Origin of the sequence: Chryseobacterium capnotolerans (genome assembly GCF_021278965.1) — a bacterium.
Taxonomy (GTDB): Bacteria; Bacteroidota; Bacteroidia; order Flavobacteriales; family Weeksellaceae; genus Chryseobacterium; species Chryseobacterium capnotolerans.
Genome location: NZ_CP065589.1, coordinates 1674472 through 1731774, shown reverse-complemented (window position 1 = coordinate 1731774; position 57303 = coordinate 1674472). Strand labels below are relative to the sequence as shown.

Below are 57303 nucleotides of genomic sequence, written 5' to 3'. Positions count from 1 at the left end.
TAAAATATGATCCTAACAATCAGGACGCTATCAAACTTAGCAAAACTTTAAATTCATAAATACTAAAAACAAAAACCGGAACATATTCCGGTTTTTGTTTTTTTCATTTTAATCATCTCTTCTGTAAAGTTGTTTTAATTTCTTACTCAATCTTCTTTCCAAAGAAATCTGTTTCTCCATGCAAATGCCTGATAATTTTCTCAATATTACGCTGAATACTTGCTTCAGTTTTCAGGTTATTGATGTAACGAATTAATTCATTTCGCCTTGACGGAATAAGTTTTTCAAAATTATTTGCAGCCAACGTACTGTCTTTTATCGCTTGCTCCAATTGAGGATGGATAGAAATACTCCGGTCAGCATGATCATATTCCAGCATCACTTCAATAGTTTCGCCAATTCTCTTGGGAGAATTTTTCAGCATGATTAGATTGACATACAGTCTCCATTCACCCAGATATTTCATCAGATTTTGCTGAAATTCCTTTCCATTCACGGTTCCTTTCACCGGAATTGGACTTTTATTTCTTCCTGATGCTTCAAAAATAGTCTCCAGAATTTCTTCGGGAATAAAAACAAAAGGATTGATTCCTATAATTTCCAACGTGGCGGTAAAAGTGGTGTTTTTCATTGGATATGAGTGTTAAAACAAAAGTAAGTATTAGATTTTATATTAGCTGTATTTTTTTCGCCCGCCATTATTACTCATTATTGATTGCTTATTACTCATGGTAAACTAACCGTCTTTTTGCTTTGCAAAAAAGACACCCCTTCAGAGAAGGGGAATGTAGGACTTATTTACTAAATTTTACCTGTTCCCTACTTGCTTCCTATAGACTTTACCTCCCTATTACTCTAAAACGCTACAACTCTCCCACTCAAATTCAAGTCTGAAAAAATCATATCCCAGAACTCGATTAAATGACTTATCTTTGCATTAATAAATCTATTTAACAAAATGAAATTTTTTATTGACACAGCTAATTTAGAGCAAATCAAGGAAGCTAAAGATCTTGGAATCTTAGATGGTGTAACGACCAACCCTTCATTAATGGCTAAAGAGGGTATTCAGGGAACTGAAGCCATCAAAAACCATTATAAAACGATCTGCGAGCTTGTAGACGGAGATATTTCTGCTGAAGTACTTTCTACAACGTATGAAGAAATGATTAAAGAAGGAGATGAATTGGCTGCAATCCACCCTAATATCGTTGTAAAAATCCCAATGATTAAGGATGGTATCAAAGCATTAAAATATTTTTCTGATAAAGGAATCAAAACTAACTGTACATTGATCTTCTCTCCGGGGCAAGCTCTTTTGGCAGCTAAGGCAGGAGCAACTTATGTTTCTCCATTCCTTGGAAGATTAGATGATATCTCTACAGACGGATTAAACCTTATCCAGGAGATCAGATTAATTTTCGATAATTATATGTTCGAAACTGAAATCTTGGCAGCTTCTATCCGTCACTCAATGCACATCATCGACTGTGCTAAAATTGGAGCTGATGTTATTACATCTCCACTTCCTCCGATCTTGAGCTTATTAAAGCACCCTTTAACAGACAGCGGATTAGCTCAGTTTATTGCTGATTCTCAGAAATTATCTTAATTTCTGACTGTTTTTTTAAGATATATAAAATCCCGGAACTTCGTTTCGGGATTTCTATTTTATTCATTTCCTTCAATAGCTTTTACCACTTTACAGGGATTTCCTACAGCAACTACATTCTCCGGAATATCTTTATTGACTACACTTCCCGCTCCTATTACACTGTTATTTCCAATCGTAATACCAGGAAGAACTACTACATTTCCTCCTAACCATACATTATCACCTACAGTAATCGGATGTGCATATTCCAAACCTTCATTTCGTTGTTTTACATCAAGCGGATGCCCTGCCGTATAAAAACTACAGTTAGGCCCAATAAAGACATTATCACCAAACTTAACCTTAGCACAATCTAAAACTACAAGGTTATGATTAGCATAAAAATTTTCTCCTACTTCAATATTATATCCGTAATCACACCAAAAAGAAGGTTCAATACATAAGTTTTCTTTGGTATTTCCCAGAATTCTTTTAAGCAGCCGGTTTCTTTCTTCTGTATCAGAATTCTTCAATCCATTATATTCTAAACACAGATCTTTACAAACCTTACGTTCACGGATGAGTTCTGCATCATAATTAGCATTATATAAAAGTCCAGCTTCACATTTTTCTTTTTCCGTCATAGAGATTAATGTTTACGTTTATGGCTTAATGTTGTTTAAAAATAGAGAATTAGTCCGTAAAAACAAAAACAGAACAACCTTGGGTCATTCTGTTCAGTAGAAAATAATAATTTTAGTTCACCAGATCCGGTTCTATCGGATTGTTGTCTTTTGAAGCATCTCTTTTGTCCGCTTTTCCATTTCTTTGAATACCTGATTGGGGTCTGAGAATTCTTTCCCGTCTGCTGTTTTTACTTTAAATGCTACTTTTCCTCCAGCTTCACCACCATTTCTCATCATCATTTCCCTCATATTCTTTGTAGGATCATTCACATAAGCTTTCCATGCTTTTTTAAACTGATCTTTGGTCACTTCAATATCCTTACCATCCAGTCCCAATATTTTTACATTCCCAGGAAGCTCAAGGTCTGTCTGCTTCTCCTGGGATTGCATATTTTTATTGCCTATGAGCTGCATACTGTGAGAACCTGTAGAATCTTCCAGTTTTACAATAAGTCCCGGAAGTCCATAGAACACATAAGGACCGTCCTGAATAGGAATATCCGTAGTAAACCATGCAGTCCAGTCTCTTCCGCCAAAACTTGTGGTTGCTTTTTGAGCATTATATTCTCCGATTTTTTGTTTTTCAGGCAAAATTTTCCATTCCGGTTTTTTATCTTCCTTAATTTTGTATTTATCCATGGAAATACTTCTGAAAAGATAAGTTTTAAAATCAGGATACTGTTTTGTTACTCTATAAGAAACCATTCCCGGTCTATCTCTTTTATTCACGCTTATACTTCCGCTTCCGGATTTCAGCTGTTTTTCAAGATCTGCCCGCCCAGTAGAATCTGCTACAAACTTATCATGACTGTAATAGTTAGATCCGGTTTTATCAATATCCAACAGCATCATTTCCTTCTTAACCTCTTCTTTATTATTAACATCAGGAATAAATTGGTATTCATAAAAAAACCTGTTGATCTGGGCATTGGTCAGAATTCCCAGAAACATAAAAAATAGAATTTTATTTTTCATAATGGATGATAAAAAAGACTTTGACAATATGATATTGGCAAAGCCTGGTTGAACTTTATTTCTTTGTCTGAATTCTTATTTCATTCTGAGTCCCTCGTACTACATTTTCCTTAATAATATTGACCATTGCAATATTCTCAGGTTTTATAGCGAGAGCTTCTTCCTTGGAAACTTCATTTCCGTTTACAAAGTATTTGATATTATCCCAACCTTTCACATCATACTTCTTCACTCCATTCATGGTAATATTCCCATTTCCGTCTTTTTTAATGAAGTCTGCCTGCATCACCATTACTTTAGGAGAGCCTGTTAGCGTAATAACTCTTGGGCTTGTCACTGTATTTTCCGCTTCCTCCTTAGCCTGTTCAATTTCAATTTTTGCTTTCTCGATTTCTATCTTAGCTTTTTCAGCTTCGATTCTTGCTTTGCCACTTTCAACCCTGGCTTGTTCTGCTGCGGCTTTTCCAATTCTTGCGGCTTCTTTTCCTGCTTTTTCAGCTTCTTTTCCAATTTTTTGAGCTTCTATCGCTGCTTTACTGGCCTCTCTTGCTGCTTTTTGTGCTTCTTTTTTATTTTACGAAGTTCTTTTTTATCCAAGGGATCCATGTTCTCAAGCTCCTTCATCTGCTGTTTCCATTCTGCAGAGTTGAAATATTTATCAACTTCCATATTGGCTGTAATATTACCAATCTCGCCGGCTAAGGAGCTTATTTCCTCAATCTTATCATCAAAAGCTTTAGATTCGGGGTCCAATCCTTCAAGTTCTTTTTCTTTTTCAGCCAGCTTTTTTTCAAGTTCAGTTAACTTTGGATCAGTACCAGAAGATCCCTGTCTGGTTTCTGCTATTTCTTTCTGTTCTGTTTTTTCTTTTACTGTATCATGTTTGATTTCTGAAACTGCTTTTTTAATAGAAAGGTTTGTTTCTTCAATTTCTCTGTTCTTAGCGTTTACCAGATAAGCAAAAGCTACTGTAAATAAAACCGGCAACGCAAGGATTCTACGCGCATACCCGAATTTGGTTTTTGGTTTTTGTAACATCTTAAGTCTTTTTTAAGGTTTGAACTTAGAAACGGACTGGCAGCAGGCAACTGGGTTCCGGAAAAGTGGCTTGCTAAAAGCATCTGCGCAAATGCTTTGGTGTCCGAATGCTTTACGGCTTTTTTATCAGCCAGATATTCGTGAATTAAACTAATTTCTTTTTTAATGATATGAAAGAATGGATTGAACCAGAAAACAGCTGTCACTACTTCAATAAGAATCTTATCAAAGGAATGTTTTTGTTCAATATGTACCATCTCATGCTTTAAAATCTGTCTGCCGATCTCAGAATCCAGGGTAATGGTATTCTTCCAGAAAAGATTTTTAAAATATGAAAACGGAGCTTCGGTCAGGTTTGTACGGTAAAAATTGATCCCGTCAAAACTTTCTTTCTGAAACTGTCCCTTAAACTGCTGAATCTTGAAGATCCCGTAGATAAGCTTCCCTAAAAAATAGAGAGAAACCAGTCCCAGAGCTGAAAAAATAATGCTAAAATAAAGGTTACCATTGCTTACGTTTTTTGTGTGTTAAAATTCTGAATCTTACCAAGAAGCACATACAGCTCATTACTTACTTCTATGGTGAAATCTTCTATTTTGACCAGGGGCAGCAGCAGCGATATCAAAATGGCAGACAAAAGATAGAATCTGTTGTAATGATGAAATGTCTTGTCTTTTAAAGACAACTGATAATACAGAAACATTACACCCGAACATAAAATTACTTTTCCAAAGTACAAAAGCAGAGTCTCCATGGTTATTAGTCTTTGTTTTTAAGTTCGTTAAGCAACATCTCAAGGTCTTCTACAGTCATTTCATTTTTTTCTACCAAAAAAGAAACAGCACTTTTATATGACCCTTTGAAATAATTCTTCACAAGGCTTTTCATCGTTTTGCCTGAGTACTGTTCTTTTGTTATCAACGGAAAATATTCATGCTGTCTTCCGTGTACATTATAGTCTACGAATTCCTTATCCTTTAATACTTTTAAAATAGTGGAAACGGTATTGGTATGCGGTTTTGGCTCAGGAAAGAGATCAAGAATATCTTTTAGAAATCCTTTTTCCAGTTTCCATACGTACTGCATTACCTGTTCTTCTGCTTTTGTTAAAGTTTGGTTTTTCATATCCTTTCATTGATCATTAAGGTGATATACAATAAATAATCCCATATCACTAAGAAATTAGTTATACAAATGTAGAAATAAAATTGATTCTAACAACTATTTTTTTAGTGATAAAAACAAAATAAATATAATAACCTGATAATCAGTTTAATAAATTCAAATCAAATATATTGATTTTTTAATAGAGTGAAATTATCACCTGCTTAATCAACAGAAAAAAATGTATTTCCGGCTGAAATTCTTAAAACTTGTTAATTTTTATTAAATAAAATTAAAATGAATTTGTTAAAACCGGGAAATTATATTTATTTTAGTGCCTTAAAAATTTCTCATGAAAAGATATAATTTACTGATTGTACTACTACTGCTCATTTTTAACGTTACTACAGCGCAAAAGAAAAAATCTCCTGCTGCTGACCTTAGCATACTAAAGGATACAAAATCAAAAATTGAAGCTACAGTTCCATTGGTCATTCAACATCTTCAGACCATTGCTACAAAAGAAGGTGACAATAATATCGTGATCAACGGAAAAACGGCACTTGGAAAAGAATATGGCATTTTAGAATCTGAATGGTTCTTATACAGAAACAATATGAAAAACTGTATTATGAACAATTCTTCCAAAAAAGCTAAAAAGTGTATGGAATATCATACTCAGTATCTTAGAAATACATTTATTAATTATAGCAACTATATTTCTAACCTTACGAGAAAGAATGGTTATTTAGGAGTAGAAGGTGACACAAAATTCGAGTTCAAACCTGCGGACATTGCAACTAAGCTAACCGAGGCTTACTTTAACGCCAATGATGCTGCGGGAAGAATGAAAGCAGACCAAAAAAGAGAATTCCTGGGATCAACTATGAGTGATGACAATAAACTTACTCCTTACGCCCAGCTGGCTCAATAATTAAAATAATACATTAATACTATATAAAAAGAGAACTGCAAAACAGTTCTCTTTTTTGTTGCAAAAATCCCCGCCCAAAAGCAGTTTTGTGGTACTAATCATAAAACCTGGGGAAAAAGTAGAAATAAGGCGGAGATAATTTGCATAAACTCTATAGAATCAACTGTCCTACCCTTGATCTATAAGAGCTGTACAAAAATAGGACTATGCCTTATAGCTATAAAAGAATAGCTGTAGAATTAAATGCTGGTAATTGTAGAAATAATACTACTCCTTATTAAGTATAAATAACTAATAGCAGAAAGAATTATCATCCCTTCCCAATTCTATTCATGATCTATTTCCACCAATGGTAGTAATTATGAAGTCCGTCATATTCAAATCCACAACGAGGATACAATGTATTTCCAATTTCGTTTGTTTTTTCGGTTTCAAGCATCAGCCCGCAAGCTCCTGTTTCTTCACACCATTGTTTGCTGCGGTCAATCAATGCCACAGAAAGTCCTTTTCCTCTATAATCAGGATGTACAAATAAATCGCTCAATAACCATTGCTTTTGTAGTTTCGTATAATGGAATAATTTATAAAGCTGTACAAACCCCACCGCTTTACCATCAAGCCAGACTAAGAAAATATCAGATTCACTGTTCAGGAATCTTTCTTTAAGAAAAAGCTTTTCCTTTTTCCAGATTAGATTCTTGTCTGTAAAAAATACGATAAAGATTAAATAACTCTGCCGTTTCATTAAGATCCTCAAGACTTGCTTTTTTAATTGTGTAATTCATTGTTGTTTATTTTTTAATTAACAGTGCAAAAGTATCTTTAAATAGGACCGGAGTTATCATCCAGATTAAAGTTATACAGCTGGTCCAGAAATACTTTATATAGTAATCACCATCCAAAATACAGCACGTTTCGGATTTTGTATACGTTCTTAACTTCAGATCTTTGTTCTGTAAAAACAAAACAATGAAAGATCTACTCCAAAGAATTGAAAATACAGATTGGCTAGCCATTACGGAATCTATGCACCAAAACGGCTATGCTATTCTTCCCAGCCTATTACTGGATAATGAATGTGATCAGCTGATCTCAGATTATGATCAACCGGAATTCTACCGTAAAACAGTTATCATGGCAAGGCATCGTTTCGGATTAGGTGAGTATAAATACTTCAATTATCCCTTACCAGAAATACTTCAAACCCTGCGTACTCATATCTATCCACATCTTGCAGTTATTGCCAATACCTGGTTTAAAGCCCTAAATATTGAAACATCTTTTCCATTGGAACACGAAAACTTTCTCCAGCAATGTCATTGCAACAATCAACAAAAAGCGACTGCTTTGATTTTGAAATATGGTAAAGGCGGCTTCAATACTTTGCACCAGGATTTATATGGTGATATTTATTTTCCTATTCAGATTGTCTTGATGCTGAGCGAACCTGAACAGGATTTTACAGGCGGTGAATTTGTCCTTACCCAACAAGTTCCAAGAGCTCAGTCTAAGGCAATTGTTTTAAAACCTCAGAAAGGAGACCTCTTAATATTCACCACTCATTTTAAACCTGAAAAAGGAGTAAAGGGATATTATAGAGTGAATATGAAACATGGGGTAAGTGAAGTAAAAACCGGAAAACGTTATGCCTTAGGAATTATTTTCCATGATGCAGAAAAGTAATGGGTTAAAAGGAGGAGGATGGAAGATGGAGGTACTGTTAAACGATAAAGTAATGATGAGCCTTCTACTGGAAAAAATAGTAAAATAATAAACTTCAGACTTGCAAAAACATCCCTCTTCCAGTTTTCAACCTCCATGCTAACAACACATACCTAAATTCATTGATTAAAAAAATCATCTCAATTCCAGGCTTCAAGAGCTTCTATCTTCCATCTTCCAGCTCCCTACTAAAAATATGATACCACATTCACAACTTTCTGCTTCTGAGCTAAGAAGTAAAATCCAGAAGCAGGAAATTCTTTTGGGCGGTAACAAAACATTGAAAATCTATGGATTGCTTACCTGTAAATCAGGAAAAAGAATGAAAAAAGAAAACAGAGTCTTCTTTACTGATCCAGCAGATGCTTTACAAAATGATTACCGCCCCTGTGGTCATTGTATGAGAAAAGAGTATCAACAATGGAAGTTGCAGCATATCTAATATTTAAAGTAAATGATAAATTTTATGTAAATTAGTAACCTTTTAACAAAAACTAATTACAAAATGACCCCAGAGAATAACTATATAGAGATCAACAAAAACTCATGGAACAACAGAACAGAAACCCACTTACATTCTGAATTTTATGATGTAGAAGGATTTTTGAATGGAAAAAGTTCCTTAAATAATATTGAATTGGAACTGTTGGGAGACCTACAGGGAAAATCAATTCTACACCTACAATGCCATTTCGGACAGGATACTATTTCACTAAGCAGACTTGGAGCCGACGTTACAGGTATTGATTTATCAGATAAAGCGATTGAAAGCGCAAAAAAACTGGTACACGAGACCAATTCAAGTGCCCAATTTATCTGCAGCGACGTTTACGATCTTCCTAATCACCTCGATAAACAGTTTGATGTTGTTTTTACCAGCTATGGAACCATTGGCTGGCTGCCAGATCTGGACAAATGGGCTAAAGTTATTTCTCACTTTTTAAAGCCTAATGGAAAATTTGTATTTGTTGAATTTCATCCAGTAGTCTGGATGTTTGACGATAACTTTGAAACCGTGGGCTATCGGTATTTTAATTCCGGAGCCATCGTAGAAACTGAAAGTGGAACTTATGCTGACAGAGGTGCTGATATTACCCAATCAACTATAACATGGAATCATGGATTAAGTGAAGTTCTGAATAGCGTGATCAAAAACGGGCTTGAAATCAACAGCCTTGATGAATTTGATTATTCCCCTTACAACTGTTTCAATGGAACGGTTGAAGTTGAACCTAAAAAGTACAGGATAGCTCATTTGGAAGATAAAATTCCTATGGTTTATTCTGTAGTGGCTACAAAGAAAGACCATTAATTTATTTCTCACAAAGCTATGTGCAATCTATAAATCAGCGGATACTTTTGTTGAAAAGCGCAAAAGAATCAATGATTTTCAGCCAGCAAAATACTTCAGCATTCCTTATTATTATCTTATTTTATATGCCCTTTAGTTTGTGAAAAGAAATTAAGTTTACAAACTAAAGAGCACATAGATTTTATACCCAATAAAATAATTTGTGTATCCGTGGCAATTATAACAGTATGTTTTCGTAATATTTAATTTTATCGGAAATAAGATCTTTGCACTTTAAAGTAAGCCATTTTTCAAAAAAGAATTTTGCGTCTTTGCGATATCCAACCTATATTTATCAGTAACAACAGAAAATAAAAAAGAGAAGCAATATAAAATTACTTCTCTCGTTGAGTAGCGGGAACCGGACTCGAACCGATGACCTTCGGGTTATGAGCCCGACGAGCTACCTACTGCTCCATCCCGCGGTGTATTTTTAGAGTGCTTACCGAAAGCACTTGCTTAGTAGCGGGAACCGGACTCGAACCGATGACCTTCGGGTTATGAGCCCGACGAGCTACCTACTGCTCCATCCCGCGGTGTATTTTTAGAGTGCCTACCGAAAGCACTTAACTTAGTAGCGGGAACCGGACTCGAACCGATGACCTTCGGGTTATGAGCCCGACGAGCTACCTACTGCTCCATCCCGCGGTGTATTTTTAGAGTGCCTACCGAAAGCACTTAACTTAGTAGCGGGAACCGGACTCGAACCGATGACCTTCGGGTTATGAGCCCGACGAGCTACCTACTGCTCCATCCCGCGGTGTATTTTTAGAGTGCTTACCGAAAGCACTTAACTTAGTAGCGGGAACCGGACTCGAACCGATGACCTTCGGGTTATGAGCCCGACGAGCTACCTACTGCTCCATCCCGCGGTGTATTTTTAGAGTGCTTACCGAAAGCACTTGCTTAGTAGCGGGAACCGGACTCGAACCGATGACCTTCGGGTTATGAGCCCGACGAGCTACCTACTGCTCCATCCCGCGATATTGGATTGCAAAGGTACGAATATTTTTCACAATTCCTAATTTTTCTTTTAAATAAAGGACTTTTATGAAAACTATTTTATTATTTGTATCTTTGTTTTATGGCAAAGATATTAAAAATTTATCCCGACAACCCACAGGAAAATCTTGTGAATGAAGTCATTAAAACATTAAATAATGGTGGATTGATTATCTATCCTTCTGATACAATTTATGCGCTTGGCTGTAATATTTTTGATATAAAAGCCATGGAAAAGTTGGCTCAACTGAAAAAATTGAAGCTTGAAAAATCAAAGTTCTCCATAATCTGTAATGATCTGAGCCACCTTTCTGACTTTACAAGACCTATTGATACTTCGGTTTTCAGGTTTCTGAAAAGCCACCTTCCGGGACCGTTCACCTTTATTCTTGAAGCGAACAAAAGCTTACCTTTAGCTTATAAAGGGCATAAAACAATTGGTATCCGTGTTCCAGATCATCCTATTCCTCAACTTATTGTAGAAAAACTGGGACATCCTATTGCTTCAACTTCCATCAGAGATGATGATGAAATTATTGAATACTCTACTGATCCTGAATTGATTGCTGAAAAGTACGATCATCTGGTAGACATTGTTATTGATTCCGGATATGGAGACAATGTAGCGTCAACGATTGTGGACCTTACCTCAGGAGAGCCTGAAGTAATCCGTCAGGGAAAAGGAATTATCTAATTCAAAATTTTTGATATTTAAAATTCTGATGTACGCTACAGCTGCGGTTGATAGATTTTATGGGGCTTAATGGAAAATATTCGATAGGAATTCTACTCACATTTGTGCTTTTAGGCATCGTGATGCTTTATGTTTTCCCTGTTATCAGTATGATTACAGGCGCAAAGACTATTACGGGAAATACTTTCTCTATCAGCAGAATTGCCTTATGGACTGTTTTATTCATCATGTTTCTCTACAGTCTTTTTATTGAAAAGGGTTCTTTTTTACTTAAAGTAGAAAAGAAGTATTCTATTGCATTCAACATAAAGGCTGTAATCGTTTTATACCTTGTCTGTGTCTTTGGAGGTGCTGTTTTGAATGGAATAATTCAGTTTGCAATCCATAAAGAAGATAGCACCAAAATTTTGCAATTCACCACCCTTTTTAAAAATGATTATTTTTTAATTATTTTTACATGTTTTACAGCCGGCGCTGTAGAAGAGCTTCTGATGCGGGGTTATATACAACCCAGGATTGAGAGAATATACAACAGCCCGTTAGCTGGAGTTTTAGTCTCGGCCACCTTATTTGGAATTCTACACAGCACTTACGGAACCATTGGCCAGGTCGTAGTACCTTTCTTTATTGGAGTCGTTTTTGCTATGTTTTATAAAATATATTCAAATATTAAAATTCTTATTGTCTGTCATTTTATGGTTGACTTCGTCACTTTGATGGCTATGAATTTTATTGATTTTAAACATTTATCTGTATTTTAACATTATGAAAATTGTAACATCCCCTGCCAAATTAATGAATGTAGAAAACTCAACAGATCTGTTGAAAGCTACTACTCCTAAGTTCATTGAAGATGCAGCTTTTATACAAACTTATTTAAAAGAAAAATCACCCAAATATCTTTCCGAGCTGATGGAGATCTCGCCAAAACTGGCTGATGAAAACTGGGAAAGAAATCAAAAATGGAAAGCAAAACCTACTGCTAAAGAGTCTGCACCTGCTATGTTTGCTTTCACAGGAGAAGTCTACAGAGGGCTGGATGCCAAAACACTTGACAAAGATGCTGTAGATTATCTTCAAAAAAACTACAGAATGCTTTCCGGATTATATGGTCTTCTGAAGCCTTCTGATAAAGTAATGCTTTATAGGCTGGAAATGGGTCGTCACTTTGAATTCGACCAGTATAAAAACTTATATGAGTTCTGGAGAGAAAAAATCACAGAACAGCTGAATAATGAGATGAAAAAAGGAGAAATTCTGCTCCACTTGGCCAGCAATGAATATGGAAAGGTGATTGACAGAAAGAAACTGAACCATAAAGTAATTGATTTTGATTTTTATGAGCTAAAAGACGGCAAACTAAAAACTATTGTAGTCTATACCAAACATGCCAGAGGACTTGTGGTAAGATTCTGTGCAGAAACTAATGCTAAAACCCTGGATGATGTAAAGGCTTTCAATTATGAAGGATACAGAATTAATGAAGAAAAATCTACAGACACTAAATTGGTTTTCACAAGATAAATGACAATATCAGCATTTAAAAAATATTTCAAAGCAGAACTTTCCGACCTTTATACAGAGTCGGAAAGCGCTTTTTTGACCTCCATATTGATTCAGAAAATTGTAGGCTTTGATTCTTTTGAACAAAGAAGATTTTCAGAACAGGAACTTCTGATAGATGATGAACAAAAGCTTTGTCAATTAGTTTCTGAATTAAAAACCGGCAGACCCTATCAGCAGATTCTTGGAGAAACAGAATTTTACGGCATGACATTTCTTGTGGATGAACATGTTTTGATTCCCCGCCCGGAAACAGAAGAGCTTTTGGAAATTGCCATCCGGGAGATTCAAAACTCTGAACATCATGGTTCAGGATTAAAGATTCTTGATATTGGTACGGGAAGCGGGGTAATTCCTTTGGTTTTAAAGAAACATTTTCCCACTGCTGAAGTTTCTTCAATAGATTTTTCTGAAAAAGCTTTAGAAACAGCCAAACGAAATGCAGACTATCATCAACTTGATATTCAATTTATTCATGCAGATTATCTGAATATAAAGCTTACTGATCAATATGACATTATCATTTCAAACCCGCCGTATATAGGCATTGAGGAAGAAACAGAGATTGAGTATTCTGTAAAAGGATTTGAACCTACCATGGCTCTTTTCTCTCCTACTTCTGATGCTTTGATCTTCTACAGAAAGATTGCAGAGGATTCCAGAGAACATCTGAGGGATAATGGATTTTTATTTTTAGAAATTAATCAAAAACTAGGGCCAGAAACATTGGAATTATACGACTACTTCTCCAATGCACAGTTAATAAAAGACTTATCTGAAAATGACCGTTTTATTTATGGAAGAAAATAAGTAATTTTATACTTCATAAAACATAACCATACATCCCAAAATCATGGATATCAAGCCACACAATGCCGGAGATATAAAAATTGCTGAAGTCACTTCCGATCACATTATTATTCAATCTGCTGAAGACGGATTGGATCTTATGGGAAACATTTATTATCAGGGATTTGATAAAGTTATTCTCTATGAAAAAAATATCACCCCCAGTTTCTTTGATCTGAAAACCAAAATTGCAGGAGAAATTCTGCAAAAGTTTTCCAATTATCAGATCGGATTGACTATTATTGGGGATTTCAGTAAGTATGAAAGTAAAAGTATGAAAGATTTTATCTTTGAAAGTAATACAACCAGGCATGTTAATTTTGTAGAAACATTGGCAGAAGCCCTCGAAAATTTTTCAAAATAACCAAAACTGTAATAAGGCCTCTATTAGACAGCAATATCTCTTATTCTTATTAAAAATCCCTTTGAAAACAATTTCTAGATATTATAAGATACCCTGTAAGACTAATTACAGGGTTTATTTTTTACCCCACCCATTGAAAATCAACATATTCCCTATATCAAGCTGTGCAAAAATAATCTACAAAAATTAATTTTTGAATAAAAATACTAATGATAAATTAATTTTTAGTTTAAAAATTAAACTAAAATGAATTTAATCACCATAAAACAGGCAAATAAAATGAATTATTCATATATTTGCATAAAACACAAGGGTTATGAATTATACTTTTTTTAGTAGCCATTCAACATATTACGGCTATTTAAATCATTCTATTTTTTGAATTGTCTTTACAGAATAAAGAAACATTCCCAGTTATAGGGTTTGTACTTTACAGCTGTTATTGATCTTCAAAAAATTTCCATATTCAAGCTTATTTAATGGCATATCAACTCCAAGGAGTTGTTATACAACTTTTGCGGGCATCGCTGAAGCTAACCGAAAAATCTAATAAGATTGCCCTTTTAAAAAATAACCATAAAAACGCAATTAAGAGAGTATTAACGCTAAAAACAAATAAACGTACAATAAATACACTTACATGAAAAATTATTTCGTATCAATTATTTTATTTTCAATGAGTTCGTTTGCTTATGCACAAGTTGGGATTAATACACCCAATCCGGATGCAAGCGCAGCATTAGAAGTTTACAGCCAAAATAAAGGAATGTTGATTCCCAGGCTTACCACGGCTAAAAGGGATGCGATCCCCAATCCTGCCAATTCACTTCTCATTTATGACACAGATAAAAAGTGTCTAAGTCAAAACATCGGAAGCCCTTCCAATCCGGATTGGCTATGCATCAGTGGAAATGCAGTTAAAATGTTTTATATGCCAAGTGTATCTTTTGATACTTCTCAAAATGCCACTGCTCAAACCAAAGACCTTTATACCTTATATAAGAATCAATTTGGAACTCCAAAAGCAAAAAGTACAAGTGCTCCTGCTTCTATTCCTTTCTTCCCATCTAGTAAAGATCTTTACTATTATGTAACGGATGCTGATCCTAATGTCTTCAGAAATATTTCTATTTCGGATTCCGGAGTCATGACATATGACGTGAGAGCTGCCGCTACAGACTGTTCATTTATTAATATCGTTTTCGTTGTAAAATAATGGAGTTATGAACAGAAATAGTATAATCTTACATTTTAAAAAATTCTGTTTATTGCTTCCTTGTCTATATTTTCACAACACATTACTGCCCAAAATCAACAAGGTACGGGTTATCCTTATTTTGTTAATTTTACCCAGGGCCTACAACCTCAGGAAGCATATAAGGTGGCAACAAGCGGAGTTCAAAATGATGCAACTTTTACCACGGAAGGGTTAAGGCTCACCCGGAATGTAACTAATATATCCGGTGGTGTTATCCTTGCAGACAAAAAATTCACCAGTGATCAGGGAATTAAGTTCGAATTTGAATACGTTATCTATGGTGGAAATACCAACGGAGGTGACGGGATTTCTATATTTTTGGTAGATGGATCTATTCCCAAAGATCAGCTTAATCTTGGCTACTTTGGTGGTGGATTAGGCTATACTTTTGTAATGAGAAATCCAAGACAAGGAGGAAATCTGGAAGGTTTAAGAGGTGCTTATTTGGGAATCGGTCTTGATGAATTCGGAAATTTTAAAACCAGATTTCGTCAAGGAGACAGAACCAGAAATGGTCTTACCGATGTATCTATTGCCGATGGCCGGAATAATGTAACTTTAAGAGGTAAACGCGGGAATCAGTATCTTTCATCTTCTGAACCTGCCGGATACAATGGTTATCCACTGCTTTACAGTACGGCAACTAATGCTTCTCCTTCAAGCAGCAACCGTTCAGTATACTTAAATACTCAGACCGGAAAGCATATTGCTACTCAAAACTCAACTTTTAGCCAGTTTACGATGGAAAACGGAGGGAATACAATTCCCCAGAATGATTCTGATGCCAGATTTCGTAAGGTATATGTTACCCTGGTACCTAATCCTGCGGGAGGCTATAATATTACATTAGAGATCCAGCATGGCAATGTTAAGGAAAAAGTTATTGATAATTATTATTATCCAACATCTTTAAAGTATACAGAGAATGCGATGCAAAATAACCAAGTCAGAACACTGGATACTTCCCCCTTCCACTTTTAGAATTGGATTTGCGGCTTCAACCGGAGATGCTAAAAATATACACCTTCTAAAAAATCTGGGAGTTACCAAGCCTTATGCTGCTGAAGTTACCGACGATCTGTTTGCAGGATGTCCAGGAATAAAATCCATATATTCTCCCCTTCTGAACGATGCAGCTTATACATCAAAAAGCGGTCAAAATCCACCTGTTGCTTCTTACGATAATATTGACTTCAATTCATTCCGCTTTTTAGATATCAATGGTGCCGTTATTCCTAATATAACCGGTGGTGTTTATACCAATAGCGAAGGAACCTGGACCTACTATCCGGCAACCGGAAAATTAGCCTTTAAACCAGCTAACGGATTTACCGGTGTCGCTAAAATAAGATATGACATCAAAGGCGGAGGAAGGAATGGCTCTGAAGTCCCTTACAACCAAGAAGACTATCGATCTATGCCGGGATTAATACAAGTTAATATTTCCAATACTAACAATTGTAGTAAAGCTTGTGTGATATCCAATAAGAATGTCACTCAAAAAATACAAATCAATCCATAGCAGGAAACACCCTAGAATTTAAAAACCGACTTTTGTCGGTTTTTTTATGTTTACAGATGAAAGACTTGAAACCTATGGTCCCATTGTAAAAGATCAATTCATTAGAAATCAACTCTTCATTTTTTTAGATTTAAAATAATCAACAGCATCTTCTATCGCTTTGTCTATTGGCTTGTAATGAATATCCAGATCTTCTGCTGATTTTTGGTTAGCGTAATAGTTATGAACCTGAAGCGCCTTCATGTTAGAAGAACAGAGATTCGTCTCTATATTTAATCCTCTCAAAAGATCTCCTGTCCAGCCTAAAATATTCAGGAATACATTAGGAATTGGCATCATAAAAGGACTTTGATTTGTAATTCTATTTACTTTTTTGAAAAACTGTTTGTAGCTTAGATTTTCATTAGCCAATAAGTATTTTTCTCCATTCTTTCCACGCTCCAATGCATGGATCACTCCATTGGCAGCATCTTCAGCGTGAACAAAGTTTTTTCCTCCTTTCGGATAAAAGATCAACTTCTTTTTCCAAGCCCAGAAAATTAATTTACCTGAACTTGGTTTTCTATCATAAGCTCCGATCATAAAAGTAGGATTCAGAATGATAAGTTCTGTATGCTTACGATTTTGCAAAAGATAATTTTCAGCATTCAATTTACTTTGAGCATAAAAAGAATCTGTAAAAGGGTGTTTCTGAACGTCATCCTCATTTCCCGGATATTCCTCACTCCCAAATCCTATGGTATTGGCCGAGCTTATAAATAAAAACCTTCTCACTCCACAAACTTCCGCCTGAGATAAAAGATGTGCAGTAAGATCATAGTTTACTTTTTTATAATCCTCATACCGGATCAGATTCTGGCTTGTTTCTGCGGCGATATGAATGATGCAGTCAACATTTACCAGATATTGTGAAAGATCAGAGGTCAGATACCCCTCAATCAATTTGAGGTTTTTATTTTTTTCGCCCAGATACTTGCTTTTCTGGCGCACCAAAGCAATAACAGAATAACCATTTTGTAATAATTTAATGATAACATTGGTTCCCAGAAGCCCTGTAGCTCCGGTTACAAAAACTTTTTTCATGCTTCGATCTCTCTTTTTATGGCTTGTGTCATCAGAGGAAGTTTAATCCAAATAGGAAGAATCTTCATCACTAGCCAGCTTATTGGATTGACCATAATTACGGAATCTTTTTTAAATAACCGCTGAATGGATCGAGCTGCTACTTTATCCGGATTTAAAAGTGTCAATCTGCCCCAAAAACCCTGTTTTTCAATCCTTTTACAAACATCGGTATTGGTTTTCATGGCTCCGGGATTCACCACACTTACAAAAACATTGGTGTCTTTTAATTCTTCATGCAGCCCTCTTGAAAAGGAATGGATAAAACTTTTGGAGGCAGGATACACCGTTTTAAATCCTATCGGAGAGAATGCGGCCATGCTTGAAACGTTCAAAATATAGGCTTTAGGCTGTTTTAAAAGATTCGGCAGCAATTGATGGGTCATCAGGGAAGTTGCGGTAACATTGACCTGTAAAATGGTGTTGATATAATCCGAAGTGGCCTCAGTAAACTTCTTTGTTCCTCCAAGGCCTGCATTATTGATCAGAATATGGATATTAAAAGACGAATTAAGCCATTCTGTAAGCTTCATCACATTTTCATTAATGGAAAGGTCCACTTCATAGCAATGCACTTTTATATGATACTCTTCTTTAAGTTTCAGTGCAACTTCTTGTAAATTCTGATCAGGAAGACTGACCAAAATAAGATTGATATTTTTCCTGGCCAGATTTTCAGCAAAAGATTTTCCCAAACCCTGACTTGCTCCTGTGACCACAGCGTATGATTCTTTGGTATCCATAAGATTAAATTTTACAGGACAAAGCTATCATAGAAATACCCTTTAAATGTTCCGGATTATCTGAACGAACGTATTTGCTTAACAAAAAACGAAAACAATATAAAACACTAAATAACAATGAATTAATCGCCTTCAAAAAGTAAAAGTTTATAAACCTGAACTTATTTTTTGAATTCAGAAGGGGTTTTTCCGGTCACTTTTTTGAAGGTCGTATTGAAGGAAGTTTTGGAATTGAACCCTGACTCATAAGCGATTCCCAGGATGGATAACTTGCTTCCGGAGTCTTTAAGAAGCTGTTTGGCATATTCAACCCTGAACTCGTTCACATATTGGAAAAAATTCTTTTGAAAACCAGTATTGATGACATATGACAAATGATGGGTAGAAACAGAAAGTATTTCTGCCAGCTTAATTAGGTTCAGCTCACTATCCAGATAAGGTTTCTGGATGCTCATTATGTTTTCAAGCTGAGCTTTAATTTTTATCAGTTCTTCGTCCGGTATCAGCTTTCTTCTTATCTCTTCAGGATCAGAATCATCTTGGATAGAGATTAATTCCTCCCGTTGTTTTTCTTCTAATGGATAAATTTCTTTTTGCTTTAAAGAATAATATCCAACGCAATAAATAACCACAAGGAATACGGCATTGATAAAGAAATTTAATGATTTAGGATCATAAAACAGGTTGTATACTACGTAGATAATGTTGACAGCAAGAATAACCAGGATAATATATTCCAGCCAATTCAGGTTGATTCCTTCGGTATTGGAAGAGAACTGCTGAATCTTTCGCTGATGTTTTCTGATGGTAATGTAAGAAAGTACTGTATAAAATAATGCCTGAACCAAAATAAGGATTATACTTAGAGACTCGAACGGGCTGGTATATCCTATTCTAGCCAATACAAGACATGTTACAAATGCTGCTGGCAGCAACAGATACTTTAGGTCTGCTATTGTAAACCTAAAAGAAGGGTTGGTATAAAATAATACGCTGAAATAAAAAAGATAGGGGTCAGATATTGTATAATCCGGACCCAAAAAAGGGAATGAAATTCTACTGTTGCCCCTGTTATGAGAAAAAGAATTTCATCCAGCCAGAAAGTAGACCAAAGAAAGAGAAAGATTCCGAACCAGAAATTGGCTTTCCGGTTAACTTTTAAAGGGTTTGCAATATTCAGTAGAGAAAGCAAAACCAATGAACCATAGATAAGTATCACGATGAAACTGTTGAATTCTGATGTGTTCATTGGTTTTGATATTTTAGATTAAAAATAGTCTTTTTATCTTATTCGTTTCCTTACAAAAATCTGATACCCCAGATAAATTAATGGTAGTGACATCACCCCAAGATATACAATATTACTCATGGCCAACTGTGGATGTAACACAATAGAATATACCAATCCGAAAAAGGCTCCTCCAAGGTGGGCAGCATGTCCCAGATTATCCCATTGCTTAGGATTCAGCATCATGTATACAGAATATCCAAAATACAATGTTCCGAATAGCCATCCCGGTAAGAAATTCACACTGATCTCATTCGGGGCCATTGCTATAGAGGCAAAAATAATTCCCGAAACAGCTCCTGAAGCTCCGATTGCCGAATACCACGGTTGTTTCTGATAAATCTGTAAACTAAACAGGTTTCCAAGGATCATGGATCCAAAATAGATAATTAAAAACCCAATTTCTCCAAAGATATGAACCACCACTCCCTGAAAGAAGTATAAGGAAAGCATATTAAAGAACAGGTGCATAAAATCTGCGTGTAAAAATGCAGAACTTATCAGTCTTATATATTCTTTACGGTTAGCAATTGCTCCAACATTGAATTTATATTTTTCAAATAAAAGCGTATTGTTGAAACCCATGTAACTGAATACACAAGTAACCGCAATAATGATCAAAACAATTATATCCATCTGATGTTTTTTTATTGATTGTTAAGTAAAAAGAATGATCTCCCTACTCAGTTTCATTTCCCTCTTCAGCTTGAAACAGATCTCCGATAATCCCACCATCTTCATCCATATCTCCTGTTGGTTCCGGATCTTCATATACTTCCGGTTCTTCTTCTACAGGTTCTGGGATGGTAATATTAATGGCTTTTACTTTAAATTTCGTAAACTGATTGCCTATCGCTTTTATTCCTTTTACGGCAATAAACTCGTCGATATTGATGGTTTCCGGATCACGATCTTTGCCTTTATCTTTTGCAAAAATAATTTCTGCGGTTACATCATTGGCAACGATTACATTTTCAATGAATGAGTTCGGATGCTCGGATGGCATAAAGGTCTGTACGTTTACCGTATTTTCCAGCAGGAATCGTTTGATAAAATAGATTTGCTTTTCCCCATCATAATAAATACAGGTAATCGGCTGCTCAGGTTTCCACTTTTCCAATACCAGATATTCATCATCAAAACGGTTTCCTAAATCAAAAGAAACCAATTTTACTTCACCGTTGGTATTGATTGTTAAAATTTTATCATCTCCTTTGAAGCTTCCCAATAAGGTACCTCTTGCATCAGCATTCAGTCTTCTTACCGTATCATCAAACCAAATTCTTCTTGGTGCCAGTGTAGAAACCCCTTCTTCTTTAAGGTCTACTTTCTTCACCGCATATTTCGTCACCAGGTTTCCTTTTGAATCTCTTCCTTTAATGGCCAGATCGGAGAAATTGATCTCCATTTTATTCTTTCTGATTCTAGGATTTGGCTTTAAAAGTACCGAAACGGTTTCTGCTTCCCCATTTGGGTTGGCTGAGAAGTATAACGTTTCCGAGCCTTTTTTGTCTGATGCTAACGGATAATCTGTATTTCTTGTGACTCCGGTTACAGAGAAACGTTTCATATAATAAGGTCCTTCTCTCCCTTCACGGTAGATCATATTGTACACCGTTCTCTTATCATTTTTCTTCCATACAGCAACGTGGAGAATATCTTTTCCGATAAATGTTTTAGCTTCCACTTTTACCACTTTCATGCTGCCGTCTTTTCTGAAAGTAATGATATCATCAATATCTGAGCAGTCAAACATATACTGATCTTTCTTCAGTGAAGTTCCAATGAAGCCTTCTTCAAAGTTGGCATAGAACTTCTCATTGGCTACAGCTACTTTAGTGGCATCAATGGTATCAAAGATTCTCAGTTCTGTTTTTCTCTGCTTGTCTTTTCCGTATTTCTTCTGAATATTTAAGTAATAATCAATAGCATACGTTATCAGGTTGGCAAGGTGATGTTTTACCTGCTCAATTTTACCTTCAAGAGAAGCTATATTTTCTTTAAATTTATCTAAATCGAATCTTGAAATTCTCTTGATTCTGATCTCCGTCAATTTTAGAATATCTTCCTCAGTTACGGCTCTTAAAAGATGCTTGGTATGAGGCTTTAATCCTTTATCAATGGTTATTAAGACGTCTTCCCAGCTCTTCACTTCTTCAATATCGTGATAAATTCTGTTTTCGATGAAGATTCTTTCCAGGGAGGAGAAATGCCAGCTTTCCTGAAGCTCATGAAGTTCTATTTCAAGTTCTTTTTTCAATAACGAAACTGTATGATCCGTATTCATTTTCAGAATATCGGAAACATTCATGAACATTGGTTTATCACCAACAATCACACAGGCATTCGGAGAAATTGTTACCTGGCAGTCTGTAAAGGCATACAGGGCATCAATCGTCTTATCCGGAGAAACATCGTTATGAATATGAATCAGAATTTCGACTTTATCAGAAGTATTGTCTTCAATTTTCTTGATCTTGATCTTCCCTTTTTCATTGGCTTTCAAGATAGAATCAATCAGGTCACTTGTTGTTTTGGAATATGGAAGCTCAGAAATCACCAGCGTATGTTTATCCGTCTGGGTAATTTTGGCTCTGGCTCTTACTTTTCCGCCTCTATGACCATCATTATATTCTGATACATCCAGATAACCAGCTGTTAAAAAAGTCCGGATAGATCTCAAATTTCTTTCCTTTTAGATAGGCTACAGATGCATTGATAAGCTCATTAAAGTTATGCGGAAGGATCTTTGTAGAAAGCCCTACTCCAATTCCTTCTACCCCTTGTGTAAGAAGCAGTGGAAATTTTACCGGAAGATCAATGGGCTCATTATTTCTACCATCATAGGATTTTGTCCATTCGGTAGTTTTGGGATTAAAGACTACTTCCAGGGCAAAAGGGGTCAGCCTGGCTTCAATATACCTCGCTGCTGCTGCAGAATCTCCTGTATAGATATTTCCCCAGTTCCCCTGAGTATCTATCAGGAGTTCTTTTTGCCCAATCTGAACCATGGCGTCTGTAATGGAAGCATCACCGTGAGGGTGATATTTCATGGTGTTTCCCACGATATTGGCCACCTTATTGTAACGGCCATCTTCCAGTTCCCGCATAGAGTGCATAATTCTTCGCTGAACAGGTTTTAACCCATCAAATATCGAAGGAATGGCTCTATCCAAAATCACATAGGAAGCATAATCCAGAAACCAGTCTTTGTAGAGACCGGAAACTTTCTTCAGGCTTTCTCCCTCATGCGAATATTCTTCTGTCGTCATCTGTTATATTAATCTTTTTTCTCTTTATTAGCTTTTACCACTTTATTCAGAGAGAGTTTTAAATCGTTTATTTCTTTTCTGGTCAAGTAAGAAACCTGGTACTTCAGAATCGTAGATCCATTATTCTTACTTGAGACGGTAATATATAATCTTTTGATAAAGAAAATATTAATTACGTCATATTTTATCAGTTTATATTTCGGAAACTCATCATGGAGAGGTTTGCTCAAAAAAGGAATGATATTCCTGTTTTTAAAATGCAGTGCTTCTCCATCACTGTCATATTCAAAAATCTGCCGCCCGTTAAGATGAAAGATTACTAATAATAATATGGGAACAATTATCATCAAATAGCTTTCAACTCCTAATACATTAAATCTGTATTCATTGGCTAAAAACCCAACTATTCCAAACACTGCAATCATTATCAACAGTGTATTAATAAAGTTATAAAATGATGTTTTACTACGGTTACTTAATCTCATTGTGATTCTTATATGGTGTTCATCAGTTGTTAGCTGCTTACTTCATCAAGAATGTGTTTTTTATCAATTTCAGAATCGTCTTCCACTACCAAGTTCTCAAGAATGAAAGTCTGTCTGTCGGGTGTATTTTTACCCATATAAAATTCTAATAGCTGCTCTATGGTCTGATCTTTTCCAACCACTACCGGCTCTAAACGGATATCTTTTCCGATGAAATGCTTAAACTCATCCGGAGAAATCTCCCCTAATCCCTTAAATCGGGTGATTTCAGGATTTTTTCCAAGATCATTCAACGCTTTTACCCGCTCCGCTTCTGAATAACAATATCGGGTTTCTTTTTTATTTCTCACCCTAAATAATGGGGTTTGAAGAATATAAAGGTGTCCATTTTTAATCAGATCCGGGAAAAATTGCAGGAAGAATGTAATCATCAACAGGCGGATGTGCATTCCATCCACATCGGCATCCGTTGCAATAATTACCTGATTGTATCTCAGGTCTTCTAAGCTTTCTTCAATATTTAAAGCAGCCTGAAGAAGGTTAAACTCTTCATTCTCGTACACTACTTTCTTCGTCAATCCATAGCAGTTCAAAGGCTTTCCTTTTAATGAGAATACCGCCTGTGTTTCTACATCTCTTGACTTGGTGATAGATCCTGATGCAGAGTCTCCTTCGGTGATAAAGATCTGCGTATCTCCTTTTCGCTCAGCTTTCTGATCGTTATAATGCTGTCTGCAGTCACGAAGTTTCTTATTGTGAAGAGATACTTTTTTAGCTCTTTCTCTGGCCAGCTTCTGGATTCCGGAAAGTTCTTTTCTCTCTCTCTCAGAGATCAGAATCTTTCTTTGAATGGCTTCAGCTATTTCAGGGTTTTTATGCAGGAAATTATCCAGTTTACTTTTTTAGAAAATCAATGATAAAGGTTCTTACGGTAGGTCCATTAGGTCCCATATCATTAGATCCCAGCTTCGTTTTGGTCTGAGATTCGAAAACCGGCTCTTCTACATTGATGGAAATCGCAGCAATGATTGATTTTCTGATATCAGAAGCATCAAAACTTTTATTGAAAAACTCACGGATCGTTTTTACATATGCTTCACGGAAAGCATTCAGATGAGTACCTCCCTGTGTTGTATTCTGTCCGTTAACGAATGAGAAATAAGTTTCCGTTTGTGATTTATCAGAATGGGTAATGGCGACTTCAATATCTTCATCCTTTAAATGAACAATCGGATAAAGGATATCGCTTTCCAGTTCTTCTTCCAAAAGATCTTTCAGACCGTTTTCAGAAAAATAGGTTTCCCCATTGAATAGTATTTTCAATCCCGGATTCAGATACGCGTAGTTGCGTAACATTCTTTCGATATACTCTTTTCTGTATTTGAAATGTTGGAAAATTTCTCCATCAGGAATAAAAGAAATTTCAGTTCCGTTTCTGTCTGAAGTTTCTTTTTCATCAAAGTTTTCTTTGATCATACCGCGGGAGAATTCCGCTGCTTTCATTTTTCCATCACGGAAAGAGCGTACTCTAAAGTAGTCTGAAAGGGCATTTACAGCTTTTGTCCCCACCCCATTCAGTCCGACAGATTTTTTGAACGCTTTACTGTCGTATTTACCTCCGGTATTCATTTTAGAAACGGCATCTACCATCTTCCCGAGTGGAATTCCACGCCCAAAATCACGAATGGTAACTTTGCCGTCATCCAGCTTTATTTCAATTCTTTTTCCGGCTCTCATCCTGAACTCATCAATGGAGTTATCCAGAATTTCTTTAAGCAAAATGTAAATACCATCATCGGCAGAGGATCCGTCACCCAGTTTCCCGATGTACATGCCGGGACGCAGACGGATATGTTCCTGCCAATCGAGGGTTCTGATATTCTCTTCGGAGTAGGTTGGATTTATTTCTTGTGACATATATAATTTCAGCAAACATACAAAAGTACGAAATTGTCTAAAATTATCCGAATTTTACTCTTCATTTTTTATCAACATTCTTCCTGAAATTTGTATTTAGATAACAAAAAAGTAGACTTATTTGAAAAAAAATAAAGGGTAAATGTCTGTATGCCGACACTTACCCTTTGAAATTATTGTTGGGCACTTTCCAGCTTGCCTATTATATTCTTAAGCATTGCTGGAACAATGAGTCTATGAAAAGGACGTACTGGTAAAAAATACAATACCCCCAGCCAGTTATGGAACTTTACTGTAGTGGAAATGGTTAAGGAGTTTTCATCCTGCCCACCTTGGTTCTTATCAAATAAAAGGGAAACCCTGAAATCCAAATGTTTATCATCTTCTCCAAGAACAATCTCGTTACTTGTTTTATTAAAAACTTTAAAAAGACCTACACGTTCTCCGACTTCACATGTAAAACTATCAGCTTCTTTTACCGGATTACTCTCTGTACCTGTTTTCAAGCCGAAGAATCCCACTACTCTGTTTCTGAAAGCAAACATTCTCTTTCCCCATGTTGGCCCACTTGTGAAAAAAAGCTTTCCCAATCTGGGCAATAGTGAAATTCTGTCCATTTCCTACCAGTCCGCCTTCAAAACTATCTGCATAATCAAACTTTTCATTTCCCTGAGACAAAATGGATCTTGCCGGAAACTCAATCTTCTTAATTTTCATGATCATTGGTTTTAAAAAATTATTTTTAGCATAACAAATGTAAGCATCATTCAGCATATTTAAAAGCAAAAAAACATATTTTTCAAACAATCGTTTAAATTGCTTTTATTGTAGAAATGGGCCGTGATTTGTTGGATAACGCGAAGACGCAAAGTTTTTTAGATTCATACAGTGGTAAGGCGCAAAGATTTTATTTCCGATAAAATTGTGTACGGTTAAATATGATGATAGAAGTTTTTCGGCAGCTTTCCTTGCTGAGAATCTTGCATCCTTTTGCGCCTTAAAAACACCATATTATTTAAATTATTTGCGTTTTCCAACCTAAAAAAGTCTCGCAGATTTTGCTGATTACGCAGATATTTTAAATACCACCAATAGAATATAAAATCTTTAAAAACTTACCTTGCTGAAAATCTTAGATTCTCTTGCGCCCTAAAAACAGTTCCTATGATAATTCCTTGCTCCCTTGCGTTTTCCAACCTAAAAAATCTCGAAGATTTTACTAATTACGCAGATATTTTAAATACCATCAATAGAATATAAAATCTTTAAAAACTTACCTTGCTGAGAATCTCGGATTCTCTTGCGTCCTAAAAACAGTTCCTATGATAATTCCTTGCGCCCTTGCGTTTTCCAACCTAAAAAATCTCGAAGATTTTACTAATTACGCAGATATTTTAAATACCATCAATAGAATATAAAATCTTTAAAAACTTACCTTGCTGAGAATCCCGGATTCTCTTGCGTCCTAAAAACAGTTCCTATGATAATTCCTTGCGCCCTTGCGTTTTCCAATCTAAAAAATCTCGAAGATTTTACTAATTACGCAGATATTTTAAATACCATCAATAGAATATAAAATCTTTAAAAACTTACCTTGCTGAGAATCTTAGATTCTCTTGCGCCCTAAAAACAGTTCCTATGATAATTCCTTGCGCCCTTGCGTTTTCCAACCAAAAAAAAACTCTTATAAATACTGTACACTGTCTAAAAAGAATTTTTACAGCATGAGAAACATTGATAATAATAGAAGTATTTAAATGAGCAACATTTTAAATAATTCATTAAATTCGGTATCAACAAAATCTGTTTTTATGATACAACTTCCTTTATCAAAACTTTCCAATGTGGGAACTACTATTTTCAGCCAAATGACGCAGCTGGCCAATGAAAATGAAGCAATCAACCTTTCTCAGGGATTCCCTGATTTCATGCCGGATTCCGAATTATTAAACAATGTAGATCACTTTGTAAAAAAAGGTTTTAATCAATATGCTCCATTAGGAGGAATGATGGGCCTAAAGGAAGAAATCGCAAGAAAAATTGAAAACAGCCACCAGAGTTCTTATCATCCGGATTCGGAAATTACAGTTACTGCAGGCGGGACCCAAGCTATTTTTACCACTATTGCTGCTTTTATCAAAAAAGATGATGAAGTCATTATTTTTGAACCTGCTTACGACTGCTATGAGCCTACTGTGGAGCTTTTTGGAGGTATTGTAAAACGTTTTGAAATGAAAGCGCCGGATTATCAAATCGACTGGGCAACTGTAAAAAGTCTGGTAAACGATAAAACCAAAATGATTATTCTCAATAATCCGAATAATCCATCTGGAAAAATCTTAAAGGAGGAAGATATTAATGAATTGATTCAATTGGTAAAAGGCACTTCGATTCTTATTTTAAGTGATGAAGTGTATGAAAATATTGTTTTTGATGGAAAACAGCATTTAAGCATCTGTAAATATCCTGAACTTAAAGAAAGAAGTCTTCTTGTGGCTTCATTTGGAAAACTTTTCCATGTTACAGGCTGGAAAGTGGGATATTGTGCTGCTCCCAAAGCTTTAATGGATGAGTTCAGAAAAGTACATCAGTTTAATGTTTTTTGTGTGAATACTCCTATTCAGCTTGCATTGGCAGAGTATATGAAAAATGATGAACATTATCTTCATCTTAATCAGTTCTTTCAGGAAAAAAGAGATTTTCTGAGAAAGGGGCTTTCAGGAACTTCTTTTGAATTATTGGATTGTGAAGGGACCTATTTTCAGGCTGTAAAATACACTAAAATTTCAGATAAAAATGATTTCGATTTTGCCAGTGAACTGACGATCAATCATAAGGTGGCCAGTGTTCCGTTTTCTTCATTTTACAAAAACAAGCTGAATGAAAATGTGATCAGGTTATGCTTTGCCAAGAAACAGGAAACCCTGGAAAGAGCCCTTGAAAACCTTTCAAAAGTATAAGCATTTTCAAAAACTGCCTGTTTTTTTACTTATCAATAGAGAACTTATTCATTTTTTTCAAGTATAAAAAGGCATATCTTTATTAATATTTTTCTTCAATAGGTGATTTACTGTTGAAACTTTTCATATATTCGTAATATACAACTCATTAAAAATCAGAATCATGAAAAACAAAGTATCCCTAAACGCTAAGAAACTTAATAAAAAAGAACTGCGAACCATCAACGGAGGACTTTTAATGTGTCTTGATCCTTCATTAAGATGCAGACAGTATCATCCTAAATGTGCAGAAGACCAATGTAAGCCGGAACAACCCAGAGAGCCTTTGAATTAAAACAATAACCAAATGATCACTATCATGAAAAAATACACTTCTCTACAAGCAAAAAAACTCAGTAAAAAGGAATTAAAAATTATTGCAGGGGGTATGCTTGACTGCATGCCTGCTCAGAAAATCTGCCTGCCTCATATGGAGCCATGCCCCACCAATGTTGATGAAAATGGCTGTGCTATGATTTCACCTCATTGCGGGCAAAAAATATGCAGACCTTAATAACAATCAATCTATAAAATCTAAACTATGAAAAACAACATTCAACTTAACGGTAGAAAACTGAACAAAAAACAATTGATCACCATCAAAGGTGGCTTAAAAATATGCAGGCCGGAAGGTTTTACAGAATGTAAAGAATATGGGAAATACTGCGGTGAACCGGAATGTAAAGCTCCTTTTTAATCCTAAATTAATACCGTTATTAATCTACTTAAAAGTCTATCTCAAAAAGGGATGGACTTTTGTTTTCACATGCTGTTATTTCAATACAAGACAACAAACACATTAGTTTGAGATCATCACAAAGCTTATTTATCCCTAATACGGGATTTATATTTGATATTTTCCGTATATTCGTCATATGTAACTCTTTAAATATCAAACCATGAACAAGCAACATTTAAACAGAGGAAAAAAATTAGCCAAGAATGAACTGAAAATGATCACAGGCGGAGGAGACGTAACATGTAAAATCTACGGAGACTACTGTTATTATTATGGGTCAGGATGCAGGGAACAAGAATGCCAGCCGCCCATTCCTGTTGATCCGATCGACTAATAGACAATTATAAAAAATAAAAGAACCGGCATGCTTTACCGGTTCTTCTTGTTTTACTTGTATACCAGAAAAAAATTATGAAATATTATATTATTGATGCTGTCTTTTAAAGAAACATTCCTCCTGAAGCCTCAATTCTTTGCCCGTTAATCCATCCTGCATCATCAGTGCATAGAAATGCCACCACTCCACCAATATCGTCGGGAAGCCCTACTCTTCCTAAAGCTGTTGAACCAGCTATCATATCATTGATTTCTTTATTATCTCTTACTCTTCCGCCTCCGAAATCGGTTTCAATAGCGCCTGGCGCTATTACATTTGCTTTTATTTTTCTGGAGCCCAATTCTTTGGCCATATATTTAGTCAACATTTCCACTCCTGCTTTTATAGAACCATATACAGATGAACCAGGTGTTGCAAATCTGGCCAATCCAGAAGAGATATTGATAATTCCTCCCCCATCATTGATGAAAGGCAATAATTTTTGAGTTAAGAAAAAGACTCCTTTGAAATGAATATCCAGCATATCATCCATCTGCTCTTCCGTTACTTCTGTAATTGGAGCATATAAAGCGGTTCCTGCATTATTCACAAGGTAATCAATAGCAGCATTTCCAGTAGTCTCTTTTACGTAATCAGTAACGTTTTTCACAAATGCATCAAAACTTTTACGATCTTTAGTATCTAACTGAAAAGCTGTTCCTTTTCTGCCCATTGCTTTTATTTCCTCCACTACAGCTTCTGCTTCTTCTTTATTGCTTCTATATGTAATGATAACATCCAGTCCTTTTTGGGCAATTTTAAGGGCTGAGTTTTTACCTAATCCGCGGCTTCCTCCGGTTACCAATACTATTTTTGTTTTTGCTTCCATATTTTTGGTTGTTTTAGTGATACAAAGTTGGGGCATTTACAGTAGAAAGAGTTTACCTAAATCAATCCGAAATTTGCAAAATTCAAATCAGGATCGAAATTCTAAAGGGGTAAATGTGGTTTTTCTTTTAAAAAAGTTTGAAAAATGGGCAATTTCTTCGAAACCAAGAGCATAAGAAATTTCAGATACATTCCATTGGGTTTGCTTCAAAAGAATTTTTGCTTCTTGAATGATACGATCACCGATAAATTCCGTCGTGGTTTTTCCGGTACTTTCTTTTAATCTTTTGTTGAGATAATTAACATGTACGGACAGCCTTTCTGCATAATCATTTGCGGCTCTTAATTGTAATCTCTGTTCAAGGGATTCTATAGGAAACTGCCTTTCTAACAATTCTATAAATAAAGAAACCACCCTCATTGAAGCATCTTTTGAAACTGGAATTTTTGAAGCAGGCTGCAACTTTTGACCGTAATGAATAAGCTCCCACACGTAATTTCTGATCAGATCATATTTAAATACATAATCTGAATCTATTTCATTTTTTATCTTTTTAAAAAGTAATTCTAATTCATCTGCCAGTTCATCATTAATTTCAAAGATGGGAATTGCTCCGGGCTGAAAAATAGGTAAATTTTCTAAGGTATTGTGGGAGGTTTCTCTTATAAAAAAATCCTCCGTAAATACACAAAAGCTACCGGATTGCCGGGTGTCTTCCGGAATCCAATGATAAGGAACCTTTGGAGTGGCAAATAACAATGCATTGTGTTCTATGGATATCGTCTTATCGGCATACTCCGCTCTGTTCTTCCCTCTGATCAGGCTAATTTTGTAATACTTCCTCCTGTTATACGGCATTTCTGAAGTATTTTTAACCCGTTCAAGAGTCTGGGCAATATCAAACACATTAAAATGGCCGATATCTTTATGGAGGCCTTTAGGAAAAATATCTTCCAGGCTTTTCCCTAGTTTAGCGGTCATTTCTCTGTAAAAATCATCCAGTGAAGAATGGGCTATTTTCTCCATACTCAATCAGTTGTAAAATTCAAATATACAAAGTTATGAAGTCTTTTGTTTATTTGTATGTTTTTTAATGGTAAAGATCTGTTTCCTGCTGTTAAAGACTTTTGGCTGATATTCCAAACTCTTTTTTGAAAGCAAAAGAAAAGTGTGAGAAATCTTCAAAACCGAGATCAAGATAAATATCACCCGGCCTTAGTTTTTTCTCTTCAATAAGAAAACGAGCTTCCTGTAATCTTCTTTTCACTAACCAACGATTGGGTGTATCATCAAAAATCTTTTTAAAATCTCTTTTAAATGCTGATAGACTACGCCCTGTAAGAAAAGCAAGCCGTTCTACATTCACATTGAACTTATAATTTTTCTGCATAAACTGTTCAAGATCCAAACGGCCAGGAATTCCAAAATCAAAAAGAATATCAGATAATTCAGGATGTATCTGCAGGAGAATAAGTAAAAGTTCTTCTCTTTTTAAATCAGAAAACGCAGTACTGATATTCCCTGAATCTGTATAATAGGGTTCTAATGAAATTAAAAAATGATCTATCAGTTTATCTTTTTTTATAGAAATAAATGCATCTTTTGAATGAAAATTCTGAAATGACAAGCTATGTTTTTTTTGAAATTCTTTCAAAAATAATTCATCAAAGATAAAAATCACCTTTTCAAATTCATTATTATCTTTCTGTTTATTATAACGGGCCAGCCTGTTTTTTCTTACCATACAGCTGTCTCCCGGCTTAAGGGTATAGTGTTTATTTCCGTCATATCCATTCATTGTCCCTTTTGCCAGGAAAAGGAAAAAATGCTCTGTTATAAACTGTTCAGGAGAAATAACAGGTCCCACAAAACAGGATTTTATTTCAGTGATCTTCATGTTGTATTATTTTACGTTTTTCCACCATTGTTTAAAGACTTGAGACCGATCATCTAATCTTACAATTTCCCCTATCATCGGGGTAGCCAGGCGGTAGTTTTTTGATTGAGATAAGGTAAAAATCCGGTTAAGAGGTTCATTCCAGGGATGTCTTGCCAGGGTAAATTTTGAGTGGTGAACTGGCAACAGGTTTTTAGCTTGTAATTCTGTAGTTGCCAGAGCTACCTCTTCAGGTAATTCATGTACAGATTGCCAGGCTTTGTTATATTGCCCGCACTCCATGATTGCCCAATCTATAGCAGGATGATTTTCAGCTATTTTTTTAAAACGGCCACTGTATCCACCATCTCCACTGTAGTATATATTTAGTGTAGGTGACTGGATAAAAAAGACAACCACAGCGCCTGTGAATCCGTAAATCCTCTTCCTCCTGCATGATGAGTATTTTCCGCATATATTGTAAAGCCTTGTTTTACATCCAGCTTACCACCCCAGTCTTTTTCAATAATTTGCTGCGGTTTATACCCCCATTTTTCATAATGAGCTCCTGCTCCCAATCCACAAACTACAAATTTTACTTTTGATTGTAAAGCTTTTACGGTTTCATAATCCAAATGATCGTAATGATCATGGGAAAGTAGCATATAATCAATCTCAGGCATATCAGTCACGGTATATATATCACTTCCTTTATAAGCTTTTACACCCCATGGTAAAGGAGATGCTTTGCCGCTAAAGACAGTATCTACTAAAATTTTAATTCCATCTACCTGTAAAAAGAAAGACGAATGACCAAACCAGACGAGAATATTGTCATGAGGTGAAATTGCCTTAAGATCTGTTTTTACGGAGGGTAAAATACCTTCAGGTTCTGTGTGCGGATTGGTTTCAGCCAGAGATTTCCAAATTTCTTCTACAAAACTGTAGCCCGGAGTGATCACAGGTTTTTCTTCAAGGTTTCTGAATTTTCCGTTTTTATAGTGCGCTGATTTTTTTACTAATTCCAGTCTTTCTCCTTCAGGTAATGCTCCAAACTGCGGCTGTTTCATATAAAAGTAGACAATAACTACTATGATTAAAATGAGGCACAGAACAACAGCTCCTCCTGTTTTTATTATGGTCAAAAATTTCTTCATCGGGCCGCTTCTTTTATATCTTTTACCTCCATAACAGTATTTTTATACCCCTTTTCAACACAATGAATCATTGCGAGCCCTACTTCTTCCATTTTACAGATCCAACCGGGAAAAAGTAAATACCAAACCGGTGATAAGACATCGAAAAAACGATAAATAAAGCGAACATTTTTTTGTTCTTTTACGGGTCTCATAAATCCTGGACGGAAATTATAAACAGCTTTAAAAGGCAGTTTCAGCAATGCATTTTCTGTGCGTCCTTTTACTCTTGCCCACATTACTTTTCCTTTCTCTGTGCTATCTGTACGATTTCCTGAGACATATATAAAGGTCATTGCTTTGTTTATTCGAGATAATTCTTCGGCAAAAGGCAGTACAAAATCATAAGTCTTTCGGGTAAAACTTTCTTCTGTTTCGCCTACAGAACTTGCCCCTGCACAAAAGAAGCAGGCATCATATCCGTTTAGTTCAGCGCTGTAATTTTTAATTTCAGAAAAATCTTTTACGATCAGTTCTTTCAGTTTAGGATGCTTATGTTCTGAAGGTTTTCTGGTGATGGTTAATACTTCCGTGACTTCCGGACGATTCAGACCTACCAATAAAACTCCTTCACCCACTAATCCTGTTGCTCCTGTGATGATTACTCTCATTTTAAACCTGATTAAATTTAATTAAACTTTCTGCAGCATCTACTATTGCCTCTTCTGCACTTCTGGGCTTCCAATTTAATATTTTTTTTGCTTTTTCATTACTTGCTCTTTTTATGAGACCTAAATGAGGAGTAATCATTTTTATTTTAGGATTGAAAACCGAGATCACTCTTATGATCCAGTTTGGCAATTCTTTTTTAGGGACTTTATGGGCAACATGTCCTAAATTTTTCCTTAAGATGTTGGCTACATCCAGCATCGACAAAGCTTCTCCTGCAACAGCAATAAAACGTTGTCCACTCGCTTCAGGCATCGTTAAAGCTCTAAAATGCAGATCTGCAACATCCCGGACATCCACATACCCTGTAATAAGCTTAGGACAGCCTCTCATTTCTCCATTTAACATCTGTTTTATAATCTGGATAGAATGGGCATAATCATTCGATAACACAGGTCCCATAACTGTCGTTGGATTAACAACAGACAACTCCATTCCTGCGCCTTCATTCTGTATAAACTCCCAGGCTGCTTTCTCGGAAATGGTTTTAGAGCGCTGGTAGGGAAAGACAGTATCATTAAGAACAGTCCAATCGTCTTCTGTATAAGGAGTATCTTTAAGTGTTCCATAACTTACTGCCCCAAAAGCAGATGTTAATACCACTCTTTTTACGCCTGCTTTCTTTGCGGCACGCATTACAAACAACACTCCATTCCTGGCAGGAATAACAAAATCTTCTTCTGTTTTCGCATCGGTATTGGGAGTAGGTGATGCTGTATGAATAACATACTGACATCCTTCAGCAGCTTTCTCCCAGCTTGCTTCATTTTGTAAATCTGCTTCGGCAAAGGATAAGTCTTCAAAAGAAGTAACTCCACCTTCTTTAAGCATTTCTTTTACCAGTTCTGCTTTTTTAAGGGAACGAAGTGTTGCTTTCACTTTATAGCCTTTATTGAGTAAAACAATCATACAATAGCAGGCAATAAATCCTGAACCTCCGGTTACCAAAACGGTTTCTTTTTTTCCATTTTCTTTACGTATTTATAAAGCAAATTTCCGTATTAAAGCACAAACAAAATGTGTTGAAAAGTTCATTTTTATGTGTTGAAAGGTTCACCTTATGGGAGAGATTCAATATCGCCTCAAATTATTAATTTACCTGCATTCAATCAAATTATTTATCATTTTTTCCATAAAAAGTGATTTATATTGAATTATTTTTACTACATTCGCTATAACTAACTCACTAAAAATCAAACTAATGAAAAATCAAATTTCACAGTTCAGTAGAAAACTTAACAAAAAAGAGCTAAAATCCATTACTGGTGGATTACTAAACTGCATGGAACCGGTACTTTGCCCAATTCCATATGAGCCATGTGAATCTCCATATCCTAATGGCTGTACCATTATTTCTCCTGTATGCGGACAAAAAGAATGCAGACCAGCCCCTATCACTATAGAATAACCACAAAACTAAGACTATGAATAAAGGAAAAAAACTAAACAAAAAAGAGCTGAAAACCATAAAAGGTGGATTACAAATGTGTCTTGATCCTGAAACAAGACGCTGTATAGATACCGGAATCCGATGTGCGGAAAGAGAGTGCAGATATGTACCTGAACCTCCATTTGACTAATACCCAAAATCATTTCATTTAAAAAATAAGAAATTATGAAAAATCAAAACTTAAACAACGGAAAAAAACTAAATAATAAAGAACTAAAAAGCATTACCGGCGGATTAAGACAATGTATAGATCCTATGACCGGCCAATGCAGAGCTTTTGGGTTTGGATGTGCTGAATTGCAGTGCAGACCTGTGCTAGAGCCATAGGCAACAGGCAATGAAGGAACCTTTTTCTATTTACATATCCTCCGTTCGAATAACAATGGTACGCCCATTTTTAAAATAGAGAAATTATGAAAAATCAAAACCTAAATAACGGCAAAAAGCTGAACAAAAAAGAATTACGATCGATCAAAGGCGGATTACTGCAGTGTATTGATCCGGCCACAGGTTTCTGTACAACTATTGGCCCAAAATGCTTCGAAAGAAGATGTCAAATCATCATTCATCCGCCCTTAGACTAAACATATACTTTATGTTATTTTTATAATTTGAGCACTTTCATTTTTTTGAAAGTGCTTTTTCTTATAAACAACTCATTTTAGACTACTGTTGATCCTATCATTTTCAGAATCCATTTACCATCTTTAAATTCTACGGAGTAATCATTTGAGTAACTGCTTCCCCATGTATCAATATAATAATAGTCAGGAATTTTAGGATCTCGCTTCAGCTTAGATACACCATGGTCTACAACATCAGTCACTCTTGTATAATAGGTTTGTTTTTCTTCATTTTCAGGTAAAAACAGGACTCTGAGAGAAGGGTTAATCTGATGGAAATAATCACAGTCACTTGTGAAAACCTCAAATGAATAATGTAAGCTCTTAAAATTTTCAATTCCGGAATATTGAGGTAACAGCATTTCGTATAACTGAGTAAATTTATTGTTCTCAGACCGGAACATAGGGTTCAGATCATTAAAATCATCAACTCCGTCACCATCTGTATCTTTATTATTTTCATTCAATCCAAAACTTTTCTCGAAAATATCATTATACCCATCATTATCCGAATCTTTAAACAAATCCTTCAAGTTAATTTTAAATAATTTACCATCTTCCATCGCAGAATAATCGTCATAGCCTGGTAGCCCGGCAACCTTGATAATCTTTACAAGGCTTCCTTCTAACTGAAGAAATCCGTCTTTAATAATTGGTTTTTCCTGAATTTTATTGATATAATAATGACTAAAACTTATGCCTAAAAAATAAGCAGAAGGCTTATTATCCTGAATTTTCAATAACCAATATCCTAAATTATTATGACCTAAAGCGTATGTTATATTCCCCACTTCCTGCCGGATGGAAAATCCAAACTCATCATGAAATTTTTCCTGGAATATTTTAAATTCTTCTTTGTGGGCTTTCCATATTTCCTCATTATCCCAAAACCGATCAGATTCTATGCTGTCTTTTTTAAAATTTCTGTATTGGGCAAGATTTACAATTTCAAGATATTCTGGTTTGTGTTTAAGAATTTGTGCTACAGTATAAGGATTATCTTCTTTATACTCATATTTTGTATTGTCTTTCGCATTGATAAAACATCGATCTTCAATATTTTTGGTACAGGATACTAATAAAGTAAATAGGAACAAGCCAATATATTTCATGTTAAAAAGTTTTCAACATCAATGCAAAAAACGCTCCCAAATTATATTATGGAAGCGCTTTTTTATAAACTAACTTTAATATTTTTTCTTATACATTGAATCTAAAGTGCATGATGTCACCATCCTGAACGATATATTCTTTACCTTCTACTGAAAGTTTTCCGGCTTCTTTTACTTTTACTTCTGAACCGTACGTCATGTAATCATTATACTTGATTACTTCTGCACGGATGAATCCTTTTTCAAAGTCTGTGTGGATTACTCCGGCAGCCTGAGGAGCTGTCCATCCCTGTCCGATAGTCCATGCTCTTACTTCTTTTACTCCGGCAGTAAAGTAAGTCTGAAGTTTTAAAAGGTCATATGCCTTTCTGATCAAACGGTTTACTCCCGGTTCTGTAAGACCTAGCTCATCAAGGAAAATTTCTCTTTCTTCGAAAGTTTCCAATTCGTTGATATCAGCTTCGATCTGAGCAGCTAATACTACTACTTCAGCACCTTCATTTTTAGCCATCTCTTCGATCTTAGCAATCCATTCGTTTCCGTTTTTGATAGAGTTTTCATCTACGTTGCAAACGTAAAGAACCGGTTTGTTGGTCAAAAGCTGAACATCAGCTATGATTGACTTTGTAAAGTCATCCATTGCAAATTCTCTTGCATTTTTCCCGTCTTCAAGGAATTTCTGTAAATTTTGAAGCGTTTCGTAAGTAAGGATATCTTCTTTCTTACCGGATTTGATGAATTTTTTAGCTTTTTCTACTGCTTTCCCTACTGTTTCAAGGTCTTTCAATTGAAGCTCAATATCAATAATTTCTTTATCTCTTAACGGATCTACTGAACCTTCTACGTGAACGATATTTCCGTTATCAAAACATCTTAAAACATGAATGATCGCCTCACACTCACGAATATTTGCCAGGAACTGATTCCCCAATCCTTCTCCTTTGCTGGCACCTTTTACAAGACCTGCAATATCAACGATCTCAACTACAGCTGGTAAAACTCTCTCAGGTTTTACGATTTTCTCCAATTCAAATAATCTCTGATCCGGCACTGAAACGGTTCCCAGGTTCGGTTCAATAGTACAGAAAGGATAGTTTGCTGATTGAGCTTTTGCGTTGCTCAGACAGTTAAAAAGTGTTGATTTACCTACATTCGGCAGGCCTACAATTCCACATTTCATATTGTAAAATTCAAAGTTTAAGGTTTAGGTTTGAAAGTTTGTGGTTTAAGATTCAAAATTTTTCATTCTGATTCCCGATTCCTAAACTTTCAGCGTGCAAAGATAGTGAATTTTAAGAGAGTTTCATAATAAAAAAATCTGCCAGCATTCTGGCAGATTTTCAAACAGTTTCGCTTCATGGATGATTTTTATGGATTATCTCCTGTGGCGTTCTGAGCCAGAGGAACATCATTCGGAGCTTCCTGTAAAGTTTTATCTAAAGTAAATAAAGATTCGTCTGTGGCTCTGTCACCACCTGCAATTTTCAATTTATCAATCAGATTCTGAGCTAATGTTTCTTCTTCAATCTGTTCCTGAACAAACCATTGCATAAAATTCCACGTAGCCCAGTCTTTTTCAGCCATGGAAAGGTCTACAATTTTATAAATAGCCGTTGTATTGTCTACCTCATGTTTGAAAACACCTTCAAAGCAGGCTGTAAGGTTTTCAGGATCAGCTGGAGGTGCCGGAATGGAATCTACTTTAGGCTTTCCTCCTCTGTTTAAAATGTATTCCATAAATTTAATCGAATGGTTTCTTTCTTCCTGCGCATGACGGTAGAGAAAATTGGCAATTCCCTGATAGCCTTTATCATCGGCCCAAATTCCATACGATAGAAAAACGTGTGATGCATGAATCTCCTTGTTCATCTGATCACTAAGTGCTTTTTCCACTTTTGCGGAAAGTCTTTTAGTATTCATAAATGTTATATTTTGGTGATTATGGAACTGATCATGCAAAAATGATTCCGCGAAGGTTTCTATTTTACTTAAAAGCAGTTCAATTCAATATGTATCATACTGATTTTATTTATTTTAAGATAATAATTTATAGTAATTCTAAAATAAAACGGTATGGAAAACTTGGTGGAACTTTAGTTTTATTAATACTTTAGTCATTTGAAATAACAATCTTTGTATATAGGAAGTTTACTTAAGTTTTGAAAATATTTGATTTTCATTCGTTGTATTTTTATAAGTTAAAGGATAAGATATGGTTTGTTGAGTGTTATTTTTAATTTAAACGCAAAGCTCACAAAGGTTTTTAATATAGAAGTGGCTTATACGTTCGCAGAGACGTTAACACTTAGCAGAGAACAGTGCATTCTTACTTAAAAACTGATTTATTTTCCCTTCGTCAGAATTCAAATAATAGAATAAAAAAGGGTTCAACTTTTCGTTAAACCCTCTTATATGTTAAAAAAGTTTAATGGTCATTTAATACCATCTTTGTTTTTTTATTTGATTTTTTTTGCCATATAATCACTTTCATTTCCCAGTCTATCGATGGCTTTGATTGCAACTCCGTTCAGCTTTTTACCATTTTTGAATTTTGGAATATCTTTGAAAAGGGTATCCAAGGGTAAAATCTCTGTTTGCCATACCCCGTCATACTGACTGAAAAGTACCCATTGAAACACTTCTGAAGCATTTTTTGTACTCCACCTTGTCTGGGCAAAGCTTCCGTTATCTGTAATAAATAAGGTTGGGGTTTGTAATGGAATGGTTTTGATCCATGGAGATTTCGGAACTAATGCTTTTTCACTGTAAGGACCGTTTTTCAAGGTGGGAAGCATTCCCGGATTCTTAGTAAGACCGGCAATACTCCAGTGAATTTCACCGGCATCATTCTTCAGGATCTTTCTGGAAATTTCAATTTGGTTTCTGATTTCTGTTGGACGATCATACGTTTTAATCTCAACCGTATTTAAGCCTGGCCATAAGTGGCGTTTCATGGTATTTTCTGACTGCCACCAGTTTAGCAAAGCTTCAAATCCCTGTCCTTTTGAATCAATTGGCCAGTATAATTGTGGAGAGAAATAATCTACCCAACCCTTGTTTAGCCATAATTTAGCATCAGCATACAGCTCATCAAACTGAGATGATCCTACAATTCCTGCAGGATATCCAGGTTTCCAAATCCCAAATGGACTGATTCCAAACCTTACATTATTTTTTTCTGCATGAATTTCTTTATAGATACGTTCTACAAATTTGTTTACGTTATCTCTTCTCCAGTCTGCTCTTGACAGAGTTCCGCCACTGTTTTGATAGGCACTCCAGGTCGCATAATCCGGGAAATCTGCTCCTTTGTTGTAAGTAGCGTACGGATAGAAGTAATCATCAAAGTGAATGGCATCAATGTCATATCTTTTTACGATATCCTTTACTACGTTGGATACGTGATCCTGTGTTTTTGGGTTAGCCGGATCAAACCAGTACATCCCATTTTTTAACCTTACCACAATGTCAGACATTCTGTTGGCCATTGACATTTTATTAACATTACCTCCATTGGTGTGGTGGGCACGGTAAGGATTCAACCAAACGTGTAATTCCAATCCTCTTTTGTGGGCTTCTTCAATCCAGAATAATAACGGATCATAGCTGGGATAAGGAGCTGTTCCTGTTTCTCCGGTTAAAAAGTAAGACCAAGGTTCGATATTACTTGTATATAGCGCATCTGCAGAAGGTCTGATCTGAAAAATAGCTGCATTGAAATTATTATCTTTCAGCATATCCAGCATACTGATGGCTTCTGCTTTCTGCTGTTCTACGGTCAGGTTGTTTTTTGATGGCCAGTTGATATTCGCTACACTGGCAATCCATGCCCCGCGGAATTCTCTTTTGATCTCCGGAAGGTTGGTTCTGAATGTTTCTTCCGTTGATGTTCCTGTTGTAGGTTTTACTGCTACAGGAGGTTTTGGCTGGGTGGTAGTAGTGGTATTAGGTTTTGTTGTATTTCTAACAGGCGGAGTCTTTGTTACATTGTTCTGAGTAGAACATGAGGTGCTGTAAGACGCTAGAACTCCCATTAAAACGATAAGTTTTAGTTTACTCATTTTCATAGCCGCAAAACTACTTTAAATTAAATTTTAATACTTTGGATATTGTTGTGAAAAAATAAACATTTTTTCCTATTCTTTAGAAAAAAAGCCTCGAAAAATTCGAGGCTTTTCTATATGATATGATTGTAAATCGAAATGATTACGCTTTCGCTGATCTTTCAACTCTTTTTCTTTCTTCTTCAGAAAGGATTTTCTTTCTCATTCTGATAAAGTTTGGAGTTACCTCGATCGCTTCGTCAGCCTGGATATATTCCATACATTCTTCAAGAGAGAATAAGATTTTTGGTGCAACCCCTGTATCTTTATCTTTTCCAGAAGCTCTCATGTTGTTCAACTGTTTTGCTTCTACGATGTTTACTACAAGATCTCCAGGTTTGTTTTGCTCTCCAATGATCATCCCTGTGTAGATTTCCTCACCCGGATCAACGAAGAACTTACCTCTATCCTGTAGTTTAGCGATAGAATATTCTGTAGCAGGACCTGTAGTTTTGCTAATCAATACCCCATTGTTTCTTCCCGGAATAGCTCCTTTGAAAGGCTTATATTCTGTGAAACGGTGAGCCATGATAGCTTCCCCAGCAGTAGCAGTCAGCATTTGAGAACGAAGTCCGATCAAACCTCTTGAAGGAATCTCAAATTCCATGTGCTGCATTTCTCCTTTAGTTTCCATAATGTGAAGGTCACCTTTTCTCTGAGTAGCTAAATCGATAACTCTTGATGCGTATTCTTCAGGAACGTCAACTACTAAAGATTCGTAAGGCTCACAGCTAACTCCGTCAATTTCTCTTAGGATAACCTGTGGCTGACCGATGGTCATTTCATATCCTTCTCTTCTCATGGTTTCAATTAAAACTGATAAGTGAAGAATACCTCTACCGAATACTAAGAACGTATTAGCATCATCAGTTTGTTGAACTCTTAATGCTAAGTTTTTCTCTAATTCTTTAGTTAATCTTTCTTTAAGGTGGTTAGAAGTAACATATTTACCATCTTTACCGAAGAAAGGTGAATTGTTGATAGAGAACGTCATGTTCAATGTAGGCTCATCAATTGCAGTTCTTTCCAATGGTTCAGGATTTTCAAGATCTACGAAAGAGTCACCGATCTGGAATGCATCAAAACCTACTACAGCACAGATATCTCCAGCTTGAACTTCAGTTACTTTTTTCTTTCCTAATCCTTCGAAAACGTAAAGCTCTTTTACTTTACCTTTCAACACTTTTCCATCTGCCTGAGCAAGACCAATCCATTGAGATTCTTTGATCTCTCCTCTTGTTACTTTTCCGATCGCAATTCTTCCTAAGAAAGAAGAAAAATCAAGAGAAGTAATCTGCATCTGAAGGTTCCCTTCAGTTACTTTTGGAGCTGGTACGTGTTCTAAGATACCATCTAATAGTGGTAAAATATCTTCAGTCTGCTCTAATGAAGTGTTGAACCAACCTTGCTTAGAAGAACCGTAGAAAGTTGGGAAATCTAATTGCTCTTCAGTAGCTTCAAGGTTGAAGAATAAATCAAATACCTGATCGTGAACTTCGTCCGGACGGCAGTTTGGTTTATCAACTTTATTGATAACCACTAATGGTCTCAATCCTAATTCTAAAGCTTTCTGAAGTACGAATCTTGTTTGTGGCATTGGTCCTTCGAACGCATCCACCAACAGGATAACTCCGTCAGCCATTTTCAATACTCTCTCTACTTCTCCACCGAAATCCGCGTGACCAGGAGTATCAATTACGTTAATTTTAGTGTCTTTATAAGTAACAGAAATATTCTTGGATAAGATGGTGATCCCTCTTTCTCTTTCAAGGTCATTGTTATCCATAATTAATTCTCCACTCTCCTGATTTTCTCTGAAAATGTTGGTTGCGTGGATGATTTTGTCAACCAAAGTCGTCTTCCCGTGGTCAACGTGTGCGATAATCGCAATATTTCTAATGTTTTGCATATAGGATTTTTACGAGTGCAAAAATAGTGATTTTTAATGAAAAACAATTTTATTGGATAAATAATTAACATTCTGTTTAAAATACACGTTTACAGGGGTATAAAAAAGAGTGTTGAAAAAACACTCTTAAACGGTTATGGACATAAAGACGAATCACATGGATCAACTGCCGGTGCATCGCCACATATAATAGCAAAATCACCACAATTACTGGAATCTCCTGTAGGCCATCCCCATCTTAGTGCACAAGTATCGGGATCCTTACATCTTACCATTCCTTTTGCAATTCCTCCTGTGAGTGTTTTCATTTCACTTCTTGTCATTTTTCTTACATTTTTCATAGTTATAAAGTTTTTGATTGTTGAATGATAAATGTAAGAAAAAACCGGATTCAAAAAATATTTTTTTTGAAACTAAGCATTATCAATCAATGCCTTATCAACCTGTACAACAAGACAACATCAATTAAAACTACGATGAAAAATTTCACCAGAAAAGATTTTTTGGAAACTTTATGATGAAAGATAACCATTCCTGAAGCTGCACCAATAATTCCAATCAATGAAAGAACTAAAAGAGTATTCTCGGAAATCCGCCATTGATGTCTTTTGGCCTGCAGTTTATCAAATCCAAAAACTCCAAAGGTAATAAGGTTAACGATCAACAGAAAAGGAATCATTCTACAATTAATTTGTCGCAAAAGTAAAATTTAATTTATAGATGAAAAAAATTTAGCAAGAAATCTATACCTATTTATATGTAATGCTTGTTAACTGAAGATTTTTTAAATTTGCCACCCATAAAAAATGAATCAATGACAGTATATGATTTAGCAGGAACTTATTCTATCAAAGGAAGGAATCAGGAAGCCTCTGACCAGTTTTCTTATCAGGGTACCTTAATTTTATCTGTTAATGAAAATGCCCGCATTATTGCCCAATGGATGATTGGCGACCATATACAGAATGGGACAGGCTTTTATAAGGACAACATATTAGTGCTTAACTTTAACTATGAGGGTGATGATCAGCAAATTTATAAAGGTGTGGCCGTGTACCGTTGTTTAAGTAAAGATGTATTGGATGGTTTTTGGTCTGAAAAGCATGGGAATCCTTTGTATCTGGGGAGTGAATATTGTGTGAGAATTGAGAACCCATTTTTTTGAATTGATGGTTGAAGGTTTTATGGTTATTAGAATCGTAATGGATTAATCTATATAACAAAAACTTCTGAGAATGGTTCTCAGGAGTTTGGTTGTAAAAATTCTCAAAAAGTTTTCATTGATACTTCCTGCATAAACATTTTTTTATAAGCTTTTACTTCTCTAACTGATGTTTCAGATTTTAGAATGCTAATTAAATTATTATTCTCGACTGAATCTTCTGTTTGAATTAGCTCTTCAAAAGTTTGCGCTTCATCCAATTCTTTGGGATAAACAAAATAAACAGGAATAATCTGGTCTTCATTAATACCTAACTCTTCATAAACCTTATTTAATCTTGAATATCCTGCCAATTGTCTTGCATCTTCCTTAGTAGGGTTGCCATTTTTGTAACGTGGTTTATATTTTGCATCTACTACTGCTTTGAAATCCTTAGTATTTATGATAAAATCTAACTCCTGGTAGTGTATTTTTTCATGATACTTTACTTCTCCTTCACCACAAAATTTTTCTCTCAGCTTTTTGAAAGTATATAGTTCAAATAGCTTACTCATATCAAGCCAATGGGGTGGATATTTTTTAATATTAGAAATCCTTGTGTCATAGTTCAGGTCCATCATCTTCAAAATCTGATTTCCCAAATTAAATGCTATATTATAAGCCTTATAAAAAGAATTTCTTTCTTTGCCTTCAAATGATTTGAATTTGTTATCAGATACATGTTGAAACGCAGCATTATTATAATTTAATAATTCTAAAAGCTGGCTTTTAAATATCGGATCAAAATTTCCTATAAATGAGTAGATAATTTGTGATACATATTTTAGAAACTGATTTTCAAAAGTATCAAAACCAAACTCCTGATAGGTGCATACGGTATTAGTTAATCTCTGTTTAAAAACATTTTGCTTTAGCTGCTGATTAACTAATATCTTACCTTTAATTCTACTTCTTAAATTTTCTGTCTTTGGATAATAAGATTTTTTCAGTCCTTTTTTAACAATTTGCTTTACAATCATTAAGAACTGTACAATTAAAAAAGGAGTTAATTCAACTTCATACTCTGCTGGAACCTCAATCCATTCTGCGTCATAATCAACCTCCATCAACCCACCTAAATGATTAAAGTTTTCTGAATCATGTAGTGCCTCTATTAACATACCTAGAAAATCAAGTCTTTTGAGCTTATTATTCAACTTTGGTTCTATCAATACAGGAAGTTTCCACTCATTAATATATTGTAAACCTATATAATAAGATGTTTCTAACTTTAAAGTTCTAATCTTCTCTGAATCAGCCTTTGAATCAATCTTTAAACAAACAGCTTGATTCTGTTTAAAATAAAGCGGCTTAGGAATTATTAAATCATCTTCCCAGGCATAACTCTTCCGGAGATAATCCAAATGACATCCACTGTAATAAAAATGATTATGCTCCTTAAGAACTAGCATAAGTAGCTTTTAAATCATTGATTTTTGATAATGCACTTTGATTAAGTACACCGTCTTTAAGGTACTCATTAAGCAAAGGAATAACCTCGTACTTCATTTTCATATCAAATATCTCTTTTGCTTCAACAGCATTCCTAGCTTCCCTTTTCTTTGCAATAAAATAACTGTGTCCGATCTGAACATCTTTTATTTCAAATTCACTATTAACATTAGCATTAATGAAAATACTAGCAACCTTTTCAAAATCAGTAGTATTAAAATAAATTTCATTTGTTTCTTTCAATGCTTGGGGTAAAACATCTACAAATGCAAATCTTCTTCTAATCGCATAGTCTATATGACCTACACTTCTATCTGCAGTGTTCATTGTTCCGATGATATAAAGGTTTGGAGGAAGAATAAATTTATTTTTTAACAATGAATCTTCAACTGTATAAATACTTTCTATCTCCTGACCTCTATACTCCAAAGCATAAATAAGCTCCCCTAAAACAGAGGATAGGTTAGATCTATTAATTTCGTCAATTATTAATACATAATCCTTTGCTTCAATAATTGATGGTGAAACTTCTTCATAATTTTCCGTTATTGAAGTTTTAAAGTCTGAAAATATTTTGTAATAATATCCGTAATGCTGTTTAGCAGATCCTGTAATATTTGACAAAGCTCTAAATTCCTTTTTATCATTAGGATTACTTAGAAAAGCTTCTTTAATATCTACAAATTTCATCCTATGCTTAGCATTTTCAAGCCAAGAATCACCCGTATAATAAAAAGCATTTTCATCAATGTCAAAAATTTTCACTTTATCGGTTAATCTATATTCTCCAGAGTTATCGATCGACGTTTGTACCAGTTCTACAAAATTATCAAACTGTTCATTTATCCAATCTCTCTTAGAAATTAGGTTATCCACACATCTTGATTTCTGATAGTTATTGAGAGCTAATTCAGCAAACGCACCTAAAACCTTGTTTACACTTTTATATTCTAGTTTATCTCCTTTCGATTCTGCGACAATTCCTCTTACAAAATCTTCGTATGTATAGCTTGGATGAAATTGAATTAGCTTGAATTGTTCACTATTTTTTAAATCTTCTATACCCAAAATATTTTTAGCAATTTCTTTAGCTTCCCTAGTTTTCCCCGTTCCGGGAGGCCCTTGTAGAATTATTTGTTTTTTATATTTCAAAAGGCTTTCTTTTTCAACCATAGTAAATATTTGTGATGTATCAGTAGTTATATTTTTTGAGTTTTCAAAAATTAATTTATAAATATCAAATTGCTTATTTTTTAAATCATAAAACATTTCAAGCAAGCAAAGTCCATGAATTTCAAATGAATTAGCTGATAAATTAATTTCAAACCTTTTCCCAAAAAAAATAAAATCTCCTTCTTTAATATTTTTAAGATCTTGAATATTGCGATGGCCAAACGAGTAATCTTTTAAGGCATCATCAATTTTAGTTTTATTGACAAAAAATGAACTTATAAAAGGCGAAACATTTTCGATAGGTGCCAAATTATTCATTGATTTTTGAGCATTAAATCCTAGGCCATAACCAATTTCATCACCATCTTTATAAATATGATATTGCAGTTCACATTCACTTCCTTTATTTATTGTCCAATAGTCGTCTCTAACAGGTCCAAAAATTTCACTAGAAGAAGATATTCTAGTGTTACCATTAAGATTTATCCTTTGTTTTTGAAAATTGCCTATAAAGCTTTTACCAAATAACTCGTGTAATCTGTTTATAAGATCCTGTAAATTACTGAAAACTATCTGTTTGTTATAATCAAAAAATAATGCATAGTGCTTATTAAGTATAGATTGTGGAACATCAGATCCCTTTTCTAATGAATAAGTATAGAAAGGTTCTTTTTTTTGAGATATTAAAGCTTTAATTTCGGACGAATTAATTTCAAATGGAGTAATATTATAGCTCTCTTTGAAAGTTTCAACTAATTCATTGAAGTTTTTATCAATATTATATTCATTGAAATACGCTTTATAACTGGGTGTATTAGGTAGTACGACTTTTAAATAGAATTCCTTGAATTCATTTAAATTATTCATAGTTTATTAGTTTTATTTTTTTTATTCCTTCGAAAAAATATCCGCAAGACTCTCACTTTGTGCAATTACCCGGTCAGCTTCCATTTTTGCTAAATCAGGAGGATAGCCATATCGCATCAATATTTTCTTTACTGTAAGCCTCAGCTGTGCTCTGACATCGTCTCTTCTGCTCCAATCTACGGTAGCATTTTTTCTAATAACATCAACGATCAAATGAATCACTTCTTTCATTTTATCATCTTGTAAGAAAGAGGTAGAATCATTTTCTTTTAAAATACTATAAAAAGCATACTCTTCTGGAGTTAAACCTAACTCATCTGATTTTAAGTCATCTAATCTCATTTCTTTGGCAATATCCGATAACTCTTTTATTACCTGCGCTGAATCAATTTGATTGTTATGATAACGCTTTACAACAGATTCCAGCATTTCCGAGAATCTTTTACCCTGAGCTATGTTTTTTGTTTTTCTAACACGCACCTCATCGCTCAGAAGCTTTTTAAGAAGTTCGAATGCCACATTTTTCTGTTGCATATTTTTTACTTCCAACAAAAAATCATCAGATAAAATACTTACAGAAGGAGCACTTATTCCGGCAGCTTCGAAAATATCTATAACTCCATCACTAGATAATGTTTCATCAATAATTTGCTTGATTGCCGTTTCTATTTCAAAATCAGATTTTATACTATTCCCAGAAAATTTATTAATTCTCGCTTTTATTGCTTGGAAAAAAGCAACATAATCTTTAATTTGATCTGCTTCTTGGCTTGGTATCGACATCACAAATAACTTAGAAAGTACATTGACTTCATTGAGAAATCTATTTTTTAAAGTTTCAGCAGATAGTATAAAATTTTGTGCCCCTAAAAGAATTTGAAGTTTTTCAGAAGTATCACTAGAAAAATAAGCTTTATAATCGTAACCATTGAACATCTGATCTATAATCTCAAACTTCTCTTCCATGCCTGCAATAGCTTCTCCAATATCAACAATTGGGCTTCCTTCTCCACCACTTTCCAAATAAATAGCCATTGCATTTCGTAAGTCTTGCCCTATACCAATATAATCTACAATCAAACCTCCAGGTTTATCTTTATACACACGGTTTACTCTGGCAATAGCCTGCATTAGATTAGCGCCCTGCATCTTCTTATCAATATACATTGTATGCATACTTGGAGCATCAAAACCCGTTAGCCACATATCTCTGACAATAACCAATTTCAATTCATCATTAGGATCTTTCATCCTGTTTGCTAATGCTTTTCTCTGGTTCTTTGTTGTATGATGAGGCTGCAATATCGCATCATCATCAGAAGAGCTTGTCATAATGACTTTTAGAGCACCTTTATCTAGATCTTTATGATGCCATTCTGGTTTTAAGGCTATAATTTCATTGTAAAGCATAGCACATATCGCACGGGTCATACAAACAACCATTGCCTTTCCTTCAAAAACGTGCTGTCTTGCTTCAAAATGTGAAACTATATCTTTCGCTACATCTTTCAATCTTTCAGGATGTCCAACTACCGCATTAATCGTTGCCAATTTTTTCTTTGCTTTTTCCAACTGTTCTTCTGTTGCATCAGAAATAGCATTGATTTCCTCATCAATTGTAGCTGCAGTATTTGCATCCAACTTTATTTTAATCAATCTGGATTCATAACTGATGGGAACAGTAGCCTTATCATCTACTGCCTGCTTAATATCATATACATCGATATACTTTCCAAAAACGGCAGGAGTAGATTTATCTTCCTTTTCAATAGGGGTTCCTGTAAATCCGATATAGGAAGCATTTGGTAAGGCATCACGTAAATATTTTGCATTGCCATAACGTATTTCGGAACCTCCTTCGGTTTCCAATTCTCTTCCGGCAAAGCCGTATTGACTGCGGTGTGCTTCATCCGCCACAACTACAATATTCGAACGTTCCGAAAGTATATCATAAACATTACCTGTTTCAGGGGAAAATTTTTGAATGGTAGTAAAAATAACGCCTCCTCCTGATACCTTTAATAATTCTTTAATATGTTCTTTGCTACCCGCCTGTACAGGAGTTTGGCGCAAAAGATCAACACAATTTCCGAATGTTCCAAATAGCTGGTCATCCAGATCATTTCTATCTGTTAAGATAACAATAGTTGGGTTTTCCATCTGAGGATGAGTAATAATCTCTGCACTATAAAAAACCATCGACAAAGATTTACCGCTTCCTTGTGTATGCCAAACGACTCCTATTTTTCGATCACCATCATTGGAATGTGTAGCTCTGAGTGTCTGTTCTACTGCTTTCTGAACAGCATAATATTGATGATAGGCTGCTACTTTTTTTATTTTGATTTGTGATATCAGACCTGTTTCAATGTTTTTAGATTCTTCTTTCTCAAAAACGGTACAGTAGCGTATCAGCTTTACCAATGTTTCTTTGTTCAGCATATACTCTACTAAAATCTGCAGCTCTGTTTTATGTTTAGTGTTATCCTGATCTTCTTTTGGAGCTCTCCATGATAAATATCTTGAGAGAGGAGCTGACACACTGGAAGCCTTTGCATCAATGCCATCAGTAATCACACATAGTGAATTATAATAAAATATACTTGGAACAGCTGTTTTGTAATTTTGTATCTGTTTAAAAGCCTTCTCAAGAGTCGCCTTTTCATTAGCTGCATTTTTCAGTTCAATAAAGACTAAAGGTAATCCATTGATAAATATAACAACATCGAAACGTTTTTCATTATTATTTTCTTTAACCACAAACTGATTAACGACCCAAAAACTGTTATTTTCAGGATGAATAGCATCTAATAAAGTAACCGGAATCCCTATAATATTTCCGTCTTTGTTATATTCTACCTCGATCCCATTGGTCAGATAATTATGAAAACGCTCATTGTTTTCCATAATATCTTCGGTTCCCAGATTAATTAATTTCTGAAAAGATTCCACTCTCGCAGATTCTGGAACACGAGGATTGAGTTTTTTTAATGATTCTTTAAAGTGATTCTCTAATATAATAGAGTTAAAATTTTCACGTTGTGGATTATTACTATTAGGTGCAATATCGGGACCGTAAAAATAAGTATATCCTTGTGAGACTAACTGTTCTATTAATGAGTTTTCTATGGTGTTTTCGTTGAGCATGGTTTATTAATTGAGTTCTGAATTTAAAAAATCTATAATTCTTTTTTCTTTAATCAAATCACTCTTTTTTTCATATAATGGACCTATAAACTCTTTAATTGCTGGTTTATGAAATATCCATCTTATTTAATTGTTTTCATAAGCCGCATTTAAAATTTTTAATATGTCATCATTATTAAAGTAGTTCGTATACCCCGTCAATTTTTCGATCATATCATCTGTTTGACTAAAGCTAGATGAATTTACTAATGTTGCAATATTAGCAATATATTCACTCCTATTGCAAGTATTCACAATTTCGCCTGAATCTGTTTCTACAGCAATATTATTTCCATTATATTCAATTAATAAAACCTTATTATCATTAATATTATTCCAGTATTCTTTAATATGTTTATTCGTAATTTCAAGTTCTAATTCTTCTTTTAACTTTTGTAAGAAATACTCATCAAAAAACTGTGTTATACTATACGTTTTAAAATCTTCATAAGATTCAATAACAATAACATTTGAATGCGCTTGAAAAGCTCTTTTTAATAGAATATCTTTAGAACAAACAAAAATATATTTATTTGGTATCTCTTGTAAATATTCTAATACCGAAAAATATATTATCGCATCTTTAAATCCTTTATCACTGTCATCATTTTCAACAAAAGGAGGCTTTTTCAATAATGCTAATTCTTTTATTTGAGGTAAAACATCATTGCTTTTTAAATCAATAGTTTCAAATTTTATGGTTTCTTCATCTATTAATTTTTGTATAAATAAGTCAACATCAAATGCTTTTGTTATATTTTCATCTATACCAATAATTCTATGAAGTGGATTAGATAAGAAATTATCTTTTTTGCTTTTTAAAATAACTTTTTTTTGTCTTTTTATTTCTTCGATAACAGTAAAAGGAATTACAATCTCAGCATCTACAGCAAATCGCTCCAACTCTTTTCTACCTCCCAAAAAAGAATTTACTTCTGTATTTCTAACCGTATTTGTATCAAAAATCACTTTCTCTTTCATGATGATTTTAGTCATTAGTTTTTTTCACTCTTATCTCACCACTCATTAATTTTGGTAATAATTCATCGCGAGTCTGAATAAGAGTCTGAACTTGTTCAATATTAAATTTTATCTTATTAAATAAGGGCTTTATCATAATATCAAAATTCATTAAAAATTCTTTGTTAGGTATTACAAAACCTATAGCTTTAATCATTGTAGAATTAATAGCAGTTACAATTGATGAAGTACTTCCAAGAGAATTAAAATCCAAATTTTGTAAATATAAATAAATATATTCTGAGCTTAATGATGAATCCGATTTAACCTTCAAATGGGCAATTGCTTCATTAGATAACATTTCTTCTGTTGTTATAACGAGCTTACCAACAGTCATTTTAAAGCTTAAAATAGTTGTATTTTTGGGAATAATAGGAATATTAAACTTTTTAATAGCTTCATCAGTCAAAAATTCTGAAGTATTAAAAATAAATGTCCCTGAATTCCCTATGTCTTTAATCGAAATCCACTTTTTACCAATTGGTGTTTTAGAAAACCACTCTTGTTCTAGTCTTGGGGGAGTTCTTCCTATAGTTATATTAAATTCCTCTCCCAAATTACCTATTCTCCATCCTTCAGGTAACTCATCATCCACTTTATATTTCCCAAACCATTCTTTAAAAATAGTTTGCGCAGTTTCTTCAAGAGTTTTATTTTGAGCTTGCAATAATTCTATTTTATCATCAAAACTAGTGAGAATCGAGGCAATAGATCTTTGTTCATCATAAGAGGGAAGCAAAATCTCAAATCTTTCTAACATAGTTTTCGTAAGAGCATTTCTTGTTGCACCTGAAGAAGCTATCATCAAAAGCTGGCTTTTACATACTGGATTAAGAATTAAATATTTAAGAAAAAAACTATCAATCTTTTTCATATCTGCTCTTAAAATAGCAACATGTTGATTAACTCTTGCAGGTAAGACTTTATCAGGGACCATACAAGCCCTAGCAACAGAATCTCCAGTTATATTTAACAAAATATCTTTACTAACAACTGTCACACCTGCTAATTTTTTTGCTTGTGAATTATCTATAAATGCAAGACCTTGATATGAAAAATTAAAATCATGAATATTTTGACTTCTAATTAAGGAAATACCATCTTTTTTATATGCTTCAGCACCACCCGTTGGTGTTGAACCACTGCCTATTTTACTACAAGCCTCACCCAGCGTGCTTTTAGTCCACCCTTCAGGAATATTTTTCACCTCACTCATAACGTAAACCCAATTTTAGCCAACTGTGCTGCAATTTCATTATTCAATTCTTCTTCCTTACCCATCTGTTGTTTAAGAGTAGTTGTCAAAATTTTCATTTTTTCTTCAAAAGGTATTCCGTCATCCTCCACATCCATAATCCCAACATAACGACCAGGCGTCAATACATATGAATGCTTTTCTATTTCTTCTAATGTTGCACTTTTACAAAAACCTTTTTTATTATCATAGTTTTCACCTTTTCTCCAATTTTGATAGGTTTTTGCAATAAGATCTACGTCTTCATTTGATAAATCACGGTGTACACGGTCTTTCATAAAGCCCATTTCACTGGCATCAATAAATAAAACCTCTTTATGATGCTGACTTTTTTCTCTGCGCATAATCCATATACAGGCAGGAATACCGGTATTGTAAAATAATTGTTTCGGTAATGCCACAATACAGTCTACCAAATCACTCTGTACAAAGTTCTTTCTGATATCACCTTCTCCGCTTGTATTAGAGCTTAGAGAACCGTTACTTAAAACTGTTGCCATCACACCGCGGGGCGCTAAGTGATACAGCATATGCTGCAACCAGCCGTAATTCGCATTTCCATTGGGAGGAACCCCATATTTCCAACGTCCGTCTTCCTGTAAGATATTTACTCCCCAATCACTTTGATTGAAAGGAGGATTCGCCAAAATAAAATCTGCTTTCAAATCTGGATGAGCATCTTTTAAAAAAAGAACCTTCACTGTTCCATGCTACAAACTTAGAATTGATGTTTCGTATGGCAAGGTTCATTTTAGAAAGTTTCCATGTAGTTTGGTTACTTTCCTGTCCATAAACCGTAATATCACTTATTCTTCCCTGATGCTCGAGAACAAACTTTTCGCTCATCACAAACATACCGCCACTTCCACTTGCCGGATCATAAACACGGCCTTTGTAAGGTTCTATCATTTCTACCATCAGCTTTACGATAGCTTTTGGAGTATAGAACTGTCCTCCTTTTTTTCCTTCTGCATTGGCAAATTCTCCAAGAAAATATTCGTAGACTCTACCAAAAAGATCTTTGGAGTTTTCATTTTCAGTTTGCAAATCTGTATTGGAAATCAGATCAATCAATTCTCCTAGTGAAGTTTTATCTAAATTGGCTTTTCCATACACCTGAGGAAGAACATTTTTAAGTTCTTTATTTTCACGCTCTATGGCTTCCATGGCTTCATCAATGGTTTTGCCAATGGTTGGTAGCTTTGCGTTGGCGTGAATATGGCTCCATCTTGCTTCTTTTGGAACAAAGAAAATATTAGCTGCAATATATTCATCTCTATCTTCAGGATCAGAATATTCATCATTTTCTAATTCATTATGCTTTTCTGTAAAGGATTCTGAAATATATTTAAGAAAGATTAATCCTAATACTACATGCTTATATTCTGCTGCATCTATATTTTTACGAAGTTTATCCGCAGCTTTAAAAAGTTTTTGTTCGAAACTACTCGTGTCCGTCTTTGCCATCTAATTTTAATAGTTTAAAATTTGACCAAATATAGTAAAAGGCTCAAGTAATATCCCAAAAAAAGCTTAATTATTAGCTAAAATGACTAAACGCATTTAAAAATAGTAACAAAAAAACACGTTTTCAGATTGAGATCAAGATTAAATAAGTATTCCCCCTTAGTCAGGAACTTTTGCAGGCCACAGTTTCCACCATGGTGTTCAAATAAGCACACTTCACTCCACCACAAATAAAAACTTCATTTCCGCAAAACAAAAAAGCTGCTTTCCAAAGAAAGCAGCCCCTAGATTATTGATAAATCTAAAAATTATTTTTTAGCTTTTACATCGATAGCGATTTCGATGTCTTTGCTGATCATCCATTCTGCAGGATCCGTTTCAGTAGTTCCGAATTTGATTCCCCAATCTGTTCTGTTTACAGTGAATTTAGCCTGAATAGCTGCTGTATTATCTACTACATCTACTTTAGCAGGGAAGTAACGTTCATTGTTTTACCCATTAATGTCAGGTTTCCGCTTACTGTTTTGTTAGCTCCTGCTACAGCATCTTTTGGTGCTTCTTTCAGGTCTGCTACACTTGTAATTTTAAAGTCTGAAGCAGGATTTTTTGCTACATCAAAGAAATCTGGGTTCTTAAGGTGAGCTTCAAGATCTGCTGGTTTTTTATCTTTTTCAGTTACTGAAGCAGGATCAACTTTAATAGAAGTCATATCAATATTGAAATTACCAGCTACTACTTGTCCACCTTCAATGCTTAAATCTCCTGATTTTACATTAAGAGTTCCCCAACGTGGAGCAAAACCTCCTTTGTGGAAAGCTTTCCAGTTTACTACAGAAGCTGTAGTATCTACTGCTAATACTTCACCTTTGCTCTCAGCAACGGTTTGTTCGGTAGCTACTGATGTATCTGTTTTTTCTTTATTCGTACATGATGCTGCCATCAATCCTACTGCTACTAATGCAATTACGCTAATTTTTTTCATATTATTGAACTGTTTAAAAAAGTTTATTGTTTTCGGGTACAAAAATAGACAAACCTTATGGGTCTTCTCTTATCATACATCAAGAAATGTAAATTTCGCTACCAACGTTAGGAATTGTAACATGGTAAAAAATAAACGGAAACTGAAAATATTTATTTCATTATTCTATTTTGATTTTTATATTGTTCAACAAAATCATTGTTTGTTTTCAATACATTTCTTACTATTTTCCAAAATATTTTTATGTTAAATCCCTAAACCAAGAATAATTTATATATTTAGCCTTTACAAACTAAAATTATACCATGAAAAAATTAAAAAAAGTTACAAGAGAAAATCTAAAAGCTATTAAGGGAGGAATTGATTATTGCGCAGCCGGTTATTTGTATACTTGCGACGATATGGGTATATGTGAGCCGGAGCTTGGGATCCCTTGCTCTTGCAGATGTATTCCCTATGTACCATAAATTAGCTCCCTCGATTTAGAGGGATTTTTTTGCTTTATATGGAGCTTTCAAAATTCATTACCTTCGTTTCAATCAAATCAAAAATATGAATCCGCAATTATTTGAAAAAGTAGATGACTATATCAGTAACCTGATAGCTCCTGAAGATACAGTACTTCAGGAAACCATTCAATCTTTAGATGACGCTTCCATGCCTCAAATTAGTGTTACCCCCGTACAAGGGAAATTTCTTCAACTGATGCTGCTTACCTGTAAGGCAAAACGTGTACTAGAATTGGGGACTTTAGGAGGTTACAGTACTATTTGGATGACCAGAGCACTTCCTGCAGACGGTAAAGTCATTACCGTAGAATTTGATCCTCATCATGCTCATATTGCCAGTCAGAACATTGCAAAAGCAGGACTGTCTAAGATTGATTTACGTATCGGTAAAGCAATGGATGTATTGAATGAACTTATTGCTACAGGTGAAGAAGCTTTCGACTTTATTTTTATTGATGCCGATAAACCGCCTTATACCGAATATTTTGAACTGGCATTACAACTGTCACATCCTGGAACCATCATTATTTGTGATAATGTTATCCGTGAAGGTCAGATTTTGGATAAAAACAGTAACGATGAAAAAGTGAGAGGCGTACAGCGTTTTAATCAAATGCTGGCTAACAATCCAAAAGTTACCGCTACCATTATGCAAACTGTAGGAGCAAAAGAATATGATGGAATGGCAATAGCCATTGTCAATTAAATCTTAACAATCAAATTTTAATTCAAATGAAAAACTATTCAAGGCGGGGCAACTCGCCTTTTTTCGTTTTAAAGTCCTATTTTAGCTATCCGAAAACAGAACAATGACGACCGTAGAATTT

63 protein-coding genes, 6 tRNA genes and 4 pseudogenes (2 of these 73 cut by a window edge) are annotated in these 57303 nt (G+C 34.8%); 26 read left to right on the top strand and 47 right to left on the bottom strand.

Features of this window, described 5'->3' with window-relative positions:
- Positions 1–59: the 3' portion of a tetratricopeptide repeat protein gene (locus H5J24_RS08170; protein ID WP_068943608.1), read on the top strand. 505 nt of this gene lie to the left of the window's left edge; only the last 59 of its 564 coding nucleotides appear in the window; the start codon falls outside the window, past its left edge; its stop codon occupies positions 57–59.
- Between the two features lie 83 nt (positions 60–142).
- Here H5J24_RS08170 and H5J24_RS08165 read toward each other — a convergent pair whose 3' ends face one another.
- Complete coding sequence (locus H5J24_RS08165; RefSeq protein ID WP_068943609.1) at positions 143–631, bottom strand: YdeI/OmpD-associated family protein; 489 nt, start codon at positions 629–631, stop codon at positions 143–145.
- A gap of 327 nt (positions 632–958) precedes the next feature.
- Between H5J24_RS08165 and fsa the strand changes: the two genes are divergently transcribed.
- Positions 959–1612, top strand: a complete 654-nt coding sequence (gene fsa, locus H5J24_RS08160) for a fructose-6-phosphate aldolase (protein WP_068943610.1) — start codon at positions 959–961, stop codon at positions 1610–1612.
- A 59-nt stretch (positions 1613–1671) separates the two neighbouring features.
- On the opposite strand, the gene H5J24_RS08155 is transcribed toward fsa, so the two are convergent.
- The 7 genes from H5J24_RS08155 to H5J24_RS08125 form a co-directional block, all read right to left on the bottom strand.
- Positions 1672–2238, bottom strand: coding sequence for a sugar O-acetyltransferase (locus tag H5J24_RS08155; protein ID WP_068943611.1), 567 nt, complete (start codon positions 2236–2238; stop codon positions 1672–1674).
- Between the two features lie 132 nt (positions 2239–2370).
- The gene (locus tag H5J24_RS08150; RefSeq protein WP_232816206.1) at positions 2371–3231 is read right to left on the bottom strand and encodes a GLPGLI family protein; all 861 of its coding nucleotides are present in this window, start codon (positions 3229–3231) and stop codon (positions 2371–2373) included.
- 79 nt (positions 3232–3310) lie between these two features.
- Positions 3311–3592 (bottom strand): hypothetical protein, encoded by a 282-nt coding sequence (locus tag H5J24_RS08145; RefSeq protein ID WP_232816205.1) that lies wholly within the window; start codon positions 3590–3592, stop codon positions 3311–3313.
- A gap of 185 nt (positions 3593–3777) precedes the next feature.
- Entirely contained in the window at positions 3778–4293 is a 516-nt protein-coding gene (locus H5J24_RS08140) for a hypothetical protein (protein ID WP_232816204.1), read from the bottom strand.
- The gene (locus H5J24_RS08135) at positions 4221–4550 is read right to left on the bottom strand and encodes a M56 family metallopeptidase (protein ID WP_232816203.1); all 330 of its coding nucleotides are present in this window, start codon (positions 4548–4550) and stop codon (positions 4221–4223) included. Before H5J24_RS08135 ends, H5J24_RS08140 begins: the two co-directional genes overlap by 73 nt.
- Positions 4551–4804: 254 nt before the next feature.
- Positions 4805–5047, bottom strand: a complete 243-nt coding sequence (locus H5J24_RS08130) for a hypothetical protein (protein WP_232816202.1) — start codon at positions 5045–5047, stop codon at positions 4805–4807.
- Between the two features lie 5 nt (positions 5048–5052).
- Entirely contained in the window at positions 5053–5418 is a 366-nt protein-coding gene (locus tag H5J24_RS08125; RefSeq protein ID WP_068943614.1) for a BlaI/MecI/CopY family transcriptional regulator, read from the bottom strand.
- Between the two features lie 331 nt (positions 5419–5749).
- On the opposite strand from H5J24_RS08125, the gene H5J24_RS08120 reads away from it, so the two are divergent.
- Positions 5750–6331 carry a hypothetical protein gene (locus tag H5J24_RS08120; protein ID WP_068943615.1) on the top strand — a complete coding sequence of 194 codons (582 nt, stop codon included), beginning with the start codon at positions 5750–5752 and terminating at the stop codon, positions 6329–6331.
- A 337-nt stretch (positions 6332–6668) separates the two neighbouring features.
- Here the strand turns inward: H5J24_RS08120 and H5J24_RS08115 are convergent.
- A pseudogene (locus H5J24_RS08115) lies at positions 6669–7116 on the bottom strand (GNAT family N-acetyltransferase).
- A gap of 184 nt (positions 7117–7300) precedes the next feature.
- Here H5J24_RS08115 and H5J24_RS08110 point away from each other — a divergent pair.
- From H5J24_RS08110 to H5J24_RS08100, 3 genes are all read left to right on the top strand, one after another.
- On the top strand, positions 7301–8014 hold the full coding sequence (locus H5J24_RS08110; RefSeq protein ID WP_068943617.1) for a 2OG-Fe(II) oxygenase: 714 nt from the start codon (positions 7301–7303) through the stop codon (positions 8012–8014).
- A 235-nt stretch (positions 8015–8249) separates the two neighbouring features.
- Positions 8250–8495 carry an Ada metal-binding domain-containing protein gene (locus tag H5J24_RS08105; RefSeq protein WP_068943618.1) on the top strand — a complete coding sequence of 82 codons (246 nt, stop codon included), beginning with the start codon at positions 8250–8252 and terminating at the stop codon, positions 8493–8495.
- Positions 8496–8558: 63 nt separating this feature from the next.
- Positions 8559–9365, top strand: coding sequence for a class I SAM-dependent methyltransferase (locus tag H5J24_RS08100; RefSeq protein ID WP_068943619.1), 807 nt, complete (start codon positions 8559–8561; stop codon positions 9363–9365).
- 391 nt (positions 9366–9756) lie between these two features.
- Here the strand turns inward: H5J24_RS08100 and H5J24_RS08095 are convergent.
- From H5J24_RS08095 to H5J24_RS08070, 6 genes are all read right to left on the bottom strand, one after another.
- Positions 9757–9829 (bottom strand) — tRNA-Met (locus H5J24_RS08095).
- A gap of 38 nt (positions 9830–9867) precedes the next feature.
- Positions 9868–9940, bottom strand: a tRNA-Met gene (locus H5J24_RS08090).
- Positions 9941–9979: 39 nt separating this feature from the next.
- Positions 9980–10052 (bottom strand) — tRNA-Met (locus tag H5J24_RS08085).
- Positions 10053–10091: 39 nt separating this feature from the next.
- Positions 10092–10164: transfer RNA gene (locus tag H5J24_RS08080), tRNA-Met, on the bottom strand.
- A gap of 39 nt (positions 10165–10203) precedes the next feature.
- Positions 10204–10276: transfer RNA gene (locus H5J24_RS08075), tRNA-Met, on the bottom strand.
- 38 nt (positions 10277–10314) lie between these two features.
- A tRNA-Met gene (locus tag H5J24_RS08070) sits at positions 10315–10387 on the bottom strand.
- Positions 10388–10488: 101 nt separating this feature from the next.
- On the opposite strand from H5J24_RS08070, the gene H5J24_RS08065 reads away from it, so the two are divergent.
- The 8 genes from H5J24_RS08065 to H5J24_RS08030 all read left to right on the top strand — a co-directional run bounded on the left by H5J24_RS08065 (position 10489) and on the right by H5J24_RS08030 (position 16656).
- The gene (locus tag H5J24_RS08065) at positions 10489–11100 is read left to right on the top strand and encodes an L-threonylcarbamoyladenylate synthase (RefSeq protein ID WP_045497812.1); all 612 of its coding nucleotides are present in this window, start codon (positions 10489–10491) and stop codon (positions 11098–11100) included.
- Between the two features lie 47 nt (positions 11101–11147).
- A complete protein-coding gene (locus H5J24_RS08060) occupies positions 11148–11861 on the top strand; it encodes a CPBP family intramembrane glutamic endopeptidase (protein WP_141395693.1) in 714 nt (237 codons plus the stop codon).
- Between the two features lie 4 nt (positions 11862–11865).
- Entirely contained in the window at positions 11866–12624 is a 759-nt protein-coding gene (yaaA, locus tag H5J24_RS08055; RefSeq protein ID WP_068945127.1) for a peroxide stress protein YaaA, read from the top strand.
- On the top strand, positions 12625–13473 hold the full coding sequence (prmC, locus tag H5J24_RS08050) for a peptide chain release factor N(5)-glutamine methyltransferase (RefSeq protein ID WP_068943621.1): 849 nt from the start codon (positions 12625–12627) through the stop codon (positions 13471–13473).
- 43 nt (positions 13474–13516) lie between these two features.
- The gene (locus tag H5J24_RS08045) at positions 13517–13876 is read left to right on the top strand and encodes a DUF4180 domain-containing protein (protein WP_068943622.1); all 360 of its coding nucleotides are present in this window, start codon (positions 13517–13519) and stop codon (positions 13874–13876) included.
- A gap of 640 nt (positions 13877–14516) precedes the next feature.
- A complete protein-coding gene (locus H5J24_RS08040; RefSeq protein ID WP_068943623.1) occupies positions 14517–15092 on the top strand; it encodes a hypothetical protein in 576 nt (191 codons plus the stop codon).
- A 60-nt stretch (positions 15093–15152) separates the two neighbouring features.
- On the top strand, positions 15153–16115 hold the full coding sequence (locus H5J24_RS08035; protein WP_232816201.1) for an L-type lectin family protein: 963 nt from the start codon (positions 15153–15155) through the stop codon (positions 16113–16115).
- Positions 16060–16656: a hypothetical protein gene (locus tag H5J24_RS08030; RefSeq protein WP_232816200.1), complete on the top strand. Its 597-nt coding sequence runs from the start codon at positions 16060–16062 to the stop codon at positions 16654–16656. Before H5J24_RS08035 ends, H5J24_RS08030 begins: the two co-directional genes overlap by 56 nt.
- A gap of 108 nt (positions 16657–16764) precedes the next feature.
- On the opposite strand, the gene H5J24_RS08025 is transcribed toward H5J24_RS08030, so the two are convergent.
- The 10 genes and pseudogenes from H5J24_RS08025 to H5J24_RS07980 all read right to left on the bottom strand — a co-directional run bounded on the left by H5J24_RS08025 (position 16765) and on the right by H5J24_RS07980 (position 26200).
- Positions 16765–17739, bottom strand: coding sequence for an NAD-dependent epimerase/dehydratase family protein (locus H5J24_RS08025; RefSeq protein ID WP_068943625.1), 975 nt, complete (start codon positions 17737–17739; stop codon positions 16765–16767).
- On the bottom strand, positions 17736–18521 hold the full coding sequence (locus H5J24_RS08020) for an SDR family NAD(P)-dependent oxidoreductase (protein WP_068943626.1): 786 nt from the start codon (positions 18519–18521) through the stop codon (positions 17736–17738). Before H5J24_RS08020 ends, H5J24_RS08025 begins: the two co-directional genes overlap by 4 nt.
- 161 nt (positions 18522–18682) lie before the next feature.
- Positions 18683–19423, bottom strand: coding sequence for a helix-turn-helix domain-containing protein (locus H5J24_RS08015; RefSeq protein ID WP_232816199.1), 741 nt, complete (start codon positions 19421–19423; stop codon positions 18683–18685).
- Between the two features lie 50 nt (positions 19424–19473).
- Positions 19474–19770, bottom strand: coding sequence for a hypothetical protein (locus H5J24_RS08010; protein ID WP_232816198.1), 297 nt, complete (start codon positions 19768–19770; stop codon positions 19474–19476).
- A 33-nt stretch (positions 19771–19803) separates the two neighbouring features.
- Complete coding sequence (locus H5J24_RS08005) at positions 19804–20445, bottom strand: rhomboid family intramembrane serine protease (RefSeq protein WP_068943628.1); 642 nt, start codon at positions 20443–20445, stop codon at positions 19804–19806.
- Positions 20446–20488: 43 nt separating this feature from the next.
- Positions 20489–23081, bottom strand: a pseudogene (locus tag H5J24_RS08000) (DNA gyrase/topoisomerase IV subunit A).
- 8 nt (positions 23082–23089) lie between these two features.
- The gene (locus H5J24_RS07995) at positions 23090–23506 is read right to left on the bottom strand and encodes a hypothetical protein (protein WP_082811227.1); all 417 of its coding nucleotides are present in this window, start codon (positions 23504–23506) and stop codon (positions 23090–23092) included.
- Between the two features lie 89 nt (positions 23507–23595).
- Positions 23596–25483 (bottom strand): annotated as a pseudogene (locus tag H5J24_RS07990) (DNA topoisomerase IV subunit B).
- Positions 25484–25656: 173 nt separating this feature from the next.
- On the bottom strand, positions 25657–26028 hold the full coding sequence (locus tag H5J24_RS07985) for a DUF2867 domain-containing protein (protein WP_232816197.1): 372 nt from the start codon (positions 26026–26028) through the stop codon (positions 25657–25659).
- Positions 25967–26200: a hypothetical protein gene (locus H5J24_RS07980; RefSeq protein WP_232816196.1), complete on the bottom strand. Its 234-nt coding sequence runs from the start codon at positions 26198–26200 to the stop codon at positions 25967–25969. The genes H5J24_RS07985 and H5J24_RS07980 overlap by 62 nt, the downstream gene beginning before the upstream one ends.
- A 1094-nt stretch (positions 26201–27294) precedes the next feature.
- Here H5J24_RS07980 and H5J24_RS07975 point away from each other — a divergent pair.
- The 5 genes from H5J24_RS07975 to H5J24_RS07955 all read left to right on the top strand — a co-directional run bounded on the left by H5J24_RS07975 (position 27295) and on the right by H5J24_RS07955 (position 29555).
- A complete protein-coding gene (locus H5J24_RS07975) occupies positions 27295–28443 on the top strand; it encodes a methionine aminotransferase (RefSeq protein WP_068945129.1) in 1149 nt (382 codons plus the stop codon).
- 163 nt (positions 28444–28606) lie between these two features.
- Positions 28607–28777, top strand: coding sequence for a bacteriocin (locus H5J24_RS07970; protein ID WP_141395694.1), 171 nt, complete (start codon positions 28607–28609; stop codon positions 28775–28777).
- Between the two features lie 24 nt (positions 28778–28801).
- A complete protein-coding gene (locus H5J24_RS07965; RefSeq protein ID WP_068943632.1) occupies positions 28802–28996 on the top strand; it encodes a hypothetical protein in 195 nt (64 codons plus the stop codon).
- A gap of 27 nt (positions 28997–29023) precedes the next feature.
- A complete protein-coding gene (locus H5J24_RS07960; RefSeq protein WP_167387007.1) occupies positions 29024–29179 on the top strand; it encodes a hypothetical protein in 156 nt (51 codons plus the stop codon).
- Between the two features lie 202 nt (positions 29180–29381).
- Positions 29382–29555: a hypothetical protein gene (locus H5J24_RS07955; protein ID WP_167387008.1), complete on the top strand. Its 174-nt coding sequence runs from the start codon at positions 29382–29384 to the stop codon at positions 29553–29555.
- 106 nt (positions 29556–29661) lie between these two features.
- On the opposite strand, the gene H5J24_RS07950 is transcribed toward H5J24_RS07955, so the two are convergent.
- The 6 genes and pseudogenes from H5J24_RS07950 to H5J24_RS07925 form a co-directional block, all read right to left on the bottom strand.
- Entirely contained in the window at positions 29662–30426 is a 765-nt protein-coding gene (locus H5J24_RS07950) for an SDR family NAD(P)-dependent oxidoreductase (RefSeq protein WP_068943633.1), read from the bottom strand.
- An 87-nt stretch (positions 30427–30513) separates the two neighbouring features.
- Positions 30514–31452, bottom strand: a complete 939-nt coding sequence (locus tag H5J24_RS07945) for a helix-turn-helix domain-containing protein (protein ID WP_068943634.1) — start codon at positions 31450–31452, stop codon at positions 30514–30516.
- A 91-nt stretch (positions 31453–31543) separates the two neighbouring features.
- Positions 31544–32323 carry a helix-turn-helix domain-containing protein gene (locus H5J24_RS07940; protein WP_068943635.1) on the bottom strand — a complete coding sequence of 260 codons (780 nt, stop codon included), beginning with the start codon at positions 32321–32323 and terminating at the stop codon, positions 31544–31546.
- Between the two features lie 6 nt (positions 32324–32329).
- Positions 32330–33372 (bottom strand): annotated as a pseudogene (locus H5J24_RS07935) (MBL fold metallo-hydrolase).
- 83 nt (positions 33373–33455) lie between these two features.
- Entirely contained in the window at positions 33456–34109 is a 654-nt protein-coding gene (locus H5J24_RS07930) for an NAD-dependent epimerase/dehydratase family protein (RefSeq protein ID WP_068943637.1), read from the bottom strand.
- 1 nt (position 34110) lies between these two features.
- Entirely contained in the window at positions 34111–35148 is a 1038-nt protein-coding gene (locus H5J24_RS07925; RefSeq protein WP_488153960.1) for an SDR family oxidoreductase, read from the bottom strand.
- 220 nt (positions 35149–35368) lie between these two features.
- Here H5J24_RS07925 and H5J24_RS07920 point away from each other — a divergent pair, with 220 nt between their 5' ends.
- Genes H5J24_RS07920 through H5J24_RS07910 form a run of 3 tightly spaced genes read left to right on the top strand, consistent with a single transcriptional unit; the run spans position 35369 to position 35944 of the window.
- Positions 35369–35575, top strand: coding sequence for a bacteriocin (locus H5J24_RS07920; RefSeq protein WP_141395695.1), 207 nt, complete (start codon positions 35369–35371; stop codon positions 35573–35575).
- Positions 35576–35591: 16 nt separating this feature from the next.
- Positions 35592–35747 (top strand): bacteriocin, encoded by a 156-nt coding sequence (locus H5J24_RS07915; RefSeq protein WP_141395696.1) that lies wholly within the window; start codon positions 35592–35594, stop codon positions 35745–35747.
- A 35-nt stretch (positions 35748–35782) separates the two neighbouring features.
- The gene (locus tag H5J24_RS07910; RefSeq protein WP_141395697.1) at positions 35783–35944 is read left to right on the top strand and encodes a ComC/BlpC family leader-containing pheromone/bacteriocin; all 162 of its coding nucleotides are present in this window, start codon (positions 35783–35785) and stop codon (positions 35942–35944) included.
- A 334-nt stretch (positions 35945–36278) separates the two neighbouring features.
- Here the strand turns inward: H5J24_RS07910 and H5J24_RS07905 are convergent, their stop codons facing one another.
- The 7 genes from H5J24_RS07905 to H5J24_RS07875 form a co-directional block, all read right to left on the bottom strand.
- The gene (locus tag H5J24_RS07905; protein ID WP_068943639.1) at positions 36279–37352 is read right to left on the bottom strand and encodes a hypothetical protein; all 1074 of its coding nucleotides are present in this window, start codon (positions 37350–37352) and stop codon (positions 36279–36281) included.
- 88 nt (positions 37353–37440) lie between these two features.
- Positions 37441–38532 (bottom strand): redox-regulated ATPase YchF, encoded by a 1092-nt coding sequence (gene ychF, locus H5J24_RS07900; RefSeq protein ID WP_068943640.1) that lies wholly within the window; start codon positions 38530–38532, stop codon positions 37441–37443.
- A 188-nt stretch (positions 38533–38720) separates the two neighbouring features.
- Positions 38721–39272, bottom strand: coding sequence for a ferritin (locus H5J24_RS07895; protein ID WP_068943641.1), 552 nt, complete (start codon positions 39270–39272; stop codon positions 38721–38723).
- A 536-nt stretch (positions 39273–39808) separates the two neighbouring features.
- Positions 39809–41419, bottom strand: coding sequence for a glycoside hydrolase family 10-like protein (locus tag H5J24_RS07890; RefSeq protein WP_068943643.1), 1611 nt, complete (start codon positions 41417–41419; stop codon positions 39809–39811).
- 139 nt (positions 41420–41558) lie between these two features.
- A complete protein-coding gene (gene typA, locus H5J24_RS07885; protein WP_068943644.1) occupies positions 41559–43364 on the bottom strand; it encodes a translational GTPase TypA in 1806 nt (601 codons plus the stop codon).
- Positions 43365–43498: 134 nt separating this feature from the next.
- Complete coding sequence (locus H5J24_RS07880) at positions 43499–43705, bottom strand: bacteriocin-like protein (RefSeq protein WP_068943645.1); 207 nt, start codon at positions 43703–43705, stop codon at positions 43499–43501.
- An 86-nt stretch (positions 43706–43791) separates the two neighbouring features.
- Complete coding sequence (locus tag H5J24_RS07875) at positions 43792–44043, bottom strand: DUF1294 domain-containing protein (protein WP_068943646.1); 252 nt, start codon at positions 44041–44043, stop codon at positions 43792–43794.
- A 135-nt stretch (positions 44044–44178) separates the two neighbouring features.
- Here H5J24_RS07875 and H5J24_RS07870 point away from each other — a divergent pair, with 135 nt between their 5' ends.
- Complete coding sequence (locus H5J24_RS07870; RefSeq protein ID WP_068943647.1) at positions 44179–44529, top strand: hypothetical protein; 351 nt, start codon at positions 44179–44181, stop codon at positions 44527–44529.
- Between the two features lie 101 nt (positions 44530–44630).
- Here the strand turns inward: H5J24_RS07870 and H5J24_RS07865 are convergent, their stop codons facing one another.
- The 9 genes from H5J24_RS07865 to H5J24_RS07835 all read right to left on the bottom strand — a co-directional run bounded on the left by H5J24_RS07865 (position 44631) and on the right by H5J24_RS07835 (position 55967).
- Positions 44631–45977 carry a 5-methylcytosine restriction system specificity protein McrC gene (locus H5J24_RS07865; protein ID WP_068943648.1) on the bottom strand — a complete coding sequence of 449 codons (1347 nt, stop codon included), beginning with the start codon at positions 45975–45977 and terminating at the stop codon, positions 44631–44633.
- Positions 45964–48057 carry an McrB family protein gene (locus tag H5J24_RS07860; RefSeq protein ID WP_068943649.1) on the bottom strand — a complete coding sequence of 698 codons (2094 nt, stop codon included), beginning with the start codon at positions 48055–48057 and terminating at the stop codon, positions 45964–45966. The genes H5J24_RS07865 and H5J24_RS07860 overlap by 14 nt, the downstream gene beginning before the upstream one ends.
- A 21-nt stretch (positions 48058–48078) precedes the next feature.
- Positions 48079–51204 (bottom strand): type I restriction endonuclease subunit R, encoded by a 3126-nt coding sequence (locus H5J24_RS07855; protein WP_068943650.1) that lies wholly within the window; start codon positions 51202–51204, stop codon positions 48079–48081.
- Between the two features lie 126 nt (positions 51205–51330).
- Complete coding sequence (locus H5J24_RS07850) at positions 51331–52239, bottom strand: PIN domain-containing protein (protein WP_068943651.1); 909 nt, start codon at positions 52237–52239, stop codon at positions 51331–51333.
- Positions 52232–53479 (bottom strand): restriction endonuclease subunit S, encoded by a 1248-nt coding sequence (locus tag H5J24_RS07845; protein ID WP_068943652.1) that lies wholly within the window; start codon positions 53477–53479, stop codon positions 52232–52234. The genes H5J24_RS07850 and H5J24_RS07845 overlap by 8 nt, the downstream gene beginning before the upstream one ends.
- Positions 53476–54165 carry an N-6 DNA methylase gene (locus H5J24_RS25525; RefSeq protein ID WP_283250768.1) on the bottom strand — a complete coding sequence of 230 codons (690 nt, stop codon included), beginning with the start codon at positions 54163–54165 and terminating at the stop codon, positions 53476–53478. The genes H5J24_RS07845 and H5J24_RS25525 overlap by 4 nt, the downstream gene beginning before the upstream one ends.
- The gene (locus H5J24_RS25520) at positions 54137–54985 is read right to left on the bottom strand and encodes a class I SAM-dependent DNA methyltransferase (RefSeq protein ID WP_283250767.1); all 849 of its coding nucleotides are present in this window, start codon (positions 54983–54985) and stop codon (positions 54137–54139) included. Before H5J24_RS25520 ends, H5J24_RS25525 begins: the two co-directional genes overlap by 29 nt.
- A 308-nt stretch (positions 54986–55293) precedes the next feature.
- Positions 55294–55422, bottom strand: a complete 129-nt coding sequence (locus H5J24_RS25910; RefSeq protein ID WP_346729991.1) for a hypothetical protein — start codon at positions 55420–55422, stop codon at positions 55294–55296.
- Between the two features lie 23 nt (positions 55423–55445).
- Positions 55446–55967, bottom strand: coding sequence for a YceI family protein (locus tag H5J24_RS07835; RefSeq protein WP_346729966.1), 522 nt, complete (start codon positions 55965–55967; stop codon positions 55446–55448).
- Between the two features lie 305 nt (positions 55968–56272).
- Between H5J24_RS07835 and H5J24_RS26170 the strand changes: the two genes are divergently transcribed.
- From H5J24_RS26170 to H5J24_RS07825, 3 genes are all read left to right on the top strand, one after another.
- Entirely contained in the window at positions 56273–56434 is a 162-nt protein-coding gene (locus H5J24_RS26170; RefSeq protein WP_407918887.1) for a bacteriocin-like protein, read from the top strand.
- An 85-nt stretch (positions 56435–56519) separates the two neighbouring features.
- Entirely contained in the window at positions 56520–57182 is a 663-nt protein-coding gene (locus tag H5J24_RS07830) for an O-methyltransferase (protein WP_068943655.1), read from the top strand.
- 103 nt (positions 57183–57285) lie between these two features.
- On the top strand, positions 57286–57303 hold the beginning of the coding sequence (locus tag H5J24_RS07825) for a Tex family protein (protein ID WP_068943656.1). 2106 nt of this gene lie beyond the right edge of the window; only the first 18 of its 2124 coding nucleotides appear in the window; the start codon lies at positions 57286–57288; its stop codon lies off the right edge, out of view.

Bases quoted from the DNA above. Each gene is read 5' to 3' on its own strand.
- H5J24_RS08165 (WP_068943609.1), bottom strand. From the start codon at position 631: ATGAAAAACACCACTTTTACCGCCACGTTGGAAATTATAGGAATCAAT.
- fsa (WP_068943610.1), top strand. From the start codon at position 959: ATGAAATTTTTTATTGACACAGCTAATTTAGAGCAAATCAAGGAAGCT.
- H5J24_RS08155 (WP_068943611.1), bottom strand. From the start codon at position 2,238: ATGACGGAAAAAGAAAAATGTGAAGCTGGACTTTTATATAATGCTAAT.
- H5J24_RS08150 (WP_232816206.1), bottom strand. From the start codon at position 3,231: ATGTTTCTGGGAATTCTGACCAATGCCCAGATCAACAGGTTTTTTTAT.
- H5J24_RS08140 (WP_232816204.1), bottom strand. From the start codon at position 4,293: ATGTTACAAAAACCAAAAACCAAATTCGGGTATGCGCGTAGAATCCTT.
- H5J24_RS08135 (WP_232816203.1), bottom strand. From the start codon at position 4,550: ATGGTACATATTGAACAAAAACATTCCTTTGATAAGATTCTTATTGAA.
- H5J24_RS08130 (WP_232816202.1), bottom strand. From the start codon at position 5,047: ATGGAGACTCTGCTTTTGTACTTTGGAAAAGTAATTTTATGTTCGGGT.
- H5J24_RS08125 (WP_068943614.1), bottom strand. From the start codon at position 5,418: ATGAAAAACCAAACTTTAACAAAAGCAGAAGAACAGGTAATGCAGTAC.
- H5J24_RS08120 (WP_068943615.1), top strand. From the start codon at position 5,750: ATGAAAAGATATAATTTACTGATTGTACTACTACTGCTCATTTTTAAC.
- H5J24_RS08110 (WP_068943617.1), top strand. From the start codon at position 7,301: ATGAAAGATCTACTCCAAAGAATTGAAAATACAGATTGGCTAGCCATT.
- H5J24_RS08105 (WP_068943618.1), top strand. From the start codon at position 8,250: ATGATACCACATTCACAACTTTCTGCTTCTGAGCTAAGAAGTAAAATC.
- H5J24_RS08100 (WP_068943619.1), top strand. From the start codon at position 8,559: ATGACCCCAGAGAATAACTATATAGAGATCAACAAAAACTCATGGAAC.
- H5J24_RS08065 (WP_045497812.1), top strand. From the start codon at position 10,489: ATGGCAAAGATATTAAAAATTTATCCCGACAACCCACAGGAAAATCTT.
- yaaA (WP_068945127.1), top strand. From the start codon at position 11,866: ATGAAAATTGTAACATCCCCTGCCAAATTAATGAATGTAGAAAACTCA.
- prmC (WP_068943621.1), top strand. From the start codon at position 12,625: ATGACAATATCAGCATTTAAAAAATATTTCAAAGCAGAACTTTCCGAC.
- H5J24_RS08045 (WP_068943622.1), top strand. From the start codon at position 13,517: ATGGATATCAAGCCACACAATGCCGGAGATATAAAAATTGCTGAAGTC.
- H5J24_RS08040 (WP_068943623.1), top strand. From the start codon at position 14,517: ATGAAAAATTATTTCGTATCAATTATTTTATTTTCAATGAGTTCGTTT.
- H5J24_RS08030 (WP_232816200.1), top strand. From the start codon at position 16,060: ATGCGATGCAAAATAACCAAGTCAGAACACTGGATACTTCCCCCTTCC.
- H5J24_RS08025 (WP_068943625.1), bottom strand. From the start codon at position 17,739: ATGAAAAAAGTTTTTGTAACCGGAGCTACAGGGCTTCTGGGAACCAAT.
- H5J24_RS08020 (WP_068943626.1), bottom strand. From the start codon at position 18,521: ATGGATACCAAAGAATCATACGCTGTGGTCACAGGAGCAAGTCAGGGT.
- H5J24_RS08010 (WP_232816198.1), bottom strand. From the start codon at position 19,770: ATGAACACATCAGAATTCAACAGTTTCATCGTGATACTTATCTATGGT.
- H5J24_RS08005 (WP_068943628.1), bottom strand. From the start codon at position 20,445: ATGGATATAATTGTTTTGATCATTATTGCGGTTACTTGTGTATTCAGT.
- H5J24_RS07995 (WP_082811227.1), bottom strand. From the start codon at position 23,506: ATGATTGCAGTGTTTGGAATAGTTGGGTTTTTAGCCAATGAATACAGA.
- H5J24_RS07985 (WP_232816197.1), bottom strand. From the start codon at position 26,028: ATGTTTGCTTTCAGAAACAGAGTAGTGGGATTCTTCGGCTTGAAAACA.
- H5J24_RS07980 (WP_232816196.1), bottom strand. From the start codon at position 26,200: ATGAAAATTAAGAAGATTGAGTTTCCGGCAAGATCCATTTTGTCTCAG.
- H5J24_RS07975 (WP_068945129.1), top strand. From the start codon at position 27,295: ATGATACAACTTCCTTTATCAAAACTTTCCAATGTGGGAACTACTATT.
- H5J24_RS07970 (WP_141395694.1), top strand. From the start codon at position 28,607: ATGAAAAACAAAGTATCCCTAAACGCTAAGAAACTTAATAAAAAAGAA.
- H5J24_RS07965 (WP_068943632.1), top strand. From the start codon at position 28,802: ATGAAAAAATACACTTCTCTACAAGCAAAAAAACTCAGTAAAAAGGAA.
- H5J24_RS07960 (WP_167387007.1), top strand. From the start codon at position 29,024: ATGAAAAACAACATTCAACTTAACGGTAGAAAACTGAACAAAAAACAA.
- H5J24_RS07955 (WP_167387008.1), top strand. From the start codon at position 29,382: ATGAACAAGCAACATTTAAACAGAGGAAAAAAATTAGCCAAGAATGAA.
- H5J24_RS07950 (WP_068943633.1), bottom strand. From the start codon at position 30,426: ATGGAAGCAAAAACAAAAATAGTATTGGTAACCGGAGGAAGCCGCGGA.
- H5J24_RS07945 (WP_068943634.1), bottom strand. From the start codon at position 31,452: ATGGAGAAAATAGCCCATTCTTCACTGGATGATTTTTACAGAGAAATG.
- H5J24_RS07940 (WP_068943635.1), bottom strand. From the start codon at position 32,323: ATGAAGATCACTGAAATAAAATCCTGTTTTGTGGGACCTGTTATTTCT.
- H5J24_RS07930 (WP_068943637.1), bottom strand. From the start codon at position 34,109: ATGAGAGTAATCATCACAGGAGCAACAGGATTAGTGGGTGAAGGAGTT.
- H5J24_RS07920 (WP_141395695.1), top strand. From the start codon at position 35,369: ATGAAAAATCAAATTTCACAGTTCAGTAGAAAACTTAACAAAAAAGAG.
- H5J24_RS07915 (WP_141395696.1), top strand. From the start codon at position 35,592: ATGAATAAAGGAAAAAAACTAAACAAAAAAGAGCTGAAAACCATAAAA.
- H5J24_RS07910 (WP_141395697.1), top strand. From the start codon at position 35,783: ATGAAAAATCAAAACTTAAACAACGGAAAAAAACTAAATAATAAAGAA.
- H5J24_RS07905 (WP_068943639.1), bottom strand. From the start codon at position 37,352: ATGAAATATATTGGCTTGTTCCTATTTACTTTATTAGTATCCTGTACC.
- ychF (WP_068943640.1), bottom strand. From the start codon at position 38,532: ATGAAATGTGGAATTGTAGGCCTGCCGAATGTAGGTAAATCAACACTT.
- H5J24_RS07895 (WP_068943641.1), bottom strand. From the start codon at position 39,272: ATGAATACTAAAAGACTTTCCGCAAAAGTGGAAAAAGCACTTAGTGAT.
- H5J24_RS07890 (WP_068943643.1), bottom strand. From the start codon at position 41,419: ATGAAAATGAGTAAACTAAAACTTATCGTTTTAATGGGAGTTCTAGCG.
- typA (WP_068943644.1), bottom strand. From the start codon at position 43,364: ATGCAAAACATTAGAAATATTGCGATTATCGCACACGTTGACCACGGG.
- H5J24_RS07880 (WP_068943645.1), bottom strand. From the start codon at position 43,705: ATGAAAAATGTAAGAAAAATGACAAGAAGTGAAATGAAAACACTCACA.
- H5J24_RS07875 (WP_068943646.1), bottom strand. From the start codon at position 44,043: ATGATTCCTTTTCTGTTGATCGTTAACCTTATTACCTTTGGAGTTTTT.
- H5J24_RS07870 (WP_068943647.1), top strand. From the start codon at position 44,179: ATGACAGTATATGATTTAGCAGGAACTTATTCTATCAAAGGAAGGAAT.
- H5J24_RS07865 (WP_068943648.1), bottom strand. From the start codon at position 45,977: ATGCTAGTTCTTAAGGAGCATAATCATTTTTATTACAGTGGATGTCAT.
- H5J24_RS07860 (WP_068943649.1), bottom strand. From the start codon at position 48,057: ATGAATAATTTAAATGAATTCAAGGAATTCTATTTAAAAGTCGTACTA.
- H5J24_RS07855 (WP_068943650.1), bottom strand. From the start codon at position 51,204: ATGCTCAACGAAAACACCATAGAAAACTCATTAATAGAACAGTTAGTC.
- H5J24_RS07850 (WP_068943651.1), bottom strand. From the start codon at position 52,239: ATGACTAAAATCATCATGAAAGAGAAAGTGATTTTTGATACAAATACG.
- H5J24_RS07845 (WP_068943652.1), bottom strand. From the start codon at position 53,479: ATGAGTGAGGTGAAAAATATTCCTGAAGGGTGGACTAAAAGCACGCTG.
- H5J24_RS25520 (WP_283250767.1), bottom strand. From the start codon at position 54,985: ATGGCAAAGACGGACACGAGTAGTTTCGAACAAAAACTTTTTAAAGCT.
- H5J24_RS07835 (WP_346729966.1), bottom strand. From the start codon at position 55,967: ATGAAAAAAATTAGCGTAATTGCATTAGTAGCAGTAGGATTGATGGCA.
- H5J24_RS26170 (WP_407918887.1), top strand. From the start codon at position 56,273: ATGAAAAAATTAAAAAAAGTTACAAGAGAAAATCTAAAAGCTATTAAG.
- H5J24_RS07830 (WP_068943655.1), top strand. From the start codon at position 56,520: ATGAATCCGCAATTATTTGAAAAAGTAGATGACTATATCAGTAACCTG.